The 48,768-nt window shown below is 60.0% G+C and carries 43 protein-coding genes; 28 read left to right on the top strand and 15 right to left on the bottom strand.

Going from position 1 to position 48,768, the window contains the following annotated elements; all coding sequences use genetic code 11:
* Nucleotides 1-323 precede the first annotated feature (323 nt).
* The 3 genes from CKO36_RS09660 to map are packed head-to-tail and all read right to left on the bottom strand — an operon-like array spanning nt 324 to nt 5,284.
* Nucleotides 324-1,775 (bottom strand): MBOAT family O-acyltransferase, encoded by a 1,452-nt coding sequence (locus CKO36_RS09660; RefSeq protein ID WP_200283850.1) that lies wholly within the window; start codon nt 1,773-1,775, stop codon nt 324-326.
* 45 nt (nt 1,776-1,820) lie between these two features.
* Nucleotides 1,821-4,493, bottom strand: a complete 2,673-nt coding sequence (gene glnD, locus CKO36_RS09665) for a [protein-PII] uridylyltransferase (protein WP_200283851.1) — start codon at nt 4,491-4,493, stop codon at nt 1,821-1,823.
* Between the two features lie 8 nt (nt 4,494-4,501).
* Nucleotides 4,502-5,284, bottom strand: a complete 783-nt coding sequence (gene map / locus CKO36_RS09670; protein ID WP_200283852.1) for a type I methionyl aminopeptidase — start codon at nt 5,282-5,284, stop codon at nt 4,502-4,504.
* 277 nt (nt 5,285-5,561) lie between these two features.
* Here map and rpsB point away from each other — a divergent pair, with 277 nt between their 5' ends.
* From rpsB to metG, 17 genes are all read left to right on the top strand, one after another.
* Nucleotides 5,562-6,326 (top strand): 30S ribosomal protein S2, encoded by a 765-nt coding sequence (gene rpsB / locus CKO36_RS09675; protein ID WP_200283853.1) that lies wholly within the window; start codon nt 5,562-5,564, stop codon nt 6,324-6,326.
* A 105-nt stretch (nt 6,327-6,431) separates the two neighbouring features.
* Entirely contained in the window at nt 6,432-7,313 is an 882-nt protein-coding gene (gene tsf, locus CKO36_RS09680) for a translation elongation factor Ts (protein ID WP_200283854.1), read from the top strand.
* Between the two features lie 13 nt (nt 7,314-7,326).
* On the top strand, nt 7,327-8,040 hold the full coding sequence (gene pyrH / locus CKO36_RS09685) for a UMP kinase (RefSeq protein WP_200283855.1): 714 nt from the start codon (nt 7,327-7,329) through the stop codon (nt 8,038-8,040).
* 2 nt (nt 8,041-8,042) lie between these two features.
* Nucleotides 8,043-8,600, top strand: coding sequence for a ribosome recycling factor (frr, locus tag CKO36_RS09690; RefSeq protein WP_200283856.1), 558 nt, complete (start codon nt 8,043-8,045; stop codon nt 8,598-8,600).
* The gene (uppS, locus tag CKO36_RS09695) at nt 8,600-9,421 is read left to right on the top strand and encodes a polyprenyl diphosphate synthase (protein WP_200283857.1); all 822 of its coding nucleotides are present in this window, start codon (nt 8,600-8,602) and stop codon (nt 9,419-9,421) included. Before frr ends, uppS begins: the two co-directional genes overlap by 1 nt.
* 20 nt (nt 9,422-9,441) lie before the next feature.
* Entirely contained in the window at nt 9,442-10,311 is an 870-nt protein-coding gene (locus CKO36_RS09700; protein ID WP_207161436.1) for a phosphatidate cytidylyltransferase, read from the top strand.
* Nucleotides 10,308-11,516, top strand: coding sequence for a 1-deoxy-D-xylulose-5-phosphate reductoisomerase (gene ispC / locus CKO36_RS09705; protein WP_200283858.1), 1,209 nt, complete (start codon nt 10,308-10,310; stop codon nt 11,514-11,516). Before CKO36_RS09700 ends, ispC begins: the two co-directional genes overlap by 4 nt.
* Complete coding sequence (rseP, locus tag CKO36_RS09710; protein WP_338053449.1) at nt 11,513-12,883, top strand: RIP metalloprotease RseP; 1,371 nt, start codon at nt 11,513-11,515, stop codon at nt 12,881-12,883. The genes ispC and rseP overlap by 4 nt, the downstream gene beginning before the upstream one ends.
* A 134-nt stretch (nt 12,884-13,017) precedes the next feature.
* Nucleotides 13,018-15,330, top strand: coding sequence for an outer membrane protein assembly factor BamA (gene bamA, locus CKO36_RS09715; RefSeq protein WP_200283890.1), 2,313 nt, complete (start codon nt 13,018-13,020; stop codon nt 15,328-15,330).
* 41 nt (nt 15,331-15,371) lie between these two features.
* Complete coding sequence (locus tag CKO36_RS09720; protein WP_200283859.1) at nt 15,372-15,911, top strand: OmpH/Skp family outer membrane protein; 540 nt, start codon at nt 15,372-15,374, stop codon at nt 15,909-15,911.
* A gap of 36 nt (nt 15,912-15,947) precedes the next feature.
* A complete protein-coding gene (lpxD, locus tag CKO36_RS09725; RefSeq protein WP_200283860.1) occupies nt 15,948-17,024 on the top strand; it encodes a UDP-3-O-(3-hydroxymyristoyl)glucosamine N-acyltransferase in 1,077 nt (358 codons plus the stop codon).
* A 55-nt stretch (nt 17,025-17,079) separates the two neighbouring features.
* Entirely contained in the window at nt 17,080-17,514 is a 435-nt protein-coding gene (fabZ, locus tag CKO36_RS09730; protein ID WP_242469505.1) for a 3-hydroxyacyl-ACP dehydratase FabZ, read from the top strand.
* A 3-nt stretch (nt 17,515-17,517) separates the two neighbouring features.
* On the top strand, nt 17,518-18,288 hold the full coding sequence (gene lpxA / locus CKO36_RS09735) for an acyl-ACP--UDP-N-acetylglucosamine O-acyltransferase (RefSeq protein ID WP_200283861.1): 771 nt from the start codon (nt 17,518-17,520) through the stop codon (nt 18,286-18,288).
* 7 nt (nt 18,289-18,295) lie between these two features.
* Nucleotides 18,296-19,474: a lipid-A-disaccharide synthase gene (gene lpxB, locus CKO36_RS09740; protein WP_200283862.1), complete on the top strand. Its 1,179-nt coding sequence runs from the start codon at nt 18,296-18,298 to the stop codon at nt 19,472-19,474.
* Nucleotides 19,475-19,476: 2 nt separating this feature from the next.
* Entirely contained in the window at nt 19,477-20,091 is a 615-nt protein-coding gene (locus tag CKO36_RS09745; RefSeq protein ID WP_200283863.1) for a ribonuclease HII, read from the top strand.
* A 150-nt stretch (nt 20,092-20,241) separates the two neighbouring features.
* The gene (gene zapD / locus CKO36_RS09750; protein WP_200283864.1) at nt 20,242-21,000 is read left to right on the top strand and encodes a cell division protein ZapD; all 759 of its coding nucleotides are present in this window, start codon (nt 20,242-20,244) and stop codon (nt 20,998-21,000) included.
* Nucleotides 21,001-21,256: 256 nt separating this feature from the next.
* Nucleotides 21,257-23,308 (top strand): methionine--tRNA ligase, encoded by a 2,052-nt coding sequence (gene metG, locus CKO36_RS09755; RefSeq protein WP_200283865.1) that lies wholly within the window; start codon nt 21,257-21,259, stop codon nt 23,306-23,308.
* 14 nt (nt 23,309-23,322) lie between these two features.
* Here metG and CKO36_RS09760 read toward each other — a convergent pair whose 3' ends face one another.
* Nucleotides 23,323-23,769, bottom strand: a complete 447-nt coding sequence (locus tag CKO36_RS09760; protein WP_200283866.1) for a hypothetical protein — start codon at nt 23,767-23,769, stop codon at nt 23,323-23,325.
* A gap of 464 nt (nt 23,770-24,233) precedes the next feature.
* On the opposite strand from CKO36_RS09760, the gene CKO36_RS09765 reads away from it, so the two are divergent.
* Nucleotides 24,234-26,144: a methyl-accepting chemotaxis protein gene (locus tag CKO36_RS09765; RefSeq protein ID WP_200283867.1), complete on the top strand. Its 1,911-nt coding sequence runs from the start codon at nt 24,234-24,236 to the stop codon at nt 26,142-26,144.
* Nucleotides 26,145-26,185: 41 nt separating this feature from the next.
* Here CKO36_RS09765 and CKO36_RS09770 read toward each other — a convergent pair whose 3' ends face one another.
* Nucleotides 26,186-27,214, bottom strand: coding sequence for a WD40 repeat domain-containing protein (locus tag CKO36_RS09770; protein WP_200283868.1), 1,029 nt, complete (start codon nt 27,212-27,214; stop codon nt 26,186-26,188).
* A gap of 88 nt (nt 27,215-27,302) precedes the next feature.
* Complete coding sequence (locus CKO36_RS09775) at nt 27,303-29,126, bottom strand: ABC transporter transmembrane domain-containing protein (protein ID WP_200283869.1); 1,824 nt, start codon at nt 29,124-29,126, stop codon at nt 27,303-27,305.
* Between the two features lie 101 nt (nt 29,127-29,227).
* Between CKO36_RS09775 and CKO36_RS09780 the strand changes: the two genes are divergently transcribed.
* From CKO36_RS09780 to gmd, 5 genes are all read left to right on the top strand, one after another.
* Nucleotides 29,228-30,790 (top strand): bifunctional GNAT family N-acetyltransferase/carbon-nitrogen hydrolase family protein, encoded by a 1,563-nt coding sequence (locus tag CKO36_RS09780; RefSeq protein ID WP_200283870.1) that lies wholly within the window; start codon nt 29,228-29,230, stop codon nt 30,788-30,790.
* Nucleotides 30,787-31,746: a GDP-L-fucose synthase gene (gene fcl / locus CKO36_RS09785; protein ID WP_420826324.1), complete on the top strand. Its 960-nt coding sequence runs from the start codon at nt 30,787-30,789 to the stop codon at nt 31,744-31,746. Before CKO36_RS09780 ends, fcl begins: the two co-directional genes overlap by 4 nt.
* Nucleotides 31,747-31,816: 70 nt before the next feature.
* Complete coding sequence (locus CKO36_RS09790; protein ID WP_242469508.1) at nt 31,817-33,535, top strand: Eco57I restriction-modification methylase domain-containing protein; 1,719 nt, start codon at nt 31,817-31,819, stop codon at nt 33,533-33,535.
* Nucleotides 33,536-34,276, top strand: a complete 741-nt coding sequence (locus tag CKO36_RS09795; protein WP_200283873.1) for a PaeR7I family type II restriction endonuclease — start codon at nt 33,536-33,538, stop codon at nt 34,274-34,276.
* Nucleotides 34,277-34,392: 116 nt separating this feature from the next.
* Nucleotides 34,393-35,478 (top strand): GDP-mannose 4,6-dehydratase, encoded by a 1,086-nt coding sequence (gmd, locus tag CKO36_RS09800; RefSeq protein ID WP_200283874.1) that lies wholly within the window; start codon nt 34,393-34,395, stop codon nt 35,476-35,478.
* A gap of 6 nt (nt 35,479-35,484) precedes the next feature.
* Here gmd and hslU read toward each other — a convergent pair whose 3' ends face one another.
* On the bottom strand, nt 35,485-36,819 hold the full coding sequence (hslU, locus tag CKO36_RS09805; RefSeq protein ID WP_200283875.1) for an ATP-dependent protease ATPase subunit HslU: 1,335 nt from the start codon (nt 36,817-36,819) through the stop codon (nt 35,485-35,487).
* Nucleotides 36,820-36,873: 54 nt separating this feature from the next.
* Nucleotides 36,874-37,422 (bottom strand): ATP-dependent protease subunit HslV, encoded by a 549-nt coding sequence (gene hslV / locus CKO36_RS09810; RefSeq protein WP_200283876.1) that lies wholly within the window; start codon nt 37,420-37,422, stop codon nt 36,874-36,876.
* Nucleotides 37,423-37,558: 136 nt separating this feature from the next.
* Here hslV and CKO36_RS09815 point away from each other — a divergent pair, with 136 nt between their 5' ends.
* The 3 genes from CKO36_RS09815 to CKO36_RS09825 are packed head-to-tail and all read left to right on the top strand — an operon-like array spanning nt 37,559 to nt 40,456.
* Nucleotides 37,559-38,374, top strand: coding sequence for a (Fe-S)-binding protein (locus CKO36_RS09815; RefSeq protein ID WP_200283877.1), 816 nt, complete (start codon nt 37,559-37,561; stop codon nt 38,372-38,374).
* Nucleotides 38,371-39,792 carry a lactate utilization protein B gene (locus CKO36_RS09820; protein ID WP_200283878.1) on the top strand — a complete coding sequence of 474 codons (1,422 nt, stop codon included), beginning with the start codon at nt 38,371-38,373 and terminating at the stop codon, nt 39,790-39,792. The genes CKO36_RS09815 and CKO36_RS09820 overlap by 4 nt, the downstream gene beginning before the upstream one ends.
* Nucleotides 39,785-40,456 (top strand): LutC/YkgG family protein, encoded by a 672-nt coding sequence (locus CKO36_RS09825; protein ID WP_200283879.1) that lies wholly within the window; start codon nt 39,785-39,787, stop codon nt 40,454-40,456. The genes CKO36_RS09820 and CKO36_RS09825 overlap by 8 nt, the downstream gene beginning before the upstream one ends.
* 16 nt (nt 40,457-40,472) lie before the next feature.
* Here the strand turns inward: CKO36_RS09825 and pgeF are convergent, their stop codons facing one another.
* Both pgeF and rluD read right to left on the bottom strand, forming a co-directional pair.
* A complete protein-coding gene (gene pgeF, locus CKO36_RS09830; RefSeq protein WP_338053450.1) occupies nt 40,473-41,240 on the bottom strand; it encodes a peptidoglycan editing factor PgeF in 768 nt (255 codons plus the stop codon).
* Nucleotides 41,237-42,196: a 23S rRNA pseudouridine(1911/1915/1917) synthase RluD gene (gene rluD, locus CKO36_RS09835; protein ID WP_200283880.1), complete on the bottom strand. Its 960-nt coding sequence runs from the start codon at nt 42,194-42,196 to the stop codon at nt 41,237-41,239. The genes pgeF and rluD overlap by 4 nt, the downstream gene beginning before the upstream one ends.
* A 105-nt stretch (nt 42,197-42,301) precedes the next feature.
* Here rluD and CKO36_RS09840 point away from each other — a divergent pair, with 105 nt between their 5' ends.
* Complete coding sequence (locus tag CKO36_RS09840) at nt 42,302-43,135, top strand: outer membrane protein assembly factor BamD (protein ID WP_200283881.1); 834 nt, start codon at nt 42,302-42,304, stop codon at nt 43,133-43,135.
* Between the two features lie 4 nt (nt 43,136-43,139).
* Here the strand turns inward: CKO36_RS09840 and CKO36_RS09845 are convergent, their stop codons facing one another.
* The 3 genes from CKO36_RS09845 to sucC form a co-directional block, all read right to left on the bottom strand.
* Complete coding sequence (locus CKO36_RS09845) at nt 43,140-43,478, bottom strand: P-II family nitrogen regulator (RefSeq protein WP_200283882.1); 339 nt, start codon at nt 43,476-43,478, stop codon at nt 43,140-43,142.
* Nucleotides 43,479-43,583: 105 nt separating this feature from the next.
* The gene (gene sucD / locus CKO36_RS09850) at nt 43,584-44,453 is read right to left on the bottom strand and encodes a succinate--CoA ligase subunit alpha (protein ID WP_200283883.1); all 870 of its coding nucleotides are present in this window, start codon (nt 44,451-44,453) and stop codon (nt 43,584-43,586) included.
* A gap of 31 nt (nt 44,454-44,484) precedes the next feature.
* Nucleotides 44,485-45,654 (bottom strand): ADP-forming succinate--CoA ligase subunit beta, encoded by a 1,170-nt coding sequence (gene sucC / locus CKO36_RS09855; protein WP_200283884.1) that lies wholly within the window; start codon nt 45,652-45,654, stop codon nt 44,485-44,487.
* Nucleotides 45,655-45,784: 130 nt separating this feature from the next.
* Here sucC and CKO36_RS09860 point away from each other — a divergent pair, with 130 nt between their 5' ends.
* Nucleotides 45,785-47,353: a sensor histidine kinase gene (locus tag CKO36_RS09860; RefSeq protein WP_200283885.1), complete on the top strand. Its 1,569-nt coding sequence runs from the start codon at nt 45,785-45,787 to the stop codon at nt 47,351-47,353.
* Between the two features lie 41 nt (nt 47,354-47,394).
* On the opposite strand, the gene CKO36_RS09865 is transcribed toward CKO36_RS09860, so the two are convergent.
* Nucleotides 47,395-47,928 (bottom strand): ferritin-like domain-containing protein, encoded by a 534-nt coding sequence (locus CKO36_RS09865; protein WP_200283886.1) that lies wholly within the window; start codon nt 47,926-47,928, stop codon nt 47,395-47,397.
* A 64-nt stretch (nt 47,929-47,992) separates the two neighbouring features.
* Nucleotides 47,993-48,768 (bottom strand): RNA-guided endonuclease IscB (gene iscB, locus CKO36_RS09870; protein ID WP_200283887.1); only part of this gene is annotated, 776 nt, incomplete at its 5' end.

Genomic DNA, 48,768 nt, shown 5'->3' on the forward strand with positions numbered 1-48,768 from the left:
GAAAGCCATGCGAAAAAATCGCCGGGGTCCGAAAAAACCGCTGACCAAACGCACTCGATACAAAGATAAGCCGCATGTCTCGACCGCCAAGCTTCTGGCCGCTGGTTAGCCCACCTTAAAAGGGCTGGTCTATGGAGTTACGAATCACTTCCTCCACGACGGCTTTGAACGTCGAGATACCGGCACCAGAAAGCCTGATCGGCTGATCAATCACAATCGGAAATTTTATAATGTGATCAATGCAGAGAATGGAGGGTAGCAGGATCGCCAGAACGCATCCTGCAAGAAACAGGTAACGATGCAGCCGGATCAACACCTGATTCTTAAAACCTGAAATAGAGAAACGGATTGTATTCGCTGCCAATAACGAACACGATAGACGCCAACAAAAGGGTTAAGGCAACTACGTCTCTTAGAACATTTTCCAGGCTCTGAGTTGCCACAGCACCCTGCACAGCTGTTTTTTCAGTAAAAACTCCAGCCAACGAAGCAATGTACGCACGGATCGGCCGCCATCGGAACAGCGACAGAAGGATTCCAATGGCCATGGCCAGATACCAGAACGGAATCGCTGCTTCATGGAAGCGCTCGTCGATATAGGCGTTTCCACCAAAACCAAACAGACTGCCGAGATAAAGGACGGCATCCGTTGGTGATTCCGCCCGAAACCAGACCCATCCGAGCATGACAACCATTAGGGAATACCCATGGGCTAACCATCCCGGCAGGCATTGCAGCCGGCTCGCCAGCCATGCCCGTTCCAAAATAAGGAACAGGCCATGGTAAGCGCCCCAAATTAAAAAATTCCATGCAGCACCGTGCCAAAATCCACATAAAATAAAAACCGCCATCAGATTTAAATATGTTCTTGCGGCGCTCACTCGGTTGCCGCCAAGCGGTATGTAGACATAGTCACGAAACCAGCGTGATAATGACATGTGCCAACGATGCCAGAATTCAGTTACCGACTGGGAAGTATAGGGATGGCGAAAGTTCCTTGGAAACGAGAAACCAATAATGAAGCCAATACCGATTGCCATATTGGAATAACCGGCAAAATCGAAATAGATTTGGAGCGTATATGCGATCAAACCACCCCAAGCCTCGATACTATCCAAAATGGTGACATCGGCGAATGCAACATCTGCAAAGCGCCCCACTTCATTCGCGATTAGCATTTTCTGCGCCAGCCCGATGATAAAGATGCGGGCCCCGATGGCTATTCGCGCAAGGGTCTGACGCCGATTACGCAACTGACTGGCAACAGTGCGATAACGCACAATGGGTCCAGCGACCAATTGTGGAAACATAGTGATGTACAGCGCCACTCGAATCCAGCTGTTCTCGTCTTTCGTATGGCCGCGATAGACGTCAACAAGATAAGAAATCGCCTGAAATGTAAAAAACGAAACACCGAGGGGAAGCGTGATGCCGAGCGGCTCAAGGGCCGCAGAAATTAGCGGCAGTCTGTTGATATTTTCAATGAAAAAATCCGCATATTTTGCCATGCCAAGCACGAGAAGATTCCATGCCACACCGATAACAAGCACCATTTTTCCGGTATTGGTGTTGTTCGATACGTATCTGCCAAGGCCCCAGTTAATGGTGACACTTAATAGCAGCATCAAAACGAATAGTGGCTCTCCCCAAGCATAGAAAAACAAGCTAAAAAACAGCAGGACAATGTTTTTCCCCGAGACTCCTGTGACGAGAAAATAAACAAAGAGAAACAGGGGCAAAAAAAAGAAAAGAAAAATCTCGGAACTGAAAACCAAAGCAGGTCTGTGCTCTATTCAGATAGTGGTTGCCATTCGGGTGTCTCAGGCACCAGCCGGTGCCTTTTCGAGGCGCTGGTAAATTTCCTGGCGCAGGCAGGCGAGCGCCGTTTCGCAGCGAATGGGGCCGGCATCAAGGGTGGTGATGAAAAAGACATCGTCCACCTCGGCGCCGACGGTGGCGATCTTGGCGCTTTGCAGGCGAATGTCACAACTGGCAAAGACGCTGCCGACTTCGGCAAGCAGACCGGGACGATCCAGGGTGACCAGGCGCATCATGGTGCGCTGGCGTTTGGGGTCATCGTTGAAGCTGATCCGGGTCTCGATCGGGAAGTGGTGGTGCTGACGCGGCAGGCGGCGTGCCACCTCGACCTGGTCATTGTCGAGCTGTTCGAGTTCACGATGCAGCAGGAGACAGAGCTCATCGGTGTCGGATCCCTCCGGAATGGCCTGGCCATCGGCACCCAACACCTGGAAGCTGTTGGCCGCACTGCCGTCAGCCGTGGTGGTAATGCGGGCATCGACAATGTTGAGGCCGAGCTGATCGAGCAGCGCCGTGGTGCGCACGAACAAATTCTTGTTATCGTGCGCATGGATGAAAATTTCGCTGCACCCGCGTGATGGCAGCGAGCGCAAGGCCACCAGCGGCAGACCGAGACGCTCGCTGGCAAAAATCTGCTGACTTTGCCAGGCGATTTCCTCGGGTGAGGCGGGAGCAAAAAAATCAGCGCTGAGTTTGCGCCACAGGTCGCGACATTGCTCGGCTTCAATGCCGGCACGGGCGAGGATGCGCATCGCCTCGGTCTGTTTCTGCTCAATGAGATCATCCTGCGCCTGAGGGTTGTCCAAGCCACGCTCCAGGGTATTGCGGGTGCTGAGGTAGAGTTCGCGCAGCAGCGCATCCTTCCAGGAAGTCCAGCGCTTGGGATTGGTGGCGCGCGAATCCGCAACCGTGAGCAAATACAGGTAATTCAGCCGGTTGGCATCGCCAACCTGAGCGGCGAATGCCTGAATCACATCGGGGTCGCGGATGTCCTTGCGCTGCGCAGTCAAGGACATGAGCAGATGCGTCTCCACCAGCCACATCACCAGCCGGCTGTCGTATTCGCTTAAATAATGCAGTTGGCAAAAATCCCAGGCATCGCGAGCGCCGAGCTGGGAGTGATCGCCGCCGCGTCCCTTGGCAATATCGTGTAGCAAGCCACCGAGGTACAGGAGCTCAAGTTTGGGAATGCGTCGGGCAATGGCGCTGCACAGCGGGAACTCGTGGTCAAAATCGCTGACGCTGAAACGGCGCAGGTTGCGGATCAGCCGCAGGGTATGCTCATCCACAGTATAGACGTGAAAAAGATCATATTGCATGCGCCCGACGATATTGGCAAAGGCGGGAATATAGCAGGCAAGGACACCATAGCGGTTCATACGCATCAGCACCCGGGTCAAGCCGGCGGGATGGCGCAGGATCTCCATAAACAAACTGCGCGCGCGCAGGTCTTCGCGGAAGTCGTCGTCAATGCGGTGGCGATTCTCGCGCACCAGACGGATGGTGCTAGCGCGCACGCCCTTAAGCTCAGGGTGAAGCTGCAAAATATGGAAAAGCTCCAGCAGCGCAAAGGGTGAGCGCCGAAACACCGCCTCGTGGGTGACTTCCAGATAGCCACTGCGGGACTGAAAGCGCTTGTTGATCGGCTGTGGCGGGCCGATGTGGTCGCCCAGCACAATGGCCTCACGGAACAACTGCAACAGCATCTCGTTGAGCCGGTTGAGTTCCATGACCGCGCGATAATACTGCTGCATGAACTGTTCCACTGCCAGATCGGTCTCGGTATCCGAGAAGCCAAACTCAGTGGCCAGCGTGCGCTGATAATCAAACAGCAGCCGGTCCTCACGGCGCCCGGCCAGGCGGTGCAGGGCGAAGCGAATCCGCCATAGCAACGCCTGGCTGTCGATCAGGGTGAAGTATTCGCTCTCGGTCAGGAAGCCGTGCCGCACCAGCGCCTCGAAATCGGGGGTGCCAAAATGACGCTTGGTCACCCAGGCGATCATCTGGATATCGCGCAGCCCACCGGGGTTTTCCTTGATGTTGGGTTCGAGGTTATAGGCAGTGTCGCCGTATTTTTGCCAGCGCATGCGTTGCTCATGGCATTTGGCGTCGAAAAACGCCGGGCTGGGCCAGATGCGCTCGGGGGCAATGGCGGCGAGCATGTCATCGAACAGCGCCTGACGCCCGGTAATCAAACGGGCTTCAATCAGATTGGTGATGACCGTCACATCTTCGCGCGCCTGGATTTCGCAGTCGGCCGGCGTTCGGACCGCATGTCCGACTTCCAGGTGGATATCCCACAGAAAGGTCAGGAAGGCACTCAGCGGCTCGGAAGTGGCATCGAGGGCGTCAGGATCGACCAGCATCAGCAGGTCGATGTCCGAAGCGGGCATGAGTTCTTCGCGCCCGTAGCCGCCCACGGCAACCAGGGCCGCCTGAGTATCGGGCGGGCCAACCGTGCGCCATGCCTGGATCAATAATTCGTCGATCAGGCGGCTGCGAGCCGTCGCGAGGGCGCCGACAGGTACAGCGGCGTCGAAGGCATCCGCCAGGCGCTGGGTGGCTTGCGCCAGCAGCTCACGGAAGACGGGAATGGCTTGCTCGGGCCTCGTGGTGGCGAGCTGTTCGCGTTCCTGGGTGGTCAGTGGCTGGTGAATGATGGGGTCATGGGGCATGGGCAGGTTTAGGCGGCCTCCATTTGAGCGCGCTCCTCATCGCGCAGCGTGAGGATTTCATGGCCGGTGCTGGTCACCAGGATACTGTGTTCCCACTGCGCCGACAGGCTGCGATCCTTGGTCACCACTGTCCAGCCATCGGGCAGCTGCTTAATAAAGCGCTTGCCGGCGTTGACCATGGGCTCAATGGTGAAACACATGCCGGGTTGCAGCACCAGACCCTCGCCGGGATTGCCGTAGTGCAGCACCTGGGGATCCTCATGGAATTGCCGGCCGATGCCATGACCGCAGTATTCATGCACCACCGAGAAGTTGTTGCTTTCAACCAGGGTTTGAATGACATGGCCGATGTCACCCAAGGTGGCGCCCGGGCGCACCACGGCGATGCCGGCGCGCATGGCCTGCTGGGTAACATCAATCAGCCGGCGCGCCAGCACCGAGGGTTGCCCAACAGTGAACATCTTGCTGGTATCGCCGTGATAGCCGTCCTTGATGACGGTCACGTCGATATTGAGCACATCGCCTTTTTTGAGTTTTTTCTGCGACGGGATGCCGTGACAGACCTGGTTGTTAACCGAGGTGCAGATCGACTTGGGAAAGCCGCGATAGTGCAGCGGGGCGGGGATGGCCTGCTGCTCCTGAGTGATGAAATCATGACACAGGCGGTCGAGTTCCTCGGTTGTCACACCGGGTTGCACATGCTCGCCGATCATGTCCAGCACCTCGGCGGCGAGCCGGCCGGCGATGCGCATTTTTTCGATTTCAGTGGGGCTCTTGATAGTAACGCTCATGAGTGCGGGCGATGCAGCTTAAAGACTGGGCGGCGGATTGGGGCCGGCCGCCGGGGAAAAATAATTTGGATCAGGCTACGAGGTATCGGGTGCATCGTTGCCCATGAACAGCCCGCCATGGTATAAGATGCGCCGCGTAGCCGCAAACGCGGTGCCGCTCAACGCATTCAACGCCACACGCGTTCCGACACATGGCACGGGGTGCCTCAACCAATCCGTAACACTTGGGGTTGTGTCATGGGGATCGCGGAGGTTCAACCCAACCGGAGAAGATCAAATGACCGACGTTTCCATGCGCCAGATGCTTCAGGCTGGCGTGCATTTCGGGCATCAGACCCGTTACTGGAACCCGAAGATGGGTGCCTACATCTTTGGCCAGCGCAACAAAATTCACATCATCAATCTGGAGCGCACCCTGCCGCTGTTCCAGGATGCCATGAACTATCTTGGCAAGCTTGCCGCCAATGGCGGGCGCATCATGTTCGTTGGCACCAAGCGCGCCGCGCACGACCCCATCCGCGAGGAAGCGCAGCGCTGCGGGATGCCTTATGTCAATCATCGCTGGCTCGGCGGCATGCTGACCAATTTCCAAACAGTGCGCAAATCCATCCAGCGCCTCAAGGATCTGGAGGCCATGTTTGAGGATGGCGGCATCGAACGCTTTGGCAAAAAAGAGGCGCTGACCCTGAGCCGCGAGCGTGACAAACTCGACCTGAGTCTGGGTGGCATTAAAAACATGACCAACCTGCCCGATGCGCTCTTTGTGATCGATGTCGGTCATGAGCGCATCGCAATTACCGAGGCCAACAAGCTCGGCATTCCCATCGTCGGCGTGGTGGACACCAACAATGATCCAAGCGCGGTGGACTATGTCATTCCGGGCAATGATGACGCCATTCGCGCGGTGCGCCTGTATATCGAAGCAGCCGCTTCGGCCATTCTCGATGCGCGCCAGACGGCGGCGGCCATGGCTGGCGGTCGCAACGCAGAAGACGCCGGCTTGGTGCCTGAGGACGAGGCGGAGTCCGCGCCCGCCGAATAAGCCGCACCACTGCTGCTCTCCGGCACCGCCCTGCGGCGAATGCCGGAGGTTAAGCGTGGTAAAAGGCCTGAACAGCTGACAGATTTTTGATTACTGGGGGATTTCATGGCAATTAGTGCCAGTTTGGTGAAAGAGCTTCGGGAACGCACCGGAGCTGGAATGATGGAATGCAAGAAGGCGCTGGTCGAAACGGCCGGCGACATTGAGGCGGCGATTGAGGCCATGCGCAAGTCCGGCCAGGCGAAGGCGGCCAAAAAGGCTGGCCGGACCGCCGCCGATGGTGTGGTCGAAATTCGCGTCTCCGATGATGGCAAGCAGGCGGTGGTGCTGGAGATCAACAGCGAGACCGATTTTGTGGCCAAAGACGAGAACTTTTCCGCCTTCGCAGCAGCGGCAGCAGATGCCGCCCTGGCCGCCGAGGTCGAGGATGCGCTGGCGCTGGCGGCGTTGACCCTGCCTTCGGGCGAGACCGTTGACAGCGCACGCGAGAGCCTGATCGCTAAGGTGGGTGAGAATATCCAATTGCGCCGCCTGCTGCGTTTCAGCAATGCCGAGGGACGCCTGCATCATTATCGCCATGGCACACGCATCGGCGTGCTGGTTGAGCTGATTGATGGTGATGACGCGCTCGGGCGCGATATCGCCATGCATATTGCGGCCACCAACCCGGGCTGGGTCAGTGAAGAGGATGTTCCCGCTGATGCAGTGGCTAAGGAACGCGAGATCTTCCGTGCCCAAGCGCTCGACAGCGGCAAACCGGAAAACATCATCGACAAGATCACCGATGGGCGGGTGCGCAAGTTCTTCGAGGAAGTCACGCTGCATGGGCAGGCCTTCGTCAAGGATACCGAGCAGACGGTTGGGCAACTGCTGAAAAAAACCGGCGCCAAAGTCAAGCGCTTTGCGCGCTTTGAGGTCGGCGAGGGTATCGAGAAGAAGACCGAGAACTTCGCCGAGGAAGTCCAGGCCCAGGCGCGCGGCGCCTGACGGCGGAGCATCAATGCAGCATCGGCGAATTCTCCTCAAACTGAGCGGAGAAGCCCTGCTCGGGGACACAAGCTGCGGAATCGACCCAGTGATTCTGCAGCGCATTGCCGCTGAAGTCGCCGAGGTGGTCGCTGCCGGGACCGGAATTGCTCTGGTTATCGGGGGCGGGAATATCCTGCGCGGCGCCGGCTTGGCCGATGCGGGCATGGATCGCGTCACCGCCGATCAGATGGGCATGCTCGCAACCGTGATGAATGCCCTGGCAATGCAGGATGCGCTGGAGCGTCTGCAAGTGCCGACCCGGGTAATGTCGGCGCTGAAAATTAATCAGGTGTGCGAGGATTACATCCGCCGTCGGGCGATGGCGCACCTGGATGCCGGGCGGGTGACGCTCTTTGCTGCTGGCATTGGCAATCCGTTTTTTACCACCGACTCCGCTGCCAGTCTACGCGCCATCGAAATTGGCGCCGATTTGCTGATTAAGGCCACCAAGGTCGATGGCATTTACTCGGCCGACCCGGTGACGCATCCCGAGGCGGTACTGTATCCTCGTCTCACCTATGATCAGGCGTTGCGCGAGAACCTTAAAGTGATGGATGCGACTGCGATTGTGCTCTGTCGCGACAACCGGGTTCCGCTGCGGGTCATGAACATTTACGAGCCGGGTGCGCTAGTCCGCGCCGCTGCCGGCGAAGACATTGGCTCATTGGTTGAGAGTGAACCCTAACAATGATCGACGACATCAAACAAAACGCCGCCGAGCGCATGGGCAAGAGCGTCGAAGCGCTCGGCCATGAGCTTGCGAAAATTCGCACGGGCCGCGCCCATCCATCGCTGCTCGATCATGTCAAGGTGTCCTACTACGGCTCGGAGGTGCCCATCAGTCAGGTGGCCAATGTGGCCGTCGAAGATGCCCGCACCCTGACCATCACGCCTTGGGAGCGCAATATGGTGCCGGTGGTCGAAAAGGCCATTATCCAGTCGGATCTGGGCATCAACCCCAATACGGCCGGCACCGTCATCCGGGTGCCCCTGCCGCAGCTGACCGAAGAGCGCCGCCGTGATTTGCAACGCATCGCCCGTCAGGAAGCCGAGCAGGCGCGAGTGGCGGTGCGCAATATCCGTCGCGATGCCAATCACGACCTGAAAGAACTAGTCAAGGAAAAGCTGATCTCTGAAGACGACGAACGCCGAGGTCAGGAGATTGTGCAAAAATTAACCGACCAGTACGTCAAGGAAGTCGATCAGGTTCTGGAGCGCAAAGAAACCGACTTGATGGCGATCTAATGATCGCTGTGCCCTCGGAGCCAGTGCCAGCCACTGAGCAGGCCGCTGCTGCATTGCCCGTGCATGTAGCCATCGTGATGGACGGCAACGGGCGCTGGGCCCGCCAACGCGGCTTGCCGCGCACCGCCGGACATCGCGCGGGAGCTAAAAGTGTGCGCGCAGTGGTGGAGGAATGCCTGCGCCGCGGTATTCCGGCCCTGACCGTTTTTGCTTTCAGCAGCGAGAACTGGCGGCGGCCGCCGTCCGAAGTCAGGGTGCTGTTGGAACTCTTCATGACCACCCTGCGCCTTGAGATTCGCCGCCTGATTGAGCATGACGTGCGCTTTCGGGTGATGGGTGATCTGAGTGCCTTCTCGCGCAAATTTCAGGATCAGGTGCGCGAGGCCGAACAGGTGACACGCAACAACCAGGCGCTGACGCTGCAAGTGGCGGCCAACTATGGCGGGCGCTGGGATATCGTGCAGGCCGTGCGGCGCTTGAGCGATGAGCTGCTGGCCGGGCATCTCAGTCCCGAGGCCATCACGGAGGATGCCATTGGCGAACGCCTCGCCTCCGCTGGCCTGGCGGATCCAGATCTTTTTATTCGCACCGGCGGTGAGCAACGGCTGAGTAACTTTTTGCTGTGGCAGTCCGCCTATGCGGAGCTGTACTTCTCCGAGCTGATGTGGCCGGAATTCGATGTCGATGCCTTCTCGCAGGCCCTGGCCGATTTCGCCCGCCGTCAGCGGCGCTTCGGACTCACCGGTGAGCAAGTCGGCGAGCAAGTACGCAACGATACCCGAAGCGCCGGTGAAGACGCGCAAACCCAACCTCCAGTCTGAATGGCTCAACGTACAGACTCTTGAGTACCCCCTCTGTAACATCTGACACCAACCGGCCACCGGTGTCGGGCGCCCTGCGCGAACGCATCCGCACCGCCCTGGTGCTGGCGCTCATAACCGTTGGCGCCGTGCTCTGGTTGCCGACCACTGGACTGGCCGTGGTGCTGCTGCCAGTGATGGGACTGAGCGCCTGGGAATTGGCGCGGCTGCTGGGCGTGCCGCACCGCTTATGGCGCTGGAGCTATCTGCTGGTCCTTTTGGCGCTGGTGCTGTGGGGATGGTTTGCCGGCTTGGGTGCGCAGCCATTACCGCTCTTGTTGCCGGTGGCGGCACTGTGGCTGGCCTTGGTGCCCGTGATCTTTCGTATGCAGCGATCAGCGCCAGCAACGGCGGTTGACTGGCACCTGCTGCTACTGTCGGCTCCCTTTGTGACGGCACCCTGGTTTGGTCTGCTGGCACTGCACGCCGCGCCCGCCGGTGGACCCTGGATGGTGCTCTTCCTGCTGATGCTGGTGTGGCTGACCGACTCCGGTGCCTACTTTGCCGGGCGTCGCTTTGGACGCCGCAAGCTGGCTCCCCGTCTCAGCCCCGGTAAGACCATCGAAGGGGTTATGGGTGGCCTGCTGGCCGCCGGTCTCTGGAGCCTGGCGCTGCTTCCGATGGCGGGTGATTGGCTGTCCTGGATCGGTCTGGCACTGCTGTGCATGCTGACAGCGGGGATCTCCGTGGTGGGCGATTTAGTCGAAAGCTGGCTGAAGCGCCGCCGCAACCTGAAGGATTCCGGTGCCTTGTTGCCTGGACATGGCGGCGTGCTGGATCGGCTGGACAGCCTGATGGCAGCGGTGCCGGTATTTGCGGTAGGTTTTTTGCTGTGGGAGACACTTCTATGATTGGCATTGCCGTGCTTGGTTCGACCGGCTCCATCGGCGTCAGCACTCTGGATGTGGTGCAGCGCCATCCGCAGCGCTTCCGCGTGCTGGCGCTGAGTGCGCATCGCAACCACGAACGCATGGCTGAGCAGTGCCGTGCTGTGCGGCCGCGTTATGCTGTGATGGTGGATGCAACGGCGGCCGAACAATTGCGCGCCGCCCTGGCCGATATGCCTGAACCGCCCGAGGTACTGGCCGGGGCGGAGGCGCTGGAGCAGATCGCCACGCTGCCCGAGGTGGACTATGTCATGGCCGCCATTGTTGGTGCTGCTGGGCTGCTGTCCACCCTGGCCGCTGCCAAAGCCGGCAAGCGGCTGCTGCTGGCCAACAAGGAGGCCCTGGTAGTGGCCGGTGCCATCCTGATGCGTGCCGCCCAGGCCTCGGGGGCTGAATTGCTGCCCATCGACAGCGAACATAATGCGATCTTTCAGTGCCTGCCACCGCAGCGGCCCGAGGGGCTGACGCACGCGGGGGTGGAGCGCATTTTGCTCACCGCCTCGGGCGGACCCTTCCGCACTACGCCGCCAGAAGACTTGGCGCGAGTGACGCCGGATCAGGCCTGCGCCCATCCGAACTGGAGCATGGGACGCAAGATTTCAGTCGATTCTGCCACCATGATGAACAAGGGGCTGGAGATCATTGAGGCCTGTTGGCTATTTGACACGCCGCCTGAGCGCATTCAGGTGGTGGTGCATCCGCAAAGCGTGATTCATTCCATGGTGCAGTACAACGATGGTTCGGTGCTGGCACAGCTGGGCAATCCGGATATGCGCACCCCGATCGCGCATGCGCTGGCCTGGCCTGAGCGCATTATCTCAGGCGTGGAGCCGCTCGACATCTTTGCCGTGGCCCGACTGGATTTTGAGCCTCCCGCCCCCGAACGTTTCCCGTGTCTGCGCCTGGCCTATCGCGCGGCGCGCGAGGGTGGCACGGCACCGGTGGTGTTGAATGCCGCCAACGAGGTTGCTGTCGCCGCCTTTCTGGAGCAGCGCATCGGCTTTACTGCCATTGGCCGGATTGTCGAGATGGCCATGGACCGACTGCCGGCCGTACCGGTGGATGCGCAGGGACCGCATCAGGGACTCGATCAGGTGCTCGGTGTTGATCAGCAGGCCCGCGCGGTCGCAGAGCAAGCCATCCTTGAGGTGGGAGCCACCGCCGCATGATGGATCTGCTGCTGAAGCTCGGCGCCTTTCTGGTCGCCATCGCCATCCTGATCGCGGTGCATGAGTTTGGCCACTTCTGGGTAGCGCGGCGCCTGGGGGTTAAGGTGCTGCGCTTTTCGCTCGGGTTTGGCAATCCTCTGCTGACCTGGCATCGGCGTGGTGATGAAACCGAATATGTGCTGGCCGCCTGGCCCATTGGCGGCTATGTGAAAATGGTCGATGAGCGCGAAGAAGAGGTCGTGGATCCGGCCGATCTGCCGCGTGCCTTCAATCGCCAGCCGTTGTGGAAGCGTTCAGCCATTGTGGTCGCCGGACCACTGGCCAATTTTCTCTTTGCCTTTCTAGTGTATTGGCTGGTGTTCATGGCCGGTCAGACGGGGCTGCGCCCCGAGGTCGGCGAGGTATTGCCCGAGTCCATCGCTGCCAGTGCCGGTTTTGCCCCTGGCGATCTAATCGAGCGCGTTGATGGACGTGACACCCCTACCTGGAGCTCGGTTTGGTTCACCTTGCTGCAAAGTGCCTTTGGCGGTGAGGATGTCCCGGTGCGGGTGCGCGATGCTGACGGTCGAGCACAGGATCGCTGGTTGCCAGGCACCGAACTGGCGACGCTGGACCCAGCCCATGGGTTTTTGGACTCGGTGGGCCTGATCGGACCGCGTCCGGTACTACCGCCAATCATCGGTGAACTGATGTCCGGACAACCGGCGCTGGCAGCCGGGTTACAGAGCGGTGATCGGGTCACGGCTATCAATGACCAGCCGATTGAGCTGTGGGAGGACTTGGTCGAGACGGTGCGCGCTAGCCCCGGGCAACCGCTGAATATCCAGATTGAGCGCGGCGCCAACACGCAGATGATCCATCTGGTGCCGGCGGTGATCACTGAAGGAGAGGAGCGCATCGGGCGCATTGGCGCCGGGCCCCAGGTGCCGGATGATCTGCTTGATAAGCGCGAGGTGCTGGTACGCCTTGGCCCTCTGGAGGCCGCCGGAGCAGCGGCAGGCCGGGTGGTCGATGTATCCGTGCTGACGCTGCGCATGATCGGACGCATGCTGACCGGGCGGGCTTCGGTTGAGAATCTCAGCAGCCCGATTGGCATCGCCGATGCTGCCGGGCGTACCGCAAGCTACGGACTTGAATCCTTCGTGACCTTTTTGGCATTGCTGAGCGTCAGCTTGGGATTGTTAAATCTGCTACCGGTGCCGGTGCTGGATGGCGGACATTTGCTGTTTTTTGCGGTGGAGGGCGTCATTCGCCGTCCGGTGCCGGATCTGGTTCTGGAGCAGGGACAACGGCTGGGCATTGCACTGCTGGTAGGCTTGATGGCGCTGGCTTTTTATGTCGATATTGCGCGTTTTCTCGGTCTGTGACACTTGATCTGTGAGACTTGGGCTGATTAAGGGCTTTCCCTTATACTAGCCCCTTCTTCCGACGCGGGGTGCGTCCCCGGGTCTGAACAGCTTAAATCCATGAGGGCTAAGGTGTGCCAAAGCTGATCAAACGCATGATGCCGCAACGCGCGGGCGCGCTCAGCCTATTGCTGATCCTAGCCCTGTGGGTTAGCGCTGCGGCGGCTGAGTTCCGCATTGCTGATATTCGCGTCGAGGGCCTGCAACGCATTGCCGCAGGTACGGTGTTCAACTATCTCCCGGTGCAAATCAACGACCAGGTCGCCGATGATGTCACTGCCGATATTATTCGCTCGCTGTATGCCACTGGCTTTTTCGATGATGTCAAGGTCGAGCGCGATGGCAATGTGCTGGTTATTTGGGTACGCGAACGCCCGGCGGTGGCTAAAATTGACATTTCCGGCAACAAATCCATCAAGACCGATGACCTCAAGGAAGGCCTGAAGGAAATCGGCCTGGCCGAGGGGCGGGTGTTCAACCGTTCAGTGCTGGATCGCATTGAGCAGGAACTGCGCCGTCAGTATTTTGCCGCCGGCAAGTATGGCGTCAAGGTTGAATCCACCGTCTCGCCGCTGGAACGCAACCGAGTGGCGGTAGCCATTGAGGTGACTGAAGGTCTAACGGCGCGCTTAAAACAGATCAACATCATCGGCAACGAGGATTTCCCGGAAAAAACCCTGCTGAAGCAATTCAAGCTTGGCGATACCACCTGGCATTCCTTCTACAGCAAAAACGATCAATACTCCAAGGAAAAGCTCGCCGGTGATCTGGAAGCCCTGCGCTCGTTTTATCTTGACCGCGGCTACATCAACTTCAAGATTACCTCGACTCAGGTCACCATCAGCCCGGATAAAAACGACATCTATGTCACCATCGCTATTGACGAGGGTGATGTCTATTACGTCAGCGATATTCGTCTAGCTGGTGACCCCTCGATTCCGGTGGAGCAGTTGTTTCCACTGATTCATATGCAGCGCGAAGCGGTGTTTTCGCGCAAGGCCGCCAGCGAAAGTGCCGAGCGTATCTCGGAGCAACTCGGCAATGAGGGCTATGCTTTTGCCAATGTGAACACGGTGCCCGAGGTTGATGATGAAAACAAAACAGTTGCGGTGACCTTTTTTGTTGATCCCGGTAAGCGCGTCTATGTGCGCCGGGTCAACATGAAAGGCAATACCCGCACCCGTGATGAAGTGCTGCGCCGCGAAATGCGCCAGCTCGAAACAGCCTGGTTCTCAGCTGATCTGGTGCGACGCTCGCGCGAGCGCTTGCAGCGGCTGGGTTTCTTTGAAGATGTGAACATCGAAACTCCAGCCGTGCCGGGGTCGCCCGACCTGGTTGATGTGGATGTCACCGTCAAGGAAAAACCCTCGGGCAACCTGCTGGCTGGCGTCGGTTATTCGCAGTCGGAGGGGGTTTTGTTCAATACCAGCATATCGCAGAATAACTTTCTCGGCACCGGCAAGCAGGTCTCCTTTGCCTTTAATACCAGTCGCAGCGATCAACTCTATCGCCTCGCCTATACCAACCCCTATTACACCGTCGATGGGATTAGCCGGGGGTTTGATCTGAGCTACCGCAGCACCGATTTCGATCAGTACATCGGCGCTGATTACTCCACAGATGTGGGGCTGGCGGCGGTGAATTTTGGCCTGCCAATCTCCGATACCAGTCGCGCCGGCCTGGGAGCGCGCTATCAATACACCCATTTCTTTGCCGGCGATTACTCGATGCTGGCGCAGGATTTTGTGGCCAATAACGGCGACAAGTTCAACGATGTCTTCCTGACCGCCAGCTATACCAAAGACTCGCGCGATTCGGCCATTTTCCCCACTAAGGGCACCTTGCAACGCCTCTATGGTGAGGTCGCAGTCCCCGGCAGCGATCTGGAATACTATCGCCTCAATTATCGCGGTCAGCAGTACATTCCGCTCACGCGGCGCTTCACCTTCTCGGTGCGGGCTGATTTTGGCTACGGTGGTGGCTATGCTGATACCGACAGCATGCCCTTTTTTAATAACTTCTATGCCGGTGGGCCAAATTCGGTGCGCGGCTGGCAGGCCAATACCCTCGGGCCGCGCGAAACCACCCAAGAGGAGGATCCGGTCGGTGGTAACCTGAAACTGACCGGAAGCATCGAACTGTTTGCGCCTCCGCCGGTCGGAGGCAAATTCTCGAAGACACTGCGGCTCGGCGCCTTCTTTGATTTTGGCAATGTCTGGTGGACCGAAGACACCGATCTGGTGGCTCCGACCGGGTTTGATCTGGGCGATTTGCGCTATTCAGCGGGACTTTCGGTGGCCTGGCTGTCACCGGTGGGTGCACTGTCGCTGAGTCTGGCGTATCCGATCAACTCGAAAGATGAGGATGAGACGGAGGTGTTCCAATTTTCTTTCGGTCAAAACTTCTGATTGCGCAGCCTCTGGCTGAGAATATCCCGGGATATGCTGCCATGGCTTTAAGAAGCATACTGATTGCAATCGGGCTTGTGGCCAGTGTGTCGAGCCAGGTTGTCGCTGATGAACCAGGCAACGGCAGCACCACCGCTTTGCGTATTGCCGTGGTTGATCCAAATCGAATTGTCGAGGAATCGCCGCAGTATGAGTCGGCCCGCAAGGTATTGCTGGAGGAATTGAACGAGCGCGAAAGCACTCTGCTCGATCAACAGGCGGCCATCGACAAGCTGCAAAACCGTCTGGAGCGGGATGTCGCCCTAATGAGCGAGGATGAGCTACAGCGCCTGCAAAACGATATTCGTTCACGCTCGCGGCGTCTGCGCTACGAGAAGGAGGAAATGCAGGAGGACTTTGCTCTGCGCAAAAACGAACTGCGCACCCGTCTGGTGAAGCAGGTCGAGGAAGTGGTGGCGCAAATTGCTCAAGAGAAAGGCATTGATTTGATTCTGACCGATGGCGTGGTCTACTTTAGTGAGCGCATGGACGTGTCTGCTGCAATCATCGAACGCCTCAAACAGGGATTCGCTGACCGCTGACGGCGGTCGCGTGGTGCACGGGAGTCGCAGACGAAGGTGGCGCTAGCACTGGCGGAATTGGCCACATACCTTGGTGTGGAGCTGCGGGGCGCTGGCGGCGGCACAATTGCCCGGGTTGCCACGCTGGAGCGCGCTAGGCAGGACTGCCTGTGCTTTCTTGCTGACCCGAAACTGCGCGACCGTCTGACACGGACCAGCGCTGGTGCGGTGATTCTGCGAGCCGAGGATGCTGAAGACTGTCCGGTTCCGGCGCTGGTGGCGGAGAATCCCTATCTTGTGTTTGCGCGGGCGATTGAAATCCTGCACCCGCCAGCCCGGGCAAACCCCGGTTGTCACCCCAGTGCGGTGGTGGACTCAAGCGCGCAGATCGATCCCAGCGCCTCCGTCGGCCCTCTGTGTGTGATCGAGGCGAATGTGGTAATCGGTCCCCGTGTGCAGCTGGGGCCAGGTTGTATTGTGCTGGCCGGTGCGTGTATTGGTGCTGACTCGCGGCTGGTCGCTCGGGTGGTGATTGGCCCCAGGAGCGAGATTGGCGCGCGTGCACTGCTGCACCCGGGAGCGGTGATTGGCAGCGAGGGCTTTGGTTTTGCTCGCGATGCTGAGCGCTGGGTGCACATCAACCAGATTGGTCGGGTGGTGCTCGGCGATGAGGTGGAAATCGGTGCCAATACAACCATCGATTGTGGTGCAATTGAGGAGACGCGCCTCGACGCTGGGGTGAAAGTCGATAATCTGGTCCATATTGCGCACAATGTGCAAATTGGTGAAAACACCGCCATTGCCGCTTGCACAGGCATTGCCGGCTCAACCCGCATCGGTCGCCAGTGCACCCTGGCTGGCGCTGTGGGCGTGGCCGGACATTTAACTATCGCTGATGATGTGCATTTCTCCGGCATGGCGATGGTCACCCGCTCGTTTCAGAAGGCGGGTGTCTACGGCAGCGGCATTCCCGCGCTGCCGGCGGCGGATTGGCGTCGTCAAACCGTACGACTTCGACAGCTTGATGATATGGCCAGGCGTTTGAAGCATCTCGAAGAGCGTCTTGCGGCGCTGGATGCGGATGTCCTCAGGCGCCCGGTCGAAGATAACGAGTCGCTTGCGGCTCGCAAGTGAGTTCCGTGACCGGTCACGACTCTGCAGTTGGTTCTTGGAGGGTACTTTGCTAACCATGGATATTCATAAGGTGATGAGCTTTTTGCCGCACCGTTATCCCTTTTTGTTGGTTGACCGGGTGGTGGAATTCGAGCCGGACCAACGCTTGGTGGCGTATAAGAACGTCACCTACAATGAGCCGTTTTTCACCGGTCATTTTCCAGCGCGCCCGGTGATGCCCGGGGTTCTGATTGTCGAGGCCATGGCGCAGGCCACTGGTCTGCTCGCCATGGCCTCGCGCCCGGATGAGGTCAGCGAGCGTTCGCTGTACTACTTTGTCGGCATCGACAAGGCGCGCTTCAAGCGACCGGTGGAGCCGGGTGATCAGCTGTTTATGGAAGTCGCCTTGAAACAGGTGCGGCGCGGAATCTGGAAATTCGACGGTTCAGCCCGGGTTGATGAGCATACGGTCGCGACTGCCGAGATCATGTGCACGGCGCGGGATTTTTGATCCTTGATTCACCCAAGCGCGGTTATTGATGCCGACGCTGATCTGCATCCGCAGGTTGAGGTCGGCCCCTTTGCCGTGATTGGCGCGGGCGTTCGTATCGGCCGTGGTTGTCGCATTGGTTCGCATGCGGTGATCAAGGGCCCGACCCGGATGGGTGAAGACAACCAGGTTTTTCAGTTTGCGGTGGTCGGTGAAGCTCCGCAGGATATGAAATTCGCCGGTGAGCCCACCGAACTGGTCATCGGCGAGCGCAATGTGATTCGGGAATTTGCCACCCTGCATCGCGGCACCGTCCAGGATCAGGGCGTCACCCGCATCGGCAACGACAATCTGCTGATGGCCTACACTCATGTGGCCCATGATTGTCGCATTGGCGATCACGTTATCATGGCCAACGCGGCCTCCCTCGGTGGACATATTCAGATCGATGACTGGGCCATCCTGGGTGGTTTCACCATCGTCCATCAGTTCTGCCGCATTGGCGCACACTGTTTTACCTCTTTGGGTTCAGTGGTCACCAAGGATATTCCACCCTTTGTCACGGTTAGCGGCCATCCGGCGCGCGCGCGGGGCGTGAATGTCGAAGGGTTGCGTCGCCGCCAGTTCGATACCGAGCGCATTCGCCACATTCGTCAGGGCTATCGTCTGCTGTACCGTTCTGGGCTGTTGATTGATGAGGCCATCGCGCGCCTGCGTGAACTCGGCACCGAAGCGCCCGATGTGGCGTTGATGGCAGAGTTTGTGGCTTCGCGGGCGCGCAGCCTGCTGCGTTAATGACCCCATGATCACCATTGTCGTGATTGCCAATGAGGCTTCGGGCGATCAGCTCGGTGCGCTGCTGGTGCGGGCGCTGCGTGAGCGCTGCGCGCATGTGCGCTTTGTCGGAGTGGCTGGCCCCCGAATGCTCGCTGAGGGCTGTGAAACCTGGCTGGCGATGGAGCAGCTCTCAGTGATGGGCTTCGCCGAAGTGCTGAAGGAATTGCCACGCCTGTTGCGTCTGCGCCGGGCGCTGCGTGCGCGCCTGCTGGCGACACGCCCGGATCTGTTTCTCGGCATTGATGCGCCGGACTTCAACCTGGGGCTGGAGCGGGACATACGCGCGGCGGGCATTCCCACTGCTCATCTGGTATGTCCAACGGTCTGGGCCTGGCGACCCGGGCGGGTCAAGGCTATCCGCCGTGCCGTTGATCTGATGCTCAGCATCTTCCCCTTCGAGGAAGCCTTTTTGCAGCGGCACCAGGTACCGGCGCGTTACATTGGCCATCCACTGGCTGATGATATCCCGTTGAATATCAATCAAGCGCAAGCCCGGCAAGCCATTGGCGTGCCTGCCACGGCACCCCTGATTGCGCTGCTGCCCGGCAGTCGGGTGAGCGAAGTCGAACGGCTGGCGGAGCCCTTTATCGAGACCCTGTGTCGCTGTCAACGCGAGCGCCCTGTTCTGCGCTTTGTGGTGCCGCTGATTTCGCCTCGTATTCGGGCAATCTTTGAGGCCACCCTGCAATCGCTCGCAGCCGATATCCGGCCAGCACCGCTGTTGCTTGACGGGCGCAGCCGCGAGGCCATGGCCGCTGCCGATGTGGTGTTAACCGCCTCTGGCACCGCGACGCTTGAGGCGCTGCTGTTGAAACGTCCGATGCTGGTCGGTTATCGGGTCAATCCGCTCACCTGGGCACTGATTAAGGGTTTACGCTTGGTGAAGGTGCCCTATGCCGCCATGGCCAATCTGCTGGTGGGCCGCGAATTGGCCCCTGAGTTCTTGCAAGCGCACTGTCGCGCGGAAGAACTGGCTCCCGCGCTGCTACGGCTGCTGGATGACCAGCAGCAAAGACGCGACATTCAGGCCGTCTATCAACAGGTGCATGAGCAACTGCGTCAGGGCGCTGCGGCGCGTGCCGCCGAAGCCTTGCTGACGTTGCTCGATCAGCGTTCGACGCACTCGCAACCGTCTGAGCTTTGAGGATGACCGCCAAAGAATCGCAGATTTGGCGCATTGCCGGTGTTGACGAAGCCGGTCGCGGACCGCTAGCCGGGCCGGTGTTTGCCGCCGCAGTGATTCTATCCCCGCACCAGCCCATCCCCGAGGGCTTGGCGGATTCCAAAAAACTCAGCCCTCTCCAGCGCGAGCGTCTCGATGAACAGATTCGTGCGCAAGCGCTTGGCTATGCTGTTGCCCTGGTGAGCGCGGCGGAAATTGATCGCGACAACATTCTCATAGCCAGTCTGAATGCCATGCGCGCGGCATTGCATGCCCTGACACCGGCGCCGGATCGAGCGCTGATCGATGGCAACCGCTGCCCGCCGGATCTGCGCTGCCCGGCTGAGGCTATTGTACGCGGCGATGCCAGCGAACCGGCTATCAGCGCGGCCTCCATTCTTGCCAAAGTGGCACGGGATCGGCTGATGCTGGAGCTGGATCTGCGTTACCCTGGTTATGGCTTTGCGCGCCACAAGGGTTATCCGACCCGGGTACATCTGGAAGCCCTGCAACGCCTGGGTCCCTGTCCCGAGCACCGAATGAGTTTTCGCCCGGTACGGGAGTGGCTTGATGTCAGGCGCTCAGTTGTTACAGGATAAAGAGTAAAGTAGACATTTCAGGGGATCGACTGCGGAAGCAAAGATCCACCAGCCTAAATTTTAATCTTGACTTAAGTATACTGACCCCTACCAGATTTTCTCTATTGGTCTGGCTCACTGACGACTGCCGAGGACCCCCCAGTGTCGAACATGACGCTATTTGAGCACCCATTAAACGAGCGCATTCGCACCTTTTTGCGCCTTGAGCATCTGTTCGAAAAATTCGACCATTTTCGCGCCGACGAATCGGTCTGGAGCACTCGAGCGGCGCTGGAAAGCCTGCTCGATATTCTCGCGATCACCTCGCGTTCCGACATCAAGGGTGAGCTTGTCAAGGAACTCGACCGCAATGCCACAGCGCTCGGGCGCGTTCGCCATCAGCCCGGTGTTGATCCCGCTATGCTGGATGATGTGCTGAGCCGGATTGGCCAATCACAGCGCAGTATGCTCGGGCTTACCGGACAGATTGGCGCCACAGCGCGTGATGATGGCTTTATGAAAGCCATTGCACAACGCAGCAGCATTCCCGGCGGTGCGTGCAGCTTCGACTTGCCGCATTACCATCATCTGCTGACTCAGCCCTCCGAGGCACGCATCGCGCGGCTCGCGCATTGGAGTACTGAACTCGAACCCGCCAAACATGCGATTGATCTTACATTATCGCTGATACGCTCCAGCAACAGTCCCCGCTCGGCCACGGCACGCCAGGGCTTTTTTCAGGAAACGCTCGACTCAGGCGCACCCACCCAGCTCATCCGCGTCGCGCTCGATATCAAGCTAAATTGTTTTCCCGAAATCAGCGGTCACCGCAACCGCTACAGTATCCGTTTTCTGACTGCTGAGAACGGTGATCGTCCCACACAAACGCTGCAAGACATCCCTTTTGAGCTTACCTGCTGCATTTTCTGAGCTTTTTCTCTGATACAACATCCTCTGTTGTATCACTGCGCGATAACCTCTGGACGCTCTAAACGTCGCCATCGGTGAGCGGATATACCTTGGTAATCAACGCCCGGCGAGGGCACCAGGGTCGCATTTGTCGCCAGTGCGCCGGCTGCCCGATAATGCATGCACTATAACCGCGCCCGCCGCCGCGCTCCAGTCACAGCGCCCAGCGCCCGGGCCGTCCCCATCACTTGCCAAGCCAAGCCAGCCACGGAGCATCATGAACCAGGTACGCGACATCCTGATTACCAGCGCCTTGCCCTATGCCAATGGGCCCATTCATATCGGCCATCTGGTCGAGTACATTCAGACCGACATCTGGGCGCGTTTCCAGAAGATGCGCGGCCATCGCTGCTGGTACGTCTGCGCTGACGATGCTCATGGCACCCCCATTATGCTCAGAGCGCGTGCCGAAGGCATCTCCCCAGAGTCACTGATTGAGCGCGTAGCCGCCGAGCATCAAGCCGACTTCGCCGCGTTTTGCATTGGCTTCGACCAGTATCACTCCACCCACTCGCCCGAAAACCGCCACTTTGCCGAGCTGATCTATACCCGCAACTGTGATCAGGGCCATGTTGCGCAGCGCGAGATTGAGCAGGCCTATGACCCTCGCGAGCAGATGTTCCTGCCCGACCGCTTCATCAAGGGCGAATGTCCCAAGTGCGGTGCGGCCGATCAGTATGGCGACAATTGCGAAGCCTGCGGCGCCAGCTACTCCCCAGCCGAACTCAAGAACCCGCGCTCGGCGGTTTCGGGTGCAGTGCCCGAGATGCGCCGCTCAGAGCACTATTTCTTCAAGCTCGCCGATTTCGAGGGCATGCTGCGCGACTGGACGCGCGGCGGTGGACTCCAGACCCAGGTCGCCAACAAGCTCGATGAATGGTTCAATGCCGGCCTGCAGGAATGGGACATTTCGCGCGATGCACCCTATTTCGGTTTTGAGATTCCCGGGGCGCCGGGCAAGTTCTTTTATGTCTGGCTCGATGCCCCCATCGGCTACATGGCGAGTTTTCAGCATCTGTGTGAGCGCACCCCCGGACTGGAGTTTGATCGCTATTGGGGTGCCGATTCCACCGCCGAGGTCTACCACTTCATCGGCAAGGATATTATTTATTTCCACGCTTTGTTTTGGCCGGCCATGCTGCATGGGGCCGGTTTCCGGACGCCCAGCGCCATTTTTGCCCACGGATTCCTGACCGTTGATGGTCAGAAGATGTCCAAGTCGCGCGGCACTTTCATCCGGGCGCGCACCTATCTGGAACATCTCAATCCGGAGTATCTGCGCTATTACTTCGCCGCCAAACTGGGTGCTGGCGTGGATGACATTGATCTCAGCTTGGAGGATTTTCAGGCCAAGGTCAATGCGGATCTGGTAGGCAAAATCGTCAACATTGCCAGTCGCACCGCTTCGTTTATCCACAAGCGCTTCGCCGGTCAGCTGGCTGCGAATCTGCCGGAGCCGGAATTGTTTGCTGAATTTGTCGCCGCCGGGGAAACTTTGGCCGCAGCCTACGACCAGCGCGAGTTTGCCCGCGCCATGCGCGAAATCATGGCGCTGGCTGACCGCGCTAATCAGTACATCGACGAACAGGCCCCCTGGGTGATGGCGAAAGACCCCGGTCGCGAGGCGGAGCTGCACGGCGTCTGCACGCAGGGCTTGAATCTGTTTCGACTGTTGATCGGCTGGCTGCGCCCGGTGTTGCCGGCCACTACAGCGGCGGCCGAGGATTTTTTGCGCATTGAGCCGCTCACCTGGCAAGCGCTGTCCCAGCCGTTGCTCAACCACCAAGTGGCCAAGTTTAAACCGCTGATGACGCGCATTGAGCGCAGTCAGATTGAGGCCATGCTTGAAGCCTCAAAAGCGGATCTGACCAGCCCGACGGCCGCCACGACTCCTGATCCTGATCAGAACCCTGCCGCGCCCACCCTGGACCCACCGCTGGGCGCAACCATCGACTATGACAGCTTTGCACAAGTGGATCTGCGTATTGCCCGCATTGTTGAGGCCAGCCTGGTTGAAGGCGCCGATAAGCTGCTGCGTCTGCGCCTCGACCTGGGTGGCGAGGAGCGGCAGGTTCTGGCCGGCATTCGCAGCGCCTACGCGCCCGAATCCCTGACCGGACGGCTCACGGTGATGGTCGCCAATCTGGCTCCCCGCACTATGCGCTTTGGCGTCTCTGAAGGCATGGTGCTGGCCGCCGGCCCAGGCGGACAGGAACTCTTCCTGCTGGCGCCCGATAGTGGCGCCACACCTGGCATGAAGGTCAAATAGGCCACTGCAACCGTTCAGGGCGACGAACTGGCCGACCCACTCCCATCGCCGGAGTCGGTCGTGCCGGGCTTCTTGCGCGGTCGCCTGGGAGGCTTGCGGCGGGCCGGGCTGCCAGGCGCCGCAGTGGCGTCTGCATCCTTGGCACGCGCTGCCGTGGATTGATTGCCATTGGCACGCTTGCCAGACGCTCGGTTCGCGTTCTGACGGGTCGCCTTTTGCTTGGCACTGGTTTGGCGGTTGCCATCCGGACGGTTGGCGCTGGACCTGGAGGAACGTGCGCGCGCGGGTTCGCCCTCGCGGCGTCCCGTCGCGGCAGACACCGGTGCCAGGCGATTGACAGGTGCGAACATGATCTCAAGCTCATTGAGCTCGTCCCATTGCTCGTCGGTCCTGTCGTTGTCCGGAATGGCCCTAAGCGCACGCAAACGGCGGCGCGAGGAGGTCGTTTGGCTTTCACTCATGGAGCGATGGCATCAGCCGGGGCTGATCTCTCAACTGTTCCGTTCAGTCGGTTAGTACAGTTCGTTGCAACTGTATGGAATCACCGCAGTATCAAGTCGCATGAATCGGCGCCGGGCAGCTAGCAGCTAGCTCTTCACAGGCGGGTCATCAGACGGCTGCATAGGGATGCAGCCGTCGCGACATGCGGTGGGTCGGGGGAGCGGCCTTGGCTCCGCTCCCTTAACCATAGCAAAGCTCGCGACTTTGCGCAGGCGGAAATATCATTTTCGACCCAGACCGCAGCATCAGGGTTGCCTGGATCGGCCTTCGAGTGCACAGCAGCGCGTCTGGTCTGGTACTGAATATAACCTCGAAAAAAAATAAAGACTCCTGCTGAATAGTCTGAAAAATAAGCTATAATTTTTACAGAGATTCAAGTTCCCGGCAACTGTGCCCTGTTTTGGCGCCGGAGATCAAGCTTAATATGTGGAAAAATCTCAAAATTAGCTGGCGCATTCTGCTCGGTTCGGTTTTTATTCTCATCCTCACCGTTGGCGTGATGCTGCCGCTGCAACGCATGCAGCTCGACCATCTATCGCAACAGCAGGAGGTGCAGTACGGCCAGAATTTGTTTGCAACTTTCCGCGCCGCTTTGCACGATCAGGGGAAGCTCGCCCTGGCGCTCAGTGCCGCGCAGGCCGAAATGCCGGAGATTCAGCGCGCCTTTGCCCTGGAAGATCGCCAGCGCCTGCTGGAGCTGACCCTGCCGGTGTTCAAGCATCTGCGCGAGCATAATGATGTGCGCCAATTTCAATTCCTCACCGCGCCGGCGACTTCCTTTTTGCGCGTGCACATGCCCGCCAAACATGGCGATGATCTGTCAGGCATGCGCGGAACCGTGGTCGAAGCCAATCGCACTGGCCAACCCGTGATGGGACTGGAGCGAGGCGTGGCCGGTCTTGGTATTCGTGGCGTGCAGCCGATGTTCTACAAACGCCAACCCATTGGTGTGGTGGAATTTGGCATGTCCTTTGGGCAGGCGTTTTTCGATCACTTTCGCGAAAACTTTGGCGTACCCAGTGCGCTGCATATTCGTGGTGACCGCGGCTTCGAGACCTTTGCCGGCACCATCGACGGCGACACCCTGTTATCCAGGGACGAGCTGCGCGCAGCGCTGAATGGTGAAACCATCACGCGCCGCACCCGGGTCGATAAGCAACCGGTGCTGGTGTTTGCCCGCGCCATTGAGGACTATTCCGGTCAGCCGATTGGCGTTGTCGAGTTGCTCATCGACCGCACCAAGACCCAGGCCGCCCTCGGCGCGGCGCTTTTCAGCCAGATCGCTATCAGCGTCATCATGTTGATGTTGGGACTGGCGATTGCCTGGTGGATCGCGGGTAACATCTCCACGCCCATCCGCACTACGGCGAATCGCATGCATGAAATCGCGGCTGGCGACGGTGATCTGACTCTGAGACTGAAGGTCGATGGGCGCAACGAACTGGCCGATTTGGCCCAGGCCTTTAATGTTTTCACCGAAAAGGTGCATCAACTGGTGCGCGATATTGCCGGCTCCGCCACTCAGCTCAGTGCGGCGGCTGAGGAACTGTCGCTCACCAGCGCCGAGACCGCGCACCACGTCAGTCGCCAGCAGGACGAGATCGACCAGGTGGCGACCGCCGTTAACCAGATGACGGCCACCGTGGAAGAAGTCGCCCGCCATGCTGCTGAAGCGGCTCGCTCCACTCAGGAAACCGACAGGGAAACCCATGCCGGTACTGAGGTGATGGGCAAAACCATTGAGGCCATCGAGGCGGTGGCCAGTGAGGTCGAAAGCGCCAGTGCCATCATCACCCGCTTGTCAGATGACAGTGTCGAGATCGGCGCTGTGCTGGATGTGATTCACGGCATTGCCGAACAGACCAATCTGCTCGCACTCAATGCCGCCATTGAGGCCGCGCGTGCTGGTGAACAGGGACGCGGCTTTGCAGTGGTAGCCGATGAGGTGCGCACCCTGGCCAGCCGGACTCAGGTCTCGACACAGGACATTCAGGACAAGATTGCCCGGGTGCAGAATGGTTCCAGCAACGCCGTTGCAGCCATGGGGCAGGGCCAGAGTCGCGCCAGCGATGCGGTGGAGCAGGCTAAGCAAGGCGGAGAGTCCCTGCAAATCATCAACCGTGCGGTCTCAAGCATTACCGATATGAATCATCAGATCGCCAGCGCCGCCGAGGAACAAACGGCAGTGGCCGAGGAGATCAACCGCAATATTCACAGCATCTCCGAAGCGGTCGATCAGTCCTGCTCCGGGACCTCCCAGATCAGCAGCGCCAGTGGCGATCTGGCCAGGCTGGCGGTCCGACTTCAGCAGTTGGTGAGCCAGTTCCGGATCTAAGACCGCCACGAGTGGCTGCGGCAACCGCAGCCGCTGGAGTCTCACTGACTGGCCTGCTGGGCAAGCACATAGGCCAGCCCATTGCTGCCAACGGCGAAGTATGCGCCGTTGCTTGCATAAGCGAGCGCGATCAGCTTAACCGCCGAGGGACTGATCCAGCTGCGGCGCCCCAGGGTCCAGCGGCTCAGTATCTTGCCCGGGCCAGGCGTGGCATCTAGCGACCAGCGTTTGACCTGACCGGTCACACTACCGGTCAGGAGTTCATCTTCTTCCGGTGAGAAACGCGCGCTGCTGTAACTTATCCCGCGCCCGATCCATTTGTAGTAAGGGTTTAGCTCAAAGACCAGTTCGCCGGTGCCGGTATCCCAAACGGCTGCGCGCGCGCTTTGCGCGGCGGCAAAGGCATAGCGCCCGCTGGAGGACAGCGCTGCGGTCATACCGTTATTGCCCAGTTCCCAGCGCCGCAGCTCCTTGGCGGCCGACAGATCCCAGAGTCGCGCCAGATCATCATCCGCCACTGTCAGTCCGAACCGGCCGTCGATGGAAATAGCCACATCGTTGATTTCGTCATCATGCGGCAGCCGGTGTTCAATGCCGCCGCGACGCAGATCAAACACCAGCGCCTCATTGTTGGTAGTGCCGATCAGCAAGCGCCGCGCCGCATCTGCCAGCGCCACTGAACTGACCTCATGGGGCAGAATCCAGCTTCGCATGGCCTGGCCAGTGCGGGCATTCCACAACATCATGACGGGTATCGGGTCCACCGTGATCGCGTAGCTGCCATCTCCGGCCAGGGCGACGGCCACGAACGTGCTGGGTTCGTCATCACGATAGTTTAAGTCAAACAGCTGGGAGACACCGGCGGTATCCCACAGGCTGCCTCCCTGATTGATTGTGGCGACCAGCAGAGCGCCGGCGGTACGGCTCAAATCAGCCGCATAGAGTCCCTTCTCGGCCACCGCGTAACTGTGCTGCGCACTGGAATCAAGGCAGCCGCAGAGCAGCAGGGCGCTACTGAGGATGAGAAGCTGAGACCAGCGCAAAGACCGGACGGGATGGGCAGCAGACATGGGCAGCCTCGAAACTCAATCGGGAAGGGACAGGAGCACGCATGTTTCGGCATTCGACGTGAGTCGCACCAGGCTGTCAATAGAAAAATCATCGCCGGGTGCGCGCTTGCTGGGGTTGGGGTGCGGCGCCATCCTGAAACTGCAAAGACGCCAGGCGCGCATAGAGCCCGGCCTCGCGCAGCAGGCTGTCATGCGTGCCGCTGGCGACAATGCGCCCCTGATCCAGCACCAGAATGCGATCAGCATTACGCACGGTGGCCAGCCGATGGGCGATGACCATACTGGTGCGCCCGCGCATCAGATGCTCCAGCGCATCCTGTACCAGACGCTCGCTCTCGGCATCAAGCGCACTGGTGGCCTCATCCAGCAGCAGCAGCGCCGGATTGCGCAAAATGGTGCGAGCAATGGCGATGCGCTGGCGCTCACCGCCGGACAGCCGCACCCCGCGCTCGCCCAGATAGGTGTCAAAGCCCTGCGGCAGGCGCTCCAGGAACCCGTCGGCATGGGCGGCCACAGCGGCCTGGCGCACGTCAGCATCGCTGGCCGAATCGAGTCCATAGCGGATATTTTCCCAGGCGCTGGCGCCAAAAATCACCGGATCCTGCGGCACCAGCGCGATCTGGCTGCGCAACGCAACCGGATCGAGCGCCCGCAGATCCACGCCATCAAAGCGAATCACCCCCGACTGCGGATCGTAAAAGCGCAGCAAGAGCGCAAACAGAGTCGATTTTCCCGCCCCCGAGGGACCGACCAGCGCCACCCGCTCGCCGGGTTCAAGCACCAAGCTCAAGCCATCCGCCGCTGGCGTATCGGGGCGACTCGGATAGCTGAAGCTAATCGCCTCGAAGGTCACCGCACCCCGCACGGGTTGCGTCAGTGGTTGCGGCTGCGCTGGGCAGGTGACCGCCGGTTCCAGGCGGAGCAATTCCATCAGTCGCTCGCTGGCGCCGGCGCCGCGCAGCAACTGCCCGATCAGGTCGCTCAGCGAGCCGACCGAGCCGGCCACCAGCACGGCGTAGAACAGAAAGGCCGACAGATCGCCGCCACTGAGCTGACCCGCCAGCACCTGGCGACCGCCGACCCAGAGCACAGCACCAATGGCACCAAAGGTCAGCAGGGTGGCAATGCCCGACAGCAGCGCGCTGCTCATCGAGCGTTGCATGGCCACTTGAAAGGCGTGCTCGACCTGATCGGCATAGCGGCGGCTGTCGATCGGCTGATGATTGAACGCCTGCACGGTGCGAATGCCATGCACCGCCTCATCGACATAGGCACCGATGTCGGCAACCCGATCCTGGCTGGCGCGCGAGAGTTTGCGCACTCGCGAGCCCAGCAGCCAGCTGGGGCCGATCACCAGGGGCACGCCAAGCAGCACCAGGCCAGTCAGCGCCGGGCTGGTAATGGCGAGCATCAGCACCCCGCCGATCACCAGCAGCGAGGTGCGCAGCGCCATGGCTAGCGTCGAGCCCACCACCACCTGCAAGAGCGCGGTATCGCTGGTCAAACGGCTGATCACCTCGCCGGCGCGCACACTCTCGAAATAGCCGATATCCAGATGCAGCACACGCTCAAACACGGCCTGGCGAATATCCGCCACCACCCGCTCGCCGATCCAGTTGAGCAGATAGCTGCGTGCGACAATGGCGGCGGCGGTCAACACCACCACCGCAAGAAAAAACACCAACGCCTGATTCAGCGCCGCCAGCGAGCCGGTACTCAGCCCAGAATCGACCACGGTGCGAATCACCTGCCCGAAGGTCAGCACTGAGCCGGCCGCGACCAGCAGCGCCAGCAGGGCGCCACCGAGCTGTTTGCCATAAGGCTTGGCAAAGGTCAGCAGCTGCAACAGCGCATGCAGATTGCGCGTGCCGGGCCGATCAGGAGGAGCACTGGAGGAAGTTTGATGATGCATGCGGGAAAGGTCCGTGAAAAACTGTCAAGATAGAGGTTCGCAGCCTGCAAGACTGCCACTGTTCTTTGCCGTTCGCATTCAGCTTTATCAACCCGCATGCTATGACAGACTCGCCAGACACCGCCGCTCAGGTTGTGGTCCGCAACCCCGGACCCGCCGACATCCCCAACATCCGCAAGCTGTTCAGCCGCGCCTATGCCGGCAGTGGCGTCAGCAGCTACAGCGCCAGCATGCTGCGCGGTCAGATCAATAAATTCCCCGAGGGGCAGTTCATCGCTGAATACGAGGGTGCGCTGATCGGCTTCTGCTCCAGCTTTCTGATCAGCGGCGAGATCGCGCTCAAGCCGCACAGCTGGAACTGGATCACCGGCGGCGGCTATGCCGGGCGCCATGATCCGGGTGGCGACTATCTCTACGGGATGGAAGTCTGCGTGGATCCGGACTTTCGCGGCCTGCGCATCGGCCAGCGCCTCTATGATGAGCGCAAAAAGCTGGTGCAGGCTTGGGCGCTGCGCGGCATCATTTACGGCGGTCGCCTGCCCACCCTGGCGGCGGCCATGGAACGCTACGACAGTCCTGAGGCCTATATCGAAGCCATACAGCAGGGCCGCGAAAAAGACCCGGTGCTGACCTTTCAGCTGCGCAATGACTTCGATGTCATTGGCTTGCTGCCGGACTACTGGAACGAGGACCGCCAGTCGCTTGGCTATGGCGTGCATCTGCTGTGGCGCAACCCTCAGGCGCCGGACGAAAAGGAAGAGGCTCGTGCCAAGCCGTTCGGCGGTCGGCTGACCGACACTGTGCGGGTGGCGACCGTGCAGTATCAGCAGCGGCGGGTGAAATCCTTCGAGGAATTTATCGAGCTACTGCGCTATTTCGTCGATGTCACCGCCGATTACCGTTCCGATTTCTGCGTCTTTCCGGAATTGTTCTCCCTGCAACTGCTGTCGATGGAAGATCAGGAACTCTCGCCCTCGGAGGCGATTGACGCTCTGACGCGCTGGACCGACCCGATCAAGACCGCGCTGCGCGATCTGGCGGTGCGCTACAACATCAACATCATTGGCGGCTCGCACCCGACCAAGATGCCCAATGGCCGGGTTGAGAATATCTGCTACGTCTGCCTGCGCGGCGGCGAGGTCTACGAGCAGGCCAAGATTCACCCCACCCCAAACGAAGTTTACTGGTGGAACATCGAAGGTGGCCATGAAGTCTCCACCATCAATACCGACTGCGGCCCCATCGGCGTGCTCATCTGCTACGATGCCGAATTCCCCGAGCTGGCCCGGCATCTCGCCGATCAGGGCGCCAACATCATTTTTGTTCCCTTCTGCACCGACGAGCGCCAGTCCTATCTGCGCGTGCGCTACTGCTGTCAGGCGCGCGCGGTTGAGAACCAGTGCTATGTAGTTATGTCCGGCAACTGCGGCAATCTGCCCAATGTCGCCAACATGGATATACAATACGCCCAGAGTTGTATCCTCACCCCGTGCGATTTTCCCTTCGCACGTGATGGTGTCGCCGCCGACACCACACCCAATGTCGAGACCGTGGCCTTCGCCGATCTGCGGCTGGCCGATCTGCGCGAGGCGCGCTACTCTGGCACGGTACAGAACCTCAAAGACCGGCGGCATGACCTCTACACCCTGGTATGGCGCGAATGAAGATTTTTATTGCTGGGCATCGCGGCATGGTGGGCTCGGCCATCCTGCGGCACTTGGCCAGTCGCCACGAGGCAGCGGACCTGCTCACCCGCAGCCGCACTGAACTCGATCTGCTCGACACCGCTGCGGTGGAGGCTTTTTTTGCCACTCAGCGTCCGCAGCAGGTCTATCTGGCGGCGGCCAAAGTCGGCGGCATCTGGGCCAATAACCATCAACCGGCGGAGTTCATCTATCAGAACTTGATGGTAGAGGCCAACATCATCCACGCCGCCTGGCGCCACGGGGTCGAGCGGCTGTTGTTCCTCGGCAGCTCCTGCATCTACCCGCGCATGGCTCCACAACCCATGCTGGAGAGCGCCCTGTTGACGGGACCGCTGGAACCCACCAACGAGCCCTATGCGGTGGCCAAGATCGCCGGCATCAAGCTGTGCGAATCCTACAACCGCCAGTATGAAACCGACTTTCGCAGCGCCATGCCGACCAACCTGTACGGCCCCGGCGACAACTTCAATTTGCGCGAGAGCCATGTGATTCCGGCACTACTGCGCAAGTTTCATCAGGCCAAGCTTGATCAGGCACCCGAGGTCGAGGTCTGGGGCAGCGGCGCGGCACGGCGCGAATTTCTGCATGTCGATGACATGGCTGCCGCCTGCGTGTATCTGATGGAGCTCCCCTTCGAGCAATATGCGGCCCTGACTGACCCCATGTGCTCGCATGTAAACGTCGGCAGCGGTGAGGATCTGCCCATCCGCGATCTGGCGGCGCTGGTCAAACAGGTCACTGGTTACCCGGGACGGATTCGCTTCGATGCCAGCCAACCCGATGGCCCCCCGCGTAAGCTGCTAGATGTCAGCCGCCTGAACCGTCTCGGCTGGCACGCCCGCATTACGCTCGAAGCGGGATTGACACAAACGTATCAATGGTTTCTCGATAACCAACATCAGCTCAGGGATTAACGCCCAGAGAGGAAAACCATGTTACGCATGAAACACCACGCATGGAAACAGAGGCAGCCCTTTGCAAGCGATGCAATTGACACTTGAACTGCCAAGCGCTGCCTTTATCCCCCGGAATGTCCAGGCGGCCATCAACCAATTGGCATCAAGCACCACAGCGGATTTTTTGGGTGCTGTCTTCACACGCCCTGAAGTCGTTCATTTTATCCTGGACTTGATTGGTTACACCAAGGACCAACCGCTCCATAAACGGCGGCTTTTGGAGCCATCTTTTGGAGGCGGTGATTTCCTGCTGCCCATCATCGAGCGATTGTTGAGCGCATGGCGTGCCGCCAGACCAGGCGGTTCCGCACTTGATGACCTCGGCAATGCCATCCATGCAATCGAACTGCGGCATGACAGCTTCCACGACACGCAGGCGGCCGTGATTGCTTTGCTTGAGCGTGAGGGAATGGCGAGGAAGACCGCAACGACATTGGCTGGCCGATGGCTGTCACAAGGAGATTTCCTGCTTGAACCGCTGGGAGGAGCATTTGATTTCGTGGCGGGCAATCCGCCCTATGTCCGCCAGGAATTGATTCCGGATCTGTTGTTGGCTGAGTATCGCAGTCGTTATCAGACCATTTATGACAGATCGGATCTTTATATCCCCTTTATTGAGAGGTCACTTTCGGTTTTGTCAGAGGCTGGCCGTTTGGGGTTTATCTGTGCAGACCGTTGGATGAAGAACCGTTATGGCGGGCCGCTGCGGAATCTTGTCGCCCAGCGTTTTCACTTAAACATCTATGTCGATATGGTGGATACGCCGGCTTTTCACTCCGAGGTCATTGCTTATCCGGCGATCATTATTATCAGCCGCGAAGGGTCGGGCGTGACGCGTATCGCCCGTCGCCCAGCGATTGAGCAGGAAACATTAACAACTCTTGCAACCTTGCTTCGGGCTAAGCATCTACCGAAAGAAAGTCACTTGGTTTGTGAGGTGGCCCAAGTCACCAATGGCGCCGAACCCTGGCTGCTTGAGTCATCCGATCAGATGGCCCTCATTCGCCGCTTGGAAAAAGACTTTCCCTTGCTGGAAGAGACCGGTTGCAAGGTTGGGATCGGTGTTGCAACCGGTGCGGACCAGGCATTTATTGGCGACTTCGAAACGCTTAATGTCGAGCCAGACCGGAAGCTGCCGCTAGTGACCACCAAAGATATCCTGTCCGGTGAGGTCAAATGGCGCGGCCAAGGGGTCATTAATCCCTTTGCCGAAACGGGTGGACTCGTCGATCTTGATGCCTATCCGCGCTTGCGCGGCTACCTCGAGGCTCGACGGAAGCTGATTGCTGGACGTCATTGCGCGCGCAAAGCTCCGGCCAACTGGTATCGCACCATTGACCGCATTACACCGGCGCTGGCCGCGCGATCAAAGCTCCTGATTCCGGACATCAAAGGTGAGGCGCATATCGTCTTTGAAACGGGCAAACTCTATCCCCACCACAACCTCTATTACGTCACCTCGGATCACTGGGATCTGCGAGCCTTGCAGGCTGTGTTGCTGTCCGCTGTTACGCGCTTGTTCGTGGCAACCTATTCTACGAAAATGCGCGGTGGCTTCCTGCGCTTTCAAGCGCAGTATCTGCGCCGCCTGCGCCTTCCGCGTTGGCAGGATGTGTCTGAGCCTCTGCGTTGCGAGTTGGCCAATGCAGGTATCACGCGAGACATACAAGCCTGTAACCAAGCGGCTTTCAAGCTTTACGATCTAAGCTGTGATGAGCAGTTAATGCTTGGGGGCGATGGAGAATAGATGGCACTCGAGCTCGTCAATTATGAACAGAAGGCGCAGGAGGCTGTGAAGACGTTTTGGGGCAACCGCGACATAGCCAGGCACAGGCAGATTGAATCGGGCAAGGCGGATCAAGGGGAACGCGCGAGTGTCACAGCAGGAAAGAACATGAACGGTTTTGTCGCTTTGATGCTCGATATCATCAAAGCCAACGGGCTGGCCCATGCCGAGATTCATCAAAACAGGGCGATGCTAACTCTGCCCGGTTATTTTCGTCCAACCAAGCTGTGGGATCTCTTGGTGATCTACAAGGGAGAATTGATCGTCGCTATAGAGCTGAAAAGCCATGTCGGTCCATCATTCGGTAACAATTTCAACAATCGAACCGAGGAAGCGATCGGGACGGCCCATGATCTCTGGACAGCTTTCCGCGAAGGAGCTTTTGGTCAACAGGCTCGTCCTTTTGTCGGCTGGCTGATGATGGTTGAGGATGCGCCGGAATCTCGCCGCCCTGTTCGTGACTCGTCGCCGCACTTTCCCGTTTTTAATGCGTTCAAAGGTGCATCATACCTTAAACGCTATGATCTGTTATGCCAGCGACTGGTTCGAGAACAGCTATACACGGCGGCTGTGGTGCTTGCTGCGGCGCGCACGGCTGTTGATAGCGGTAACTACGAGGAGCTATCGCCAACGACCGGTCTTAAAACCTTCGTTACCAGTTTAGCCGGTCAGATTGCGGCACGAGCCGCTTACCTTGAATAAAGCCGCTAACACGCATTGCCCTGGGAGCTTCGGCGAATCAATCGGCTGGCTCTCGATACAGGCCGATCTGCACGATGATCGGCACTTTTCTATGACATAGCATTCAATAACACTTTATGAAAATAGCACTCATTACCGGCATCACCGGCCAGGACGGCGCCTATCTGGCGGAACTTTTGCTGGAGAAAGGCTATATCGTTCACGGTATCAAGCGACGCACTTCGCTGTTCAATACTGATCGCATCGACCATCTGTATCAGGATCCGCATCAGTCTGATCGGCGCTTTGTGCTGCACCATGGCGACATGACCGACAGCTCCAGTCTGATTCGCATCATGCAGCAGGTGCAGCCGGATGAAATCTACAATCTGGCCGCGCAGAGCCACGTTGCCGTCTCTTTTGAGGAACCCGAATACACCGCCGATTCCGACGGTCTTGGCGCCCTGCGCTTGTTAGAAGCCATTCGCATCCTCGGGCTGGAGAAAAAAACCCGCTTCTATCAGGCCTCCACCTCCGAACTCTACGGCCAGGTGCAGGAAGTTCCACAGCGCGAAACCACGCCCTTCTATCCACGTTCACCCTATGCGGTGGCCAAGCTCTACGCCTATTGGATTACGGTCAACTATCGCGAAGCCTATGGCATCTATGCCTGCAATGGCATCCTGTTCAACCATGAAAGCCCCATCCGCGGCGAAACCTTTGTCACCCGCAAAATCACCCGCGGGCTGGCGCGCATTAAGCTCGGCCTGCAGGAACGGATTTACCTGGGCAACATGGATGCGAAACGCGACTGGGGCCATGCGCGTGACTATGTACGCATGCAATGGATGATGTTGCAGCAGCAGGCACCGGAGGATTTCGTCATCGCCACCGGGCAGCAATATTCAGTGCGCGAATTTGTCGAGATCGCCGCACGCGAGATTGGCATCCAGCTGCGCTGGGAAGGCCAGGGAGTCGATGAGAAAGGCTATGACCAGAGCAGCGGCGCCTGCCTGATCGAAGTCGATCCGCGCTATTTCCGTCCCACTGAGGTCGAAACCCTGTTGGGCGATCCCCGCAAGGCAAAGGAAAAACTCGGCTGGGAGCCGGAAATCAGCTTCGAGCAGTTAGTGGCGGAAATGATGCGCGAGGATCTCAAGGAAGCCGAACGCGATGCTCTGTGCCATCGCGAAGGCTATGCCGTGCATCAGCACAACGAGTAACGCCGATCACAGAATGTACTGCGACAAGTCCTCATCGGCAGCCAGTTCACCCAGGTTCTGCTCCACATAGGCGGCGTTGACTTCAATGCTGACGCGATCCAGTTCGGAAGCATTGAAGGACACGTCCTCCAGCAGCCGCTCCATCACGGTCGCCAGGCGGCGCGCGCCGATGTTCTCGGAGCGCTCATTGACCTGCCAGGCGATCTCCGCGATGCGGCGGATGCCGTCCTCGGTGTATTCCAGAGTCACGCCCTCGGTTCCCAGCAGAGCGCGGTACTGATCGGTCAGCGACTCGTTGGGTTCGGTTAGAATGCGGATGAAGTCATCAGTCGTCAGGGCCTGAAGCTCGACCCGAATCGGCAGCCGGCCCTGCAGCTCCGGGATCAGATCGGACGGACGCGCCAGATGGAAGGCACCCGAGGCAATAAACAGGATATGGTCGGTGCGCACCATGCCGTATTTGGTGGACACTGTAGAGCCTTCCACCAGCGGCAGCAGGTCGCGTTGCACGCCCTCGCGTGAGACATCGCCGCCCCCTTGGGTTTCCGCGCGCTTGGTCACCTTGTCGATTTCATCCAGAAACACAATGCCGTTTTGCTCGGCGTTCTGCACCGCACGCAGCTTCATTTCATCTTCATTGACCAGCTTGGCGGCTTCTTCATCCAGCAGTACCTTGCGCGCCTCGCAGATGCGCAGTTTGCGGCGATTGGTGCGATTGGAGCCGAGATTCTGGAACAACCCTTGCAACTGGTTGGTCATTTCTTCCATGCCCGGTGGTGCAACAATCTCCACGCCCATGGGCGAGAGGCTGACCTGCACCTCGATCTCCCGATCATCCAGCTCTCCGGCGCGCAGCTTGGCGCGAAACTTCTCGCGGGTGGCCGAGCCGCTTCCCTTGCTGCGGCTTTCCTGATCAAAATCCGAGGGCGGTGGCAGCAGAGCATCCAGGATGCGCTCCTCAGCGGCGACCTCGGCGTGTTCGCGGTTGCGCTCCATTTCCTGTTCGCGCTCCATTTTAATCGCGATATCCGCAAGGTCGCGCACGATGGATTCAACATCGCGGCCAACATAGCCGACTTCAGTAAACTTGGTCGCTTCCACCTTAAGGAAGGGTGCATTAGCGAGTTTGGCCAGACGGCGTGCGATCTCGGTCTTGCCCACCCCGGTGGGGCCGATCATGAGGATATTTTTGGGCGTGATTTCCGAGCGCATTGGCTCGGCGATCTGGGCGCGGCGCCAGCGGTTGCGCAGCGCAATGGCCACCGCGCGTTTGGCCTGTTGCTGGCCGATGATGTGTTTGTCGAGCTCATCGACGATGCGTTGCGGAGTAATGTCGGACATAGTGCGAGTGCGCTTAAGAATGGATCGGCGGGGTGATAAATTCCTGGTGGTTGGTCAGTCCTCGGCACCGCCGAGTTCTTCAAGCACCAGATTATGATTGGTATAGATGCAGATGTCGGCGGCGATGGACAAGGCACGCTCGACAATGTCCCGCGCGCTCAGTTCGGTATTCTCCAGCAGCGCGCGCGCGGCTGACTGGGCAAAGGCGCCGCCCGAGCCGATGGCCATCAGATCCTGCTCGGGTTCGATGACATCGCCAGTGCCGGAAATAATCAGCGAAGCTTTGGTGTCGGCCACGCACAGCATGGCCTCCAGCCGGCGCAGCATGCGATCGGTGCGCCAGTCTTTGGCCAACTCCACCGCCGAGCGGGTCAAATGACCCTGGTGTTTTTCCAGTTTGCCCTCGAAACGCTCAAACAGCGTGAAAGCATCGGCTGTGGCGCCGGCAAAGCCGGCCAGCACCCGCTCTTTATAGAGGCGCCGCACTTTGCGCGCATTGCCTTTCATCACCATCTGTCCGAGCGAAACCTGGCCATCGCCGCCGATCACGACCTGCCCGTTGCGGCGAACCGATAAAATAGTGGTGCCCTGAAGCTGTTGCATAGTGATCGCGTCCCTTAATGATTCGAGCCACCCTGATGTCGAGCATTTTTCATGCTGTTAGGATGGCCGCAGACCAGTTAAAGGTCCATTCTACCCCTCTCAACAGCACCTCGCCGCTTGGATTACGGAACCCCCAATGCCAGAATCCCCGCCCAGCGTCATTTTTTTCGGTACCTGTTTGATCAACAGCCTGGCGCCCCAGGCCGGCTTGGCCGCGATGCGCCTGCTCAAGCTGGCGGGTGCCCAGGTGCGCTTCCCGCGCGCGCAGAGCTGCTGCGGGCAGCCCGCCTATAACGCGGGTTTTGATGCGCAGGCGCGTCAGGTGGCGCGTGCGCAGCTCGATGCCCTGGCGGGAACGGAGCCCGTGGTTGTCCCCTCGGCTTCCTGCGCCGGGATGTTCCGTCACCAGTACCCGCTGCTGTTTGCAGGCCACCCGGAGCAGGCGCGTGCCGAGCAACTGGCCGGGCGAGTGGTCGATTTCTGCGCGTATCTGCAGCGCGTTCTGGCCCCCGCCTGGACGGATCATGGGCCGCCGGTGACCGTAGCCCTGCATCATTCCTGTGCAGCGCGCCGCGAGCTGGGCGTGACCCAGGAGGCCCATGCCCTGCTTGAGGCGCTGGCCGGAGTCACCGTGATCGAACCCGAGCGGGCGCACGAATGCTGCGGCTTTGGCGGCACTTTCGCACTCAAGCAACCGGAGATCTCGGCGGCCATGACGGCCGATAAGGCTGAAGCACTGCGCGCAACCGGCGCCGTCGTTGTGCTCAGCCAGGATCTCGGCTGCCTGACCAGCCTGGATGGCTATTGGCGCCGTCAGCAGGCTGGGCGCCAATTTGAGGTCCAAACTGGACTCCAAGTACAGCATATTGCCGAGTTTCTGTGGCAACGGGTTGCGTCCGCAGCCGTCCAGGACGGCCTACCGCCGCGCGACACTTTGGGAGCCCCGCAATGAAGCCCGTCCAACGCCGTTTTCAGCCGCCTTGGTCAAGGCCGTCTTCGTTACAGCAGCGTCTGCGTACCGCATTGGCGCGACAGCCGGTGCGGCGCAACATTGCCCGTGCCATGAATGGCCTGGTGGACAAGCGCCGCGCCGCCTTTCCCGATGCGCAAACGCTGGAGGCGCTGCGCGATCAGGGACAGGCCATTCGCGATCAGGCGCTTGATCACTTGCCGACTCTGCTGCGGGAACTCGAAGCCAACTGCACCGCCAATGGCATTCAGGTGCATTGGGCGGAGACCCCGGCCGAGGCCAACGCTCAGGTACTGGACATTGTCCGAGCCGCTGGAGCCGATGCGGTGCTGAAGGGCAAGTCCATGGTGTCGGAGGAAATCGGCCTGAACGCAGCCCTGGCTGCTGCCGGCATTGAGGCGCTGGAAACCGATCTTGGCGAATGGATTATTCAGCTCGCCGGCGAAGCACCCGCGCATATTGTCGCCCCGGCGGTGCATCTGAGCCGCCAGGAAGTCGCCGCACGGTTTCGGACGCATTTCCCCGAGCTGGAGATTGGTGAGGACATCGCGGATCTCACGGCGCTGGCGCGAGGGCTGTTGCGTGATCGCTTTGCGCGTATGCGCGTGGGGGTAACCGGAGTGAATTTCCTGGTTGCCGAAACCGGCAGTCTGTGCCTGATTGAGAACGAAGGCAATGGCCGATTGTGTACCACGCTGCCCGAGGTGCATATTGCCATCACCGGCATTGAGAAAGTCATCGCCCGGCTCGATCAACTGCCGCCCCTGCTGCGTTTGCTCACCCGCAGCGCCACTGGCCAGCCGGCGACCACCTATGTAAATCTGATCAGCGGTCCGCGCCGCACATCCGAGCGTGACGGCCCACACGAGGTCCATCTGATTTTGCTCGACCACGGTCGCGCACGCATGCAGGCAGATCCCGAGCAGCGTGCCATTCTGCGCTGCATCCGCTGCGGTGCCTGCATGAATCACTGCCCGGTCTATACCCGTGTTGGTGGACATGGCTATGGTACCGTTTATCCCGGTCCGCTGGGCGCAGTGCTTGAACCGCGCTTGCAGGGGTTGCAGTTGCAGGGCGAGCTGGCGGAGGCCTCCAGCCTGTGCGGCGCCTGCGCCGAGGTCTGTCCGGTGCGAATCCCCTTGCCGCAACTCATCCGCCGCGTGCGTCGTGACCAGCGAGCCCGGCAGGCCCGACCTGGACTTTGGTCGCTGTGGAGCCGCCTTCAGGCGCGACCGCTCCAGGCGCGTCGCTTCACCCGCGCCCTGGCTGGTCTGGCACCGGCGTTGAATGTGGCACTGCGCTGGCTGCCGAGTCCCTGGACACGCAGCCGCGAACCCCCGCGCCTGGCCCGCCAGACCCTGGCTGACTTGGCCGAACAGGAGGGCTTCGCCGATGACTAATGCACGTACAGCCATTCTCGCGCGACTGCGCAGCACGCCAACCGGCGGCGACCCGCGCCACACACTGCCAGGCGATCCAATGATGGCTGACAGTGACGAATTGTTGGGCCAGTTCTGCGCCGCCCTTGCGGCCGTTCATGGTGAGGTGTATCCCGTTAGCGCCGACTGGCCGGCGCGGATAGCGGCGGAACTCAGCGCTGCGGGCCTGCAACGGCTGTGGTATGGCGCTGCTGGGCCATTGGCTACCGAACTGCACAGTGGCTGGCCGCTGACCACGCAAGGTGCCACCACGGTCGCCGAACTCACCCCGTTTGATCAAACGCGGGAATCCTGCCGTGAGGCGCTGTTCGCCGGGCGCAATGCTGGTTTGACCAGCGCCCTCGCCGGCATCGCCGAAACCGGCTCGCTGATCCTGTGGCCCACTGCCGCCGAGCCTCGCAGCCTGTCGCTGATCCCCGAGGTGCATTGCGTCCTACTGGAGCGCCGCCACATTGTCCCGACGCTGGAGCACTGGATGTCAGGCTATTGCCAGCGCACCGACAGACCTCAACTGCCCACTAACTGGCTCATGGTCACCGGCCCATCGAAGTCGGCCGATATTGAGCAGACATTGACGCTTGGCGTGCATGGGCCCAAGCGGCTGTTGGTCTTCGTGCGCGACTGAAGTGCAGAAATTGGCGTCATTGAGCTTCCAGCCAAATGCAGCTGAGCATCCGCCCGGTGCGTCCGTCACGACGGTAGGAAAAAAACCGTTGCGCGTCGCTATAGGTACAGGAGTCGCCGCCGCTTAGGTCACAAACGCCGGCCTGCTGCAAGCGGCGGCGCGCGAGGGCATAAAGATCCGCCAGCCAGCGCCCGGCGGGTGAAGGTACGAAGGCGTCGGCGGCACCGGCATCGGCCGCCAGACAGGCCGCGCGCACCTCTGCTCCCACTTCAAAGGCCTGCGGGCCAATCGCCGGGCCCAGCCAGGCGGCGATTCGCTCCGGTGGCTCATCCATTTGCGCCAGCGTTTGTTCGATAACGCCGGCGACCAGGCCGCGCCAGCCGGCATGCACGGCGGCTACTGCGCGACCTTCGCGCTCCGCCAGCAATATCGGCATACAGTCGGCGGTTAATACTGCGCAGACGCGCCCGCTGGTGCGAGTCAGGCTGGCGTCTGCGCAGGGGATGCCGGCGACCGGCGCCTGACCACACTCAAATACCTGCGTGCCATGCACCTGTTCAAGCCATAGTGGCTCACTGGGCAGGTGAAGTGTCTGGCTGAGGCGCTGGCGGTTGGCTGCGACTCGCTGGGGATCATCCCCCACATGGGTGGCCAGATTCAAACTAGCAAAGGGGCCGTCACTCAGGCCGCCATGGCGGGTGGTCGTGGCGGCGCGCACGCGCGGGGAGACCGACCAGTCCGGGTGGATCAGCTCCAGGGTGTCCTTCAGAAACAGCTCACTCACGCCTGCACCTCGGCCGCCGCCGCTTCAAGTTGCGTCAGCAAGGCTGCCAAGTCCGGTGCCACGGGGATCTCCCAGGCCAGCGGCTGGCCACTGACCGGGTGATCGAGTGCCAGACCAGTCGCATGCAAGGCTTGACGCGGAAAGCGGCGCAGGGCTTCCGCCGCCAGCGCCTCCTTCGGCAAGGGTTGGCGCGCGTGCCCATAGACGGGATCGCCGATGAGCGGATGGTGGAGATGCGTCATGTGAACCCGAATCTGATGCGTGCGACCGGTTTCCAGGCGAACGCCAAGTAGTGTACAAAAGCCAAACCGCCGCAGCACCCGGTAGTGACTGACCGCCGCGCGGCCTGCCGGAGTCACGGCCATCTTGGTGCGCACCTGGGGATGTCGGCCGATCGGCTGATCGACAGTGCCGCCGCTGATGAGATCGCCGCGTACCAGAGCGCGATACTCACGATGCACGCGGCGCGATTGCAACTGGGCGACCAGTGAATGATGCGCGGGTAGGGTTTTGGCCACCACCATGAGTCCGCTGGTGTCTTTGTCAAGCCGATGCACAATCCCACCGCGCGGCACAGCGGCCAAGGCCGGGCGCCAGTGCAGCAGGGCGTTCAGCAGGGTGCCATCGGCATTGCCAGCGCCGGGATGCACCACCAATCCGGCGGGTTTATCGAGCACCAGTAGCTGCTCATCCTCAAAAATAATCGGGAAGTCAATCGGCTGCGCAGCGGCTGTGTTGTGCCCCGTGTCTGCGGGGTCAAGTTGCAGGCGCACCTGCTCGCCACCCCGCACCTTGTCACGCCGGCGCCGACACTCACCATCGACCTGCAAGGCGCCGGTGTCCAGCCAATGTTGCAGCCGCCCGCGCGAGAAGTCGGGCAAAAGCTCGGCGAGCACCTGATCAAGGCGCCGGCCGGCGGCACTGCTTGGAAGCTCAAGTTCAATGGGTGCGGTCATGGGGCGTGGTGGCGGATGTCTGGGGGCGGGTATTTCTTGCTATACTGCGCAACGATTTTAACCATGACTCCTTGCATTCAAGGTCACATCGAAATGGGACAGGCCATGCGGGCAAAGCTTTTTGCGCTGATCCTGGTGATGGGCTTGCTGCCCATGCTGGTGGTGGGCTGCGGCATCCTGAACAAGGAATTTGATCAAACCACCAATTGGAGCGCCTCAAAACTCTACAACGAGGCCTCGCAGCAACTCGATGCGGCCAACTACTCACGCGCCATTGAGTACTACGAAAAGCTCGATGCACGCTATCCTTTCGGCCGTTATGCCATGCAGGGACAGCTTGACGTTGCCTATGCCTACTACAAGGACCAACAGCCCGAGGCCGCCATCGCGGCAGCGGATCGCTTCATCAAGCTCTATCCACAAAATCCCTTCGTTGATTACGCCTACTACCTGAAAGGCATCGTCAACTATAACCGCAGCGTGGGTTTTATCGATCGCTTCATCCCCACCGATGCCTCACAACGTGATCCGGGATCGGCACTCGATGCCTTTCAGGATTTCTCCCAGCTGGTGCGGCTGTATCCCAACAGCAAGTACGCCGCTGACGCCCGCCAGCGCATGCTGTATCTGCGCAACAATCTGGCCAAGAACGAAGTCAATGTCGCGCGCTATTACATGAAGCGCGGCGCCTATGTTGCGGCGGCCAATCGCGCCCAGTACGTCATTGAACGCTATCAGCGCACCTCGGCCGTCGAGAGCGCGCTGGAGGTGCTGGTCGAGGCCTATCGCCGCCTGGATGAAGATCAACTTGCCGCCGATGCCCAGCGCGTGCTGACCATGAACCGCGAAGCCAGCCGCTTCATCAGTGACGTGGTGCCACCGGATGAAGTCAGCCTCGGGCGCAAGCTGTGGGATTATATGGGCCTCGACAAGAACTGAGGCACTAAATCGCCGCCTCGTCCTCTTCCCCGGTACGGATGCGTACCACGCGCGTCACATCGGTGACGAAAATCTTGCCATCTCCGATTTTGCCGGTGCGCGCGGCCTTGGTAATGGCCTCGACACTGGTTTCGAGCTGCTCTTCGGCGACTACCAGCTCAATCTTGACCTTGGGCAGGAAATCCACCACATACTCGGCGCCGCGATACAGCTCGGTATGGCCCTTTTGTCGTCCAAACCCCTTGACCTCAATCGCCGTCATGCCGGTGATGCCAGCGGCGGACAGTGCCTCGCGGACATCGTCAAGCTTAAACGGTTTGATGATGGCTTCGACCTTCTTCATCAGGAGCTCCCTAATTCCGTCAATATCTGCGTTGATATCTGCATGATATCTGTAAAGTGTCGCTCGGAGTATAAAAGCCCATCGCCGCCTTGGCTATGGTGAAGATCAACCCAGGGCTCTCAACATACCCTCGCCCAACTCAGCCGGGGAATGGAAGGTCAGGACGCCGGCTTGCTCAAGTGCCTGATATTTCGCCTCTGCGGTGCCACTGCCGCCCTGCACGATGGCCCCGGCATGGCCCATGCGCTTGCCAGGCGGAGCGGTCAGACCGGCAATGTAGGCGCCGACCGGTTTGGACATGGAGGTGCGGATAAATTCGGCCGCGACTTCTTCAGCATCGCCGCCGATCTCCCCAACCATCAGCACCGCTTCGGTCTGGGGATCGGCCTCGAACAACCGCAGGCAATCAATAAAATCCATGCCATGGATGGGATCACCGCCGATGCCGACACAGGTACTCTGCCCCAGACCGACCCGGCTGGTTTGAAACACTGCCTCATAGGTCAGGGTACCGGAGCGCGACACAATGCCAATGCAACCGGATTGGTGAATGGCGCCGGGCATGATGCCGATCTTGCACGCCTCCGGCGTGATGACCCCGGGGCAGTTGGGGCCGATCAGTCGGGCTTGGGTGGGCGCCAGCGCCGCCTTCACTGCCAGCATGTCAAGCACCGGGATGCCCTCGGTAATGCAGACAATGAGTTCAATGCCGGCCTCGGCCGCTTCCAGGATGGCATCCGGCGCGAAGGCGGCCGGAACATAAATCATGGTGGCATTGGCACTGGTTGCGGCGACCGCATCGGCGACGGTATTGAATACCGGCAGCCCCAGATGCTGTTGCCCGCCCTTGCCCGGCGTGACACCACCGACCAGTTGCGTGCCATAAGCCAGGGCCTGCTCGCTGTGAAAACTGCCCTGCTTGCCGGTAAATCCCTGACAAATCAGTCGGGTTTCGGCATCAATCAGAATGCTCATAATGGGGATGTCCCGCTCGCTTGCAGTTGCGCTAGGTCGGCCGGCGCGCGGCGGCGACAACTCGATCCGCTGCCTCGGCCAGATCGCTGGCGGTTTCCAACGCTAGGCCGCTCTGGGTCAATAGCGCCAAGCCCTGTTCGGCATTGGTGCCAGCCAGGCGCACCACCAGCGGCACCCGGGGGGCGGTGCGCGCGGCGGCCTTGATCAGGCCCTCGGCAATCAGGTCACAGCGCACGATGCCGCCAAAGATATTGACCAGAATTGCCCGCACCTTGGTATCGGAGAGAATCAGCTGAAAGGCCTCGGCCACCCGTTCGGCGGTGGTATTGCCGCCAACATCGAGAAAATTGGCCGGCGTGCCGCCATGGCGTTTGACCAGATCCATGGTGGCCATCGCCAGGCCCGCGCCATTGACCATACAGCCAATGTCGCCGTCGAGGCTGACGTAACTCAATCCCTGCTGATCGGCCCGCGCTTCGCGCTCGTCTTCCTGGTTGCGATCCCGCAAGGCTTGCAGGTCGGGGTGGCGATAAAGCGCCGCAGCATCCAGCACCACCTTGGCGTCGAGCGCAATGAGCTGTTCCTGGGCGTCCAGCGCCAGTGGATTGATTTCAAGCAAGCTGGCATCCTTATCGACAAACAGCCGATACAGCGCTTGAGTAATCTGGTGCAGTGGCTTCAGCGCTGTCGCCGGCAGCCCCAGGCGATAGCCCAGGTGGCGGCTTTGCCAGGCGCGCAGCCCGGTGGCCGGATGCACCCAAACCCGCTCGAACGCGGCCGGCTCAGCGTTGGCAGCAGCTTCAACATCACCACCACCGGCACGCGAGGCCAGCAGCATGATGCGCTCAGCACCGCGATCCACCAGCATGGCCAGGTAAAATTCCTGCACCGCTTGGGTTGGCGCCTCAATCAGCACCCGCTCCACCGGCAGGGCACGTCCACCGCTCTGGGCCGTGACCAAACGGCGGCCCAACAGCTGACCGGCAGCATCGCGCACCTCATCCAGGGTGGTGCAGTGCAGCACACCACCGGCTTTGCCGCGACCGCCAGCATGCACCTGCGCCTTCACCATCCACTGATCTGTCCCCATGGCCCCGGCGGCAGCTACTGCGGAATCAACGCTGTCGGCCACACGATTTTCGGGCACTGCAATGGCGTAGTCCCGAAATAACGCTTTGGCCTGATATTCGTGCAGGTTCATGGTGTTTCGTCAGTCTTTAATGCGTCCGCGCTCAGCCGTTGTGCGGTATATAGGCGCATATATTCGCCAGTTTGGCCGGCAGAGCGCAACTATAAGGGCCGTCGGCATCGGTTAAGCGCATGAAATAACAATGAAAAAATTGAACAACTCACGCACGGCGGTCGGCTGGCTGATGGTCTATCGACTCAGCCTGACCCTGGCGCTGGTGCTAATTTACTTCTATCCGCAAACGCCCACCTGGCTCAGTGCCGGTGGCGACCTGAGCATGGCACGGCTGCTGCTTAAGTTGCAAACCCTGTCGGTGCTGTTAAGCGGCGTGCTGATGCTGCTGGACCGGCTGGCACCAGCACGGCAGATTGAGCTGGCCATCTTTCTGGATATCGTTTTTTACACCAGTCTGATGCATATCAGCGGCGGCATCAGCACCGGACTCGGGTTGATTCTGGCGATTGTGGTCGCCGCTGGCGCCATCACGCTTGAGGGTCGGCTATCGCTGCTGTTTGCCGCCCTTGCGACTCTGGCGGTGATTTTTCAACAATTCTATACTGAACTCTACAGCAACACGGTGAGCGGCACTTATACTCAGGCCGGCTTACTAGGAGTCACCTATTTCGCCGTGGCGCTGCTGGCCCACGTTCTGGCGCGGCGGCTGCACGAAACCGAGCATCTGGCCGCGCGGCGTCAGGTCGATATTGCCGACCTGTCGAAGCTGAACGAATTCATCATTCAGAGCATGTCAATCGGGGTGTTGGCGGTGAACGGCGAGCGGCGGCTGCTGGCGCTCAACCAGGCCGCGCAACGCCTGCTTGGCCTCGGCACGACGCGCACCGGCGAGCGTCTGGCCCGCCTGGCGCCGCAGTTGAACCTCTGGCTCACCCACGCGCTTGGTCAGACGGCGTCAGGCGATGAGGTGCTGTCGCTTGGCGAGCATGAGGTGCGGCCGCGTTTGCAGCGTCTGGATGATTTCCGCCTTGGAGGCGCACTGATCTTTCTGCAGGACAACCGCCAGCTGGTGCGCGAGGCTCAGGAAATGAAGCTCGTCTCCCTGGGGCGCCTGACCGCCAATATCGCGCACAATATTCGCAATCCACTGTCCTCCATCACCCACGCCGGACAGCTGCTTGCCGAATCCGAGCACACGGGTCCCGAGGAGCGGCATTTACTGAATATCGTGCGGCGCAATGCGCTGCGCATCGAAGAGACTGTCACCAGCATTCTGGAGCTGTCGCGCCGCCATCAGCCGCAGCCACAGCGGCTTGATCTGGGCGCCTGGCTGCGCGAATTTTGCGATGAATACGCCGCCGGTCATCGCCTGGATCCACAGGCGCTCAAGCTGGAACTACCGCCAGAACAGCTGCATGTCTGCGTCGATCCACGTCATTTCGGGCAGGTGATGCGCAACCTGTGCGAGAATGCCTTTCTCCATGGACACGGCGGTCTGGCGCCCCCGGAGGTCAGGATCCTGGTTACACATGCGCCCCAGAAGGACAGCATCTCTGTGACCGTCTCCGATCAGGGCCCCGGCGTTGCATCAGAGCACGTTTCGCAACTGTTCGATCCCTTTTTTACCACGTCCAGCGCAGGCACCGGACTGGGTCTCTATGCCGCGCGTGAGCTGTGTTCCGCCAATGGTATGCGTTTGAAATATAATGAACGTCAATCACCGGGCGCGCATTTTCAGATCATTATGACCACCTGAGAGTCGGTCCTTCTGCCCATGGCGGTGAAGTCATCCGGTGCCTATTCCGGCATGTTGGGCGGATCAAAATCCTCGGCGGGTTCCTCATCAGCGGGCTGCCGATTCAGCCACTCTTGCAGCAAATGCACATGTTCGGCCTCTTCGGCCGCCATCTCCGCCGCCAGCTCACGTACCCGCGCATTGGGGGAATGCTCGACAACACTCTGATAAAAAGCCTGGGCCTGCTGCTCATTAAACAGCGCCAAGCGCAACGCCTGAGTGGCGGTCATCAGATAACTGACATCCTCATCCAGGCAGTGACTTTCCGGCCTATCCGGGCAATTCCACTTAAACTCCCACGGCGGAATCTTGGGCAGCGTCAGTCCCTGGGTCTGAGCCTGAGCCTCAATGGCGGCCATGTGGGCGCTGCTGAGTCGGGCCATTTCCAGAAACAGCCCGGCTACTTCCTGGTTATGGTGTACTTCCATGCTGTCGGCCAGTTGCTGGAAGCGCCCGACGGATTCCTGTTCCAGCTCCAGGGCGTGAGCACAGAGTTCTTCCAGCGATTCGATGGGGCGCTCTGATGTGTTATTCATCCATCTTGCGCGAGAAACCCCGCCCTTCAGAGCGGGGAGGGATAGCGCACCACGCGCAGCGCGGTTAGGCGACCCGTCTCGCATCCTCCGTTTGGGTTAGGGTGAATGAATAGCCATAGCCGTCCGCACGTTGTACGACACGGCAGTGGCGGTAAGAGATGCCTTGAACCACACCCTGCGCAGTCTGGAGGTTAAAGCTCCCTGATGCGCGCACGGCGATGCGCCCGATATGAGCCCCGGCCTTCTTGCCGCTCGGCACCTGGGCAATGACCCGATCCCCAGTCTGGAATCCATGAATGCGCTTCTGGCGCACCAGATAACCACGCGGGAACCCGAAGCGATCCAGTCGGGTGCGCTGATAACTGCCGCGCCCGGTGGCCTTGATGGCCAGCGTTGGGCGGCTCCAGCCGTGCAGCGCATCAAGCGGCCCAACACAGGCGGCATCGAGTGCATGGGTTTTGGGAATACCGAGGCGCCGGCGGTTGTATTTGGTATGGCCACCAGAGCCGGTCATTACCGGCAAGACGGTGGTTTTCAAGCGCTCGAACAAGGCCCAGCGGGTGGCATTGACGACGGCGGCATCGCGTAGCGGAGCTTTGGCCTGGGCTTGAATCTTGCGCAGCCGCGCCGGTTGGTTTTTGAGGAAGGTCTCGATGGGCTGGTGGCCTTTGCGCTGATTGCAGGGGCGGCAGGCGAAGGTGAGATTGCTCACACGGTTGGAACCGCCGAGGGAACGCGGAACGATGTGCTCGATCTCCAGCGGAACATCGGTCGCGCCGCAATAGGCACAGGTGCGCTGCCATTTCTCCAGCAGGTATTCACGCACCTCATAGCCAGCCA

The sequence above is a fragment of the Rhabdochromatium marinum genome (assembly GCF_016583795.1).
Lineage (GTDB): Bacteria > Pseudomonadota > Gammaproteobacteria > Chromatiales > Chromatiaceae > Rhabdochromatium > Rhabdochromatium marinum.

Excerpts from the sequence above, each read along its gene's own strand:
- glnD (WP_200283851.1), bottom strand. The coding sequence starts at position 4,493 with ATGCCCCATGACCCCATCATTCACCAGCCACTGACCACCCAGGAACGC.
- map (WP_200283852.1), bottom strand. The coding sequence starts at position 5,284 with ATGAGCGTTACTATCAAGAGCCCCACTGAAATCGAAAAAATGCGCATC.
- rpsB (WP_200283853.1), top strand. The coding sequence starts at position 5,562 with ATGACCGACGTTTCCATGCGCCAGATGCTTCAGGCTGGCGTGCATTTC.
- tsf (WP_200283854.1), top strand. The coding sequence starts at position 6,432 with ATGGCAATTAGTGCCAGTTTGGTGAAAGAGCTTCGGGAACGCACCGGA.
- pyrH (WP_200283855.1), top strand. The coding sequence starts at position 7,327 with ATGCAGCATCGGCGAATTCTCCTCAAACTGAGCGGAGAAGCCCTGCTC.
- frr (WP_200283856.1), top strand. The coding sequence starts at position 8,043 with ATGATCGACGACATCAAACAAAACGCCGCCGAGCGCATGGGCAAGAGC.
- uppS (WP_200283857.1), top strand. The coding sequence starts at position 8,600 with ATGATCGCTGTGCCCTCGGAGCCAGTGCCAGCCACTGAGCAGGCCGCT.
- ispC (WP_200283858.1), top strand. The coding sequence starts at position 10,308 with ATGATTGGCATTGCCGTGCTTGGTTCGACCGGCTCCATCGGCGTCAGC.
- rseP (WP_338053449.1), top strand. The coding sequence starts at position 11,513 with ATGATGGATCTGCTGCTGAAGCTCGGCGCCTTTCTGGTCGCCATCGCC.
- bamA (WP_200283890.1), top strand. The coding sequence starts at position 13,018 with ATGATGCCGCAACGCGCGGGCGCGCTCAGCCTATTGCTGATCCTAGCC.
- CKO36_RS09720 (WP_200283859.1), top strand. The coding sequence starts at position 15,372 with ATGGCTTTAAGAAGCATACTGATTGCAATCGGGCTTGTGGCCAGTGTG.
- fabZ (WP_242469505.1), top strand. The coding sequence starts at position 17,080 with ATGGATATTCATAAGGTGATGAGCTTTTTGCCGCACCGTTATCCCTTT.
- lpxB (WP_200283862.1), top strand. The coding sequence starts at position 18,296 with ATGATCACCATTGTCGTGATTGCCAATGAGGCTTCGGGCGATCAGCTC.
- CKO36_RS09745 (WP_200283863.1), top strand. The coding sequence starts at position 19,477 with ATGACCGCCAAAGAATCGCAGATTTGGCGCATTGCCGGTGTTGACGAA.
- zapD (WP_200283864.1), top strand. The coding sequence starts at position 20,242 with ATGACGCTATTTGAGCACCCATTAAACGAGCGCATTCGCACCTTTTTG.
- metG (WP_200283865.1), top strand. The coding sequence starts at position 21,257 with ATGAACCAGGTACGCGACATCCTGATTACCAGCGCCTTGCCCTATGCC.
- CKO36_RS09760 (WP_200283866.1), bottom strand. The coding sequence starts at position 23,769 with ATGAGTGAAAGCCAAACGACCTCCTCGCGCCGCCGTTTGCGTGCGCTT.
- CKO36_RS09765 (WP_200283867.1), top strand. The coding sequence starts at position 24,234 with ATGTGGAAAAATCTCAAAATTAGCTGGCGCATTCTGCTCGGTTCGGTT.
- CKO36_RS09770 (WP_200283868.1), bottom strand. The coding sequence starts at position 27,214 with ATGTCTGCTGCCCATCCCGTCCGGTCTTTGCGCTGGTCTCAGCTTCTC.
- CKO36_RS09775 (WP_200283869.1), bottom strand. The coding sequence starts at position 29,126 with ATGCATCATCAAACTTCCTCCAGTGCTCCTCCTGATCGGCCCGGCACG.
- CKO36_RS09780 (WP_200283870.1), top strand. The coding sequence starts at position 29,228 with ATGACAGACTCGCCAGACACCGCCGCTCAGGTTGTGGTCCGCAACCCC.
- fcl (WP_420826324.1), top strand. The coding sequence starts at position 30,787 with ATGAAGATTTTTATTGCTGGGCATCGCGGCATGGTGGGCTCGGCCATC.
- CKO36_RS09790 (WP_242469508.1), top strand. The coding sequence starts at position 31,817 with ATGCAATTGACACTTGAACTGCCAAGCGCTGCCTTTATCCCCCGGAAT.
- CKO36_RS09795 (WP_200283873.1), top strand. The coding sequence starts at position 33,536 with ATGGCACTCGAGCTCGTCAATTATGAACAGAAGGCGCAGGAGGCTGTG.
- gmd (WP_200283874.1), top strand. The coding sequence starts at position 34,393 with ATGAAAATAGCACTCATTACCGGCATCACCGGCCAGGACGGCGCCTAT.
- hslU (WP_200283875.1), bottom strand. The coding sequence starts at position 36,819 with ATGTCCGACATTACTCCGCAACGCATCGTCGATGAGCTCGACAAACAC.
- hslV (WP_200283876.1), bottom strand. The coding sequence starts at position 37,422 with ATGCAACAGCTTCAGGGCACCACTATTTTATCGGTTCGCCGCAACGGG.
- CKO36_RS09815 (WP_200283877.1), top strand. The coding sequence starts at position 37,559 with ATGCCAGAATCCCCGCCCAGCGTCATTTTTTTCGGTACCTGTTTGATC.
- CKO36_RS09820 (WP_200283878.1), top strand. The coding sequence starts at position 38,371 with ATGAAGCCCGTCCAACGCCGTTTTCAGCCGCCTTGGTCAAGGCCGTCT.
- CKO36_RS09825 (WP_200283879.1), top strand. The coding sequence starts at position 39,785 with ATGACTAATGCACGTACAGCCATTCTCGCGCGACTGCGCAGCACGCCA.
- rluD (WP_200283880.1), bottom strand. The coding sequence starts at position 42,196 with ATGACCGCACCCATTGAACTTGAGCTTCCAAGCAGTGCCGCCGGCCGG.
- CKO36_RS09840 (WP_200283881.1), top strand. The coding sequence starts at position 42,302 with ATGCGGGCAAAGCTTTTTGCGCTGATCCTGGTGATGGGCTTGCTGCCC.
- CKO36_RS09845 (WP_200283882.1), bottom strand. The coding sequence starts at position 43,478 with ATGAAGAAGGTCGAAGCCATCATCAAACCGTTTAAGCTTGACGATGTC.
- sucD (WP_200283883.1), bottom strand. The coding sequence starts at position 44,453 with ATGAGCATTCTGATTGATGCCGAAACCCGACTGATTTGTCAGGGATTT.
- sucC (WP_200283884.1), bottom strand. The coding sequence starts at position 45,654 with ATGAACCTGCACGAATATCAGGCCAAAGCGTTATTTCGGGACTACGCC.
- CKO36_RS09860 (WP_200283885.1), top strand. The coding sequence starts at position 45,785 with ATGAAAAAATTGAACAACTCACGCACGGCGGTCGGCTGGCTGATGGTC.
- CKO36_RS09865 (WP_200283886.1), bottom strand. The coding sequence starts at position 47,928 with ATGAATAACACATCAGAGCGCCCCATCGAATCGCTGGAAGAACTCTGT.